Source organism: Streptomyces sp. NPDC028289 (assembly GCF_055565975.1).
Genome location: NZ_JBVHTI010000005.1, coordinates 821,177 through 878,847, shown reverse-complemented (window position 1 = coordinate 878,847; position 57,671 = coordinate 821,177). Strand labels below are relative to the sequence as shown.

The following is a 57,671-nucleotide window of genomic DNA, read 5'->3' as shown; positions in this document are numbered from 1 at the left end:
CCGGTTGTTCAGGCCGCGCCGGATCCAGGACACCATGCCCAGCCGTCGCCACAGGGCCAGTGCCCCGTCGGTCAGGGCGAGGGCCTCCCGCTGGCGGCCGGTGAGGAAGCGCAGGCCGGCGAGGTCGCCCAGGGCGTAGGCCTCGGCGGGCTCGTCACCGAGACGCCGGGCGACGGCCAGGGCGGCGGTGCCGAGCACCTCCATCTCGGCGACCCGGCCGCTGCGCAGGACGTAGGGGTAGAGCAGCCGGACGAGCGTGGAGAGACAGGCGCTGATCCGCGCGTCGGCGCTGTCGGCGTACCGCTCCACCAGGGCGACGATGTTCTCCAGCTCCATGTCGCCCCAGGCGAAGGCGTGCTCGGCACACTCGAAGGGCGGCAGGGCGGCGGCGTACGGCTGGTGCTCGGGTGGCTGCGCGGTGGTGGGCCGGCGGCGGTCGGCCTGGTCGCGCCCTGGTTCGAGGATCGCGAGGAGGGCGTGATCGGCGACGGCGGCGAACCAGCGCAGGGCGGCGAGCGCGGCCTCGGTGCGGTCGGTGCGGTCGGTGCGGTCGGTGCCGTCGGCCCCCTCGGCCAGCTCGCGGGCGAAGTCCCGTACCAGGTCGTGCGGGGTGTAGCGGCCGTACGCGGTCTCCTCCAGCAGGGCGACGTCGACCAGGCGGTCCAGGGCGGCCTCGGCGCGGCGCTCGTCGGTGCCGGTGAGCCGGGCGATCAGAGGGGCGCCATAGGTGGGCAGGTCGAGGGCGCCGAGGTGGCGCAGGACGAGGGCGGCGTCGCGGTCGGGGGCGCGGTCGGAGCCGGCGAGGGCGTCATGGGCCACGGCGAGGGAGCGCCGGACGCTGAGGTCGTCGTATTCGAGGTGGTGCAACCTGTCCTCGGTGGCGGCCAGTTGACCGGCCAGCACCTCGGGGGTGAGCGCGCGGCGCGCGGCCAGCCGGGCGGCCACGACGCGCAGGGCGAGCGGGAGCCGTCCGGTGAGGCCGACGAGCGGGTGACCGGCGTCGATCTCCGCACGCCCGCTGACCGCGCGCAGCAGCGCCGCGCTGTCCTCACCGGTCAGCGGCCCGAGCGGGAAGCGGCGGGCGCCGTCGAGCGCGGCGAGCGGCGAACGGCTGGTGACGATCACCGCGCAGCCGGGGCCGCCGGGGAGCAGCGGCCGCACCTGGGCGGCGTTCGCGGCGTCGTCGAGGAGCAGCAGGGTGCGGGTCGGCGCGAGCAGGGAGCGCAGCAACGCGGCGGCCGCGTCCGGGTGTTCGGGGATGTGCCGGGGGTCGGCGCCGAGGTCCCGCAGCAGCGCGGCGAGCGCCTGGCCGGGGGCGAGCGGGGGCATGCCGGGGGTGGCGCCGTGCAGGTTGACGTAGAGCTGGCCGTCGGGGAAACGTTCCCGCAGCTGATGCGCCACGTGCAGCGCGAGCGCGCTCTTGCCTACGCCCGCCATCCCGCTGAGGACGACGAGGGCGGGGGCGGCCGTGGCCTCGACTTCGCCTTCGGCCCTTACGTTCCCGTCGGCGGCTGCGGGCGGACGGGTGAGGGCGCGGGTCAGTTCTGCGCGGGTGGCGGTGCGCCCCGTGAAGTGGGCTGGAGGAGGGGGAAGTTGGGCGGGGCGGAGAAAGAGGGAGTCGTCGCGCCCAGAACCTGGGTCAAGGGGCTGGTCGGGATCAGCGCCCTCGGCTTTCTGCCGACGGTCGGGTGACGCGCCCCTCAGGGGCGCGGGGAACTGCGCGACCGGCCCCCACGCACCCGCATCCGCCCCACCACCCGAGGCACCCTCCCCCGGCACGCCCTCGTCCGACGCACCCTCGGGCGCGAGCGCCTCCCCCACCGCGCCGCTCCCCCGCAGCACCTCCACATGGGCCCGGCGCACCGCCGGGCCGGGCTCGACGCCGAGTTCCTCTCGCAGGCGGTTGCGCAGGTCACGGTGGACGGCGAGGGCCTCTGCCTGCCGGCCGCCGCGGTGGAGGGCGAGCATCAGCTGGCGGTGATAGGCCTCGCGGAGCGGGTACTCCGCGACGAGCGCGGCCAACTCCGGTACGACGCCGCCCAGCCGGGGTCCGCCGAGGGCGAGCTCCGCGTCGTAGCGCCACTCCAGGAGCAGCAGCCGGGCCTCCTCCAGGCGCTGCACGAAGGCGAAGCCGCCGAGTTCGGCGGGGAGGCCGCCGAGCGGGCTGCCACGCCAGAGCGCGAGCGCGTCGCCGCAGGCGTGCAGCACCGGCGCCCACTCCCGCCGCCCGTGCGCCGCGCGCGCCTGGGCCACCCGGGCGTCGAACACGTCGACGTCCAGCTCCCCTTCGTCGACACGGAGCAGGTACCCGGGCGGTACGGCCCGCAGCCGCTCCGGGTCGTCGAGGAGCCGGCGCAGCCGGGTGACGTGGTTGTGCAGCGAGGCGCGCGCCGACACCGGGGGCGCCCCGCCCCACAGTGCCTCCGTCAGCGACTCGACGGAGACGACCCGCCCGGCCTCCAGGAGCAGCGCGGCGAGCAGTGCCCGCACCTTGGGGCTGCCGATGGGGCGGACGTCGGCAGCCTCGTAGAGAACCGGAGGTCCCAGCAGTCCGAACCGCAGCTCGTACCGCCGCATCACTCCACCCCTCGCCTCCCCGCACGGCGGAGGTGCCCGCCGGCCCTGAATCCTGGGTCCTGGCGGAATCGCATCCCGTAGGGGATGAGTTCCCGCCACCTTCTCGGTGCCGGTCGGAGCCGGAATCCGCTGGGTTTCCGGCCTGTTCCCGGAGTCGTACGACGGCTTCGCGCCAACCGGTTCGCGACCTCCAGGAGAACCGCTGGCCACATGTTAGCGATCCGTTGGCGAGCCCTGATGTGATCTTCGTATCGGACCGGGTCCGACGGCGCACGCGTGGATCGCGTGACTCGGGGGAGTGCCGCCGCAGGCCTGGGTCCGGGGACGCGAGAGGGTTCCGGTCGTCGGAGGTGAACGACCGGGGCCCTCGTCCCGTCTCCCGAGCGGATCACACGCTCCCCCGCCCCTCAGACGACGGGCGGACGCCCGAGCCGCGTGAGCCGCCAGACCGTGCGCCAGCGCATCGGGCGGCGCTCCCCGGCCGGCTCGCGAAACCCCTCGGCGAAGCCCGCGAACCAGGCCCGCAGGCCGCCCGTCGAACGGGTGCGCAGGAGCGTGATGAGTATCCAGACGCCGAGGTGGACCGGGATGAGCGGCAGGGGCAGCCGACGACGGGTCAGCCAGACGCGGTTGCGGGCGGTGACCCGGAAGTAGACGGCGTGCCGGGCGGGCGAGGTGCGGGGGTGCTGGAGCAGCAGTTCGGGCGCGTAGAGGATCCGCCAGCCGGCGTCGGCGGCCCGCCAGGCGAGGTCGGTCTCCTCGTGCGCGAAGAAGAACTCGGCGGGCCAGTCGCCGGTCTCGGCGAGCATGGCCATCCGCAGGGCGTGCCCGCCACCGAGGAACCCGGTGACGTACCCCCCGCGCATGGGGTCGGCGTTGCCGACGCGCGGCACGTGCCGCCGCTGGGTCACGCCGCGTTCGTCCGCGATACGGAAGCCGACGATGCCGAGGCGGGGGTCGGCGGCGAACAGATCCCGTACCTGCCGGAACACCTCGACGTCGACGAGCAGGCCGTCGTCGTCCAGTTCGACGACGACGTCCACGTCGCCGAACGCGCGCAGGGCGGCCAGGGCGACGTTGCGGCCGCCGGGGCAGCCGAGGTTGTCCTCGAGGTCGACGGTGGTGACCTCGCCGGGCAGGTCGAGACGGCGGGCGAACTCGGGCAGCCGGCAGCCGTTGCCGACGATCACGATCCGGGCGGGGGCGAGGTCCTGCTTGGCGACGGACCTGAGCAGGGCGTCGACCTCGTCGGGACGGTTCCCCATGGTCACCACGGCGACCCCCAGCCTCGGCTCCGCCACGCCCCTCACCCCATCCGGCCGACGGCGGTGCTCGCGTCCTGACCGACCGACACTCGCCGTTCACCACGATGTTGCCTCAGGTGTGGCCGTAGTCCTGGCTTCGGTTTAGTTTGCAGGCCTTTTACGGTGTTTTTCCCTGGGTGGGACGAACCCCGGCTCCAGCGCCCCGCCGGGACGGCCCGTCACCGATGCGGCGAACGAACGCCCCGCGACCAGAGACGAACGAGAAAACCCCAGACCGGAGAAGTTCCGACCTGGGGTTCCGATGGAGCCGCTTTCGGGATTCGAACCCGAGACCTACGCATTACGAGTGCGTTGCTCTGGCCATCTGAGCTAAAGCGGCGCGTCGCCCGCACTATGGTGCGATCAGCGACGTCGGTAAGTCTACACAGTTTCCGGGGGTGCTCCGTACACGCCCCGGAGCGGGGGCTCCGGGGCCGGCCGCAGGGGCTATGAGCAGCGTTTTCCCTTCGCCGGTGGGGTGCCGTCGAGGAGGTAGGTGTCGATCTCGGAGTCGATGCAGGTGCTGCCCCGGCCGTAGGCGGTGTGGCCGTCGCCGACGTAGGTGAGGAGGCGGCCCGAGGAGAGCTGGCCGGCCAGGGACCGGGCCCAGGGGTAGGGGGTCGCCGGGTCGCGGGTGGTGCCGACCACCACGATGGGGGCGGCGCCCCTCGCCGCGATCCGGTGCGGCTCCCCGGTCGCCCCTACCGGCCAGTACGCGCAGTTCAGCGACGCCCACGCCAGGTTCGGGCCGAACACCGGGGACGCCTTCTCGAACTCGGGCAGCGCCTTCTCGACCCCCTCGGGTCCGGTGAAGGCGGGCGGCAGGTCCAGGCAGTTCACCGCGGCGTTGGCGAACATCAGGTTCGAGTAGCGGCCGTCGGAGTCCCGCTCGTAGTAGCTGTCGGAGAGGGCGAGCAGGCCCGCGCCGTCGTTGTCCTTCATCGCCGCGTGCAGGGCGTCGCGCAGTTGCTCCCACTCGGCCTGGTCGTACATCGCCGCGATCACGCCGGTGGTCGCGAGGGACTCGGTCAGCTTCCGGCCGTCGGGGTCACCGGTCGGGACGGGGTGCGCGTCCAGCTTCCGGAAGAAGGTCCCGAGGTTGTCGGCGATCTGCGCCGGCGTGTTGCCCTTGGCGCCGAGCGGGCAGTCGGTGCGCTTCGCGCAGTCCCTGGCGAAGGACTGGAACGCCGTCTCGAACCCCGCCGTCTGCTGGAGGTTCAGCTCGCGCGCGGACAGGGACGGGTTCATCGCGCCGTCCAGGACCATCCGGCCGACCCGTGACGGGAACAGGCCGGCATAGGTCGCGCCGAGGAAGGTGCCGTACGACGCCCCCACGTAGTTCAGCTTCTGGTCGCCGAGCACCGCCCGCAGGATGTCCATGTCCCGCGCCGAGTCGACGGTGGAGACATGGCGCAGCAGCTGCGCCGAATGTTTGCCGCAGGCCTCCGCGAACGTCTTGAACTCCGCGACCAGCCGGTCCGTCTCCTTCTGGTCGTCGGGGGTCATGTCGGTCTCGGTGAACGTGTCCATCTGCGGCCCGTCCAGGCACTCGACGGGCTCGCTGCGGGCGACTCCGCGCGGGTCCACGGCGACCATGTCGTAGCGCGCCCGCACCTCGGCGGGGTAGCCGATGCCCGCGTACTGCTGGAGGTAGTCCACCGCCGAGCCGCCCGGCCCACCCGGGTTGACCAGCAGTGATCCGAGCGGCTTCGCCTTGCCGGTCGCCTTCTTGCGGGCGACCGCCAGCCGGACGTCACCCGCGCCGGGCTCGGCGTAGTCCAGCGGGGCCTTCATCGTCGCGCACTGGAAACCCGGGACACCGCACTCGCGCCAGGTGAGCTTCTGGTCGTAGTACGGCGCCAGCGCGGACGGCGTCGAGCGGGGCAGCGCGGCCAGCTGGGCGGTGCCGTCCGACGTGGACGCCGACGTCGCCGTCGACGCGCTCCCCGCGGAGGAGCACGCGGAGGCGAGCAGCACGGCGGCCGAGAGCAGGGCGGCAGCCATCGTCCGGGTGTGAGCCCGGGGTCGAATTGGGGTTTGGCGGGTGATTCGCCTGATGTGCATCAATCGAGCGTAACGCCGGAAAATGATCTCCGTGCCGTGCGCGACGACTGTGGCTCGTACGGGTGACCCCGGTCAACGCCACGCACCCCGGGGCCCGGATGCGGTCGTCAGCCCGCTCTGAGCGCCATCGTCATCGCCTCCACCGCCAGCAGCGGTGCCACGTTCCGGTCGAGGGCCTCCCGGCAGGCGGCGACCGCCTCGATCCGGCGCAGCGTGGCCTCGGGCGAGCCACCGCGGGCCAGTCGCTCCAGGGAGTCCTCGGCGTCCGCGTTGGCGATCGCGACCCTGGAGCCCAGCTGGATCGCGAGGACGTCGCGGTAGAAGCCGGTCAGGTCGGTGAGGGCGACATCGAGGCTGTCGCGCTGGGTCCTGGTGCGGCGGCGCTTCTGCATGTCCTCCAGGTCCTTCATCACACCCGCCGTACCCCGCGGCAGGCGCCCGCCCTGGGCCGCGCCGAGCGCCGCCTTCAGCTCCTCGGTCTCCTTGCCGTCCATCTCCTCGGCGAGCTGCCTGGCGTCCTCCGCCGCCGCGTCCACCAGCTCCTGGGCGGCCTTCAGGCACGCGCCGATCTCGTCCAGCCGCAGCGGCAGCTTCAGTACGGCCGCGCGGCGCTCGCGGGCGGCCGGGTCGGTGGCCAGTCGGCGGGCCCGATCGACGTGTCCCTGGGTGGCGCGGGCGGCGGCCGCGGCCACCTGGGGCTCGATGCCCTCGCGCCGCACGAGCATGTCGGCGACCGCGTCCACCGAGGGCGTGCGCAGGTTCAGGTGGCGGCAGCGGGAGCGGATCGTGGGCAGCACGTCCTCCAGCGAGGGCGCGCAGAGCAGCCACACCGTGCGGGGGGCGGGCTCCTCCACGGCCTTGAGGACGGCGTTGGCCGACTTCTCGTTCAGCCGCTCGGCGTCCTCGACCAGGATGATCTGCCAGCGGCCGGTCGCCGGGGCCGTGTACGACTTGCGGACCGTGTCGCGCATGTCCTTGACCAGGATCTCGGCGCCGACGGCGGCGACCGTGGTGACGTCCGCGTGGGTGCCGACCAGCGCGGTGTGGCAGCCGTCGCAGAAGCCGCAGCCGGGGGCGCCGCCCAGGGCGCGGTCGGGACTCACGCACTGGAGGGCGGCGGCGAAGGCCCGCGCCGTCTGGTTGCGGCCGGCGCCGGGCGGGCCGGTGAACAGCCAGGCGTGCGTCATCTTCGACGACTCCGGCGGCGGCTGGTCGGTCGCGGCGGCGGTGACGAGGGCGTCGGCGTCCCGGGCGGCGGCGGTGAGCACCTCACTCACCCGCTCCTGCCCGACGAGGTCGTCCCACACGGTCATGGGTCACGCCGCCCTTTCGCCATACGTACCGGTTCGAGGATTCCGGTGGTCCGGACTGCGCCGGTTCCGTGGTCCGGTCTCCATTGTGCGGGTGCCCACTGACAACGGCGGGGGCGCACCGGCCGGACCCCGACCCGCACCACCCCCGCCGCACCCGAGCTTCCGGCCGAACTTCCGGCCGCGCTGTCAGCCGCGCCGACCGCGACCCCGGCGGCCCCGCTCGTCGTCGTACCCCGGCTCCTCGTAGGACCCCAGCAGTTCGTCCGCCAGCGAGGGCAGGTCGTCCAGCGGGGTCTCCTCGGCCCAGTCGGGCCGGGGGCGCCGGCGCCGGGCCGGGCCGTCGGCGCCGGCGTCCGCGTCCGCGTCGACCTGGGGCATCTCGCGGGTGCGGTCCTCGGAGCCGTCGGGGTTCCCGCCCGCCCGCTCGTCCCGGAAGAAGCCGGGCGGCATCCGGTCCGCCGGGGCGTCGGTGGGCGCCTCGGCGTCGTCACGCACGGGCGGCAGGACGGCGGTCTCGTCGGCCGCGCCCACGGGAGGCAGCACCGCTGTCTCGGCGGCGGCGCCCGGCGGCACCAGCGGCAGGACCGCCGTCTCGTCGGCCGCCCCCGCAGGCCGCACCGGCGGCTGCGGCAGCTCCGCGGTCACCTCGGCGTCGGACTCCTGGGCCGCGGGCGCCTGCTCGTCCCGCACCGGGCGGAGCACCTTCGTCTCGTCGTCACGGGCGGCCGGCTGCACCACCGGCGTCGGCATGGTCGTCGCCTCCGGTGTGACGCCGGGGGCCGTCGGCTGCCGTGCGGCGGACTGCTGGGCGGCCACGTCGGCCGCTGCCGCCGCCTCCGCCGCGGCGCGCCGGGCCTGCTCGGCCTTGAGCAGGGCCTCCTCGGCCTTGCGCTGCTTCTCCAGGCGTCGTTCCTCGGCCTCGGCGCGCAGCCGGGCCTCCTCCTCGGCCTGCCTGCGGCGCTGTTCCTCCTCGGCCTTGCGGCGGGCCTCGGCCTCCGCGCGGGCCTTCTCCTCGGCGAGCAGCCGGGCCTGCTCCTCCTCGGCCCGCTTACGCGCTTCCTCGGCCCGCAGCCGGGCCTCCTCCGCCTGCCGTTCGGCCTCGCGGCGCTGCGCCTCCTCCAGCTCGCGGCGCTTGCGCTCCTCCTCCTCGGCACGGAGCTTGGCGAGCTGTTCCTGGCGCTCGCGCTCCAGGCGCTCCTCCTCGGCCTTGCGCGCGGCCTCTTCCTCGGCCTTGCGGCGGGCTTCCTCCTCGGCCTTCTTGCGCGCCTCCTCGGCGGCCTTGATCTCGGCCTCGGACAGCGGCAGCACGGTGTCGAGCCGGGCCCGGATGACGGTGGTGACCGACTCGGGCTCCTGGCCGGCGTCGACCACCAGGTAACGGCCGGGGTCGGAGGCGGCGAGGGTGAGGAAACCGGCCCGTACGCGCGCGTGGAACTCGGCGGGCTCGGACTCCAGCCGGTCGGGCGCCTCGGTGAACCGCTCGCGGGCGGTCTCCGGGTCCACGTCCAGCAGGACGGTCAGGTGCGGGACGAGTCCGGCGGTCGCCCAGCGGTTGATGCGGGCGACCTCGGTCGGTGACAGGTCACGACCCGCGCCCTGGTAGGCGACGGAGGAGTCGATGTACCGGTCGGAGATGACGACCGCACCCCGCTCCAGGGCGGGACGGACGACGGTGTCGACGTGCTCCGCGCGATCGGCGGCGTAGAGCAGGGCCTCCGCGCGGTGCGACAGACCGGCGGACGAGACGTCGAGCAGGATCGAGCGGAGCCGCTTGCCGACCGGCGTGGCGCCCGGCTCGCGCGTGAGGACGACCTCGTGGCCCTTGGCGCGGATCCACTCGGCGAGAGCCTCGGCCTGGGTGGACTTGCCGGCGCCGTCGCCGCCCTCCAGGGCGATGAAGAAGCCGTTGGCCGTGGGTGCCTGCGCCGGGTCGTCGCCGCCGAGCAGCGCGTCCCGCAGGTCGTGGCGGAGCGGTACGCCCGCGCGGTCGTCGACCTTGGCGAGCACCAGGGCAGCGACCGGCAGCAGCAGCGCGCCGACCAGCATCAGCGTGAACGCGGCGCCGCCGTGCGCGAACACGAACTTGCCGTTCTCCAGGCGGTGCGGTCCGATCAGCGCGGCCACCAGGGGGGCGATCAGCGCGCCGAGCGCTATGGCGACCCGGACCACCGCGTGCAGGTGCTCGGTCGTCCGTGCCCGGCGGGAGTCCTCGGTCTCCTGGTCGAGCAGGGTGTGCCCGGTGTTGGCGGCCACACCCGCGCCGATGCCGGCCAGCGCGACGATCAGCAGCACGCTCGTGACGTCCGGAACCAGACCCGCGGCCAGCAGCGCGATGCCGGTGAAGGCGATGGCGAGCGACAGCAGCCGGCGGCGGGAGAGGGTCGGGAGCAGCGAGGGCGCCGTGCGGATGCCGACGGCGACCCCGCCGGTCAGGGCGAGCACCAGCAGGCCGTAGAGCACGGGGCCGCCGCCCAGGTCCTTGGCGTGCAGCACGGAGACGGCGACGGCGGCGGAGATCGCCCCGGCGACCGCGGCGCAGGCCAGCACCAGGAGCGGGATGGCGCCGGTGCGGCCCGTGTCGGTGCCGGTGGCGGTCCTGGGGCGGCGCAGGCCCTCCAGCGGCGACCGGGCGCGCGGGGTGCGGGTGCCGGGCACCTCCAGGTAGACCAGCACCGAGAGGGACGCGGCGAACAGGCCGGCGGCCACGTACGAGCCGAGAGCCGCCTGGTGCTGGGCGAACCAGGCGATGCCCGTGCCCAACAGGTTGTTGACCAGCGACGCGACGACCAGCGTGGCGGCCGCGAGCGGGACCGTGAGGAACGTCGTCCGCAGCGAGAGGCGGCGCAGGGCGTCCAGGTGGTCGGGCAGCGGTCGTACCGTGGCGCCCTCCAGAGGCGGGGCGGGCAGCAGCGCCGGGGCCGCGCTCTCCTTGCACACGGTCCAGAAACGCTCGGCGACTCCGGTGACGAAGGCCGTCACCAGGACGAGCGTCAGGGCGTTCGCCGGCGTCCAGTCGATCCACAGGGGCGCGATGATCAGCAGAACCGTGCGCAGGCCGTCGGCGCCGACCATGGTCCAGCGGCGGTCGAGCGGGCCGCCCTGCGCGGTCAGTGTGGTGAGCGGGCCCAGCAGGACCGCGCCGAAGAGCAGGGTGGCGAGAATGCGCGCCCCGAAGACGACCGACACCGCGAGCGCCGCACCGCGGTAGCCGCCGCCGAACGAACCCTGGGCCACGGCCGCCTGGAGCGTGAGCACGACAAGCACCAGCAACGCCAGGCTGTCGCCGATCCCGCTCACGAGCTGGGCGCTCCACAACCGCCTCAGTTCGGGGCGGCGCAGCAGCGAGCGGACGGCGCGCTCGCGGGAATCCGCTACCAGCGCGTCGTCCGGATCTGTCTGGGGGGCCGTTGGCTGCTCGGCTCGCGTCATGCTTTCAGCCTATCGGCAGCCGCCGACAGCCCGCGGCGGCCGTCCACAGGTACGCACGCCCCGACACCAAGTTGATGCCGGGGCGTGCACAATGCGAAGCCGATGTGAGGACCTGAGGGCGCCTCGGCCGTCTCCGGACGGCCGGCTCTCAGTCCTCCGTGGCCGGCTCTCAGTCCTCCGCGGCCGTCTTGGAGGCCGTCGCCTTCTTGGCGACCGTCTTCTTCGCGGCTGTCGTCGTCTTCGTGGCGGCGGTCTTCTTGGCCGCCGTCTTCTTCGCCGGCGCGGCCTTCTTGGCGGTCGCCGTCTTCTTCGCGGGCGCCTTCTTGGCCGTCTTCTTGGCGGGCGCCTTGGCCCGCTTCTCGGCGAGCAGCTCGTAGCCGCGCTCCGGGGTGATCGTCTCGACGCTGTCGCCGGAGCGCAACGTCGCGTTGGTCTCCCCGTCGGTGACGTACGGCCCGAAGCGGCCGTCCTTCACCACCACCGGCTTCTCGCTGACCGGGTCGGTGCCCAGCTCCTTCAGCGGCGGCTTGGCGGCGGCCCGGCCGCGCTGCTTGGGCTGGGAGTAGATCTGCAGCGCTTCTTCGAGGGTGATCGTGAAGAGCTGGTCCTCGGAGGTGAGCGAACGCGAGTCCGTGCCCTTCTTCAGGTACGGCCCGTAGCGCCCGTTCTGCGCGGTGATCTCCTGGCCCTCGGCGTCGGCGCCGACGACGCGCGGCAGCGACATCAGCTTGAGCGCGTCCGCCAGCGTGACCGTGTCCAGGGACATGGTCTTGAAGAGCGAGGCCGTGCGCGGCTTGACCGCGTTCTTCCCGGTCTTCGGGGTGCCCTCGGGGAGCACCTCGGTGACGTACGGGCCGTAACGGCCGTCCCGGGCGATGATCTGGTGGCCCGTCTCCGGGTCCGCGCCCAGCTCGAAGTCGCCGCTCGGCTTGGCGAGCAGCTCCTCCGCGAGCTCGACGGAGAGCTCGTCGGGGGCCAGGTCCTCCGGCACGTCGGCGCGCTGGTGGCCCTCGGAGTCCTTCTCGCCGCGCTCGATGTACGGGCCGTAGCGGCCGACCCGCAGCACGATGCCGTTGCCCACCGGGAACGACGACACCTCGCGCGCGTCGATCGCGCCCAGGTCGGTCACCAGCTCCTTGAGGCCGCCGAGGTGGTCCCCGTCGCCGTTGCCGGCGTCGGCCGCGCCGCCGGGGGCCGTGTCCTCGCCGCCCTCGCCGAAGTAGAAGCGCTTCAGCCACGGCACGGCCTGGGCCTGGCCGGCGGCGATGCGGTCGAGGTCGTCCTCCATCCGGGCGGTGAAGTCGTAGTCGACCAGCCGGCCGAAGTGCTTCTCCAGGAGGTTGACCACGGCGAAGCTCAGGAAGGAGGGCACCAGGGCCGTCCCCTTCTTGAAGACGTAGCCCCGGTCGAGGATGGTGCCGATGATCGACGCGTACGTCGACGGGCGGCCGATCTCGCGCTCTTCCAGCTCCTTGACCAGCGACGCCTCGGTGTAGCGGGCCGGGGGCTTGGTGGCGTGCCCGTCGACCGTGATCTCCTCGGCGCTGAGCGCGTCGCCCTCGCTGACCTGGGGCAGCCGGCGCTCGCGGTCGTCCAGCTCGGCGTTCGGGTCGTCGGCGCCCTCGACGTAGGCCTTGAGGAAGCCGTGGAAGGTGATCGTCTTGCCGGAGGCGCTGAACTCGACGTCCCGGCCGTCGGCGGCGGTGCCACCGATCTTCACCGTGACGCTGTTGCCGGTCGCGTCCTTCATCTGGGACGCGACGGTCCGCTTCCAGATCAGCTCGTAGAGCTTGAACTGGTCGCCGGTCAGGCCGGTCTCGGCGGGGGTGCGGAAACGATCACCCGAGGGGCGGATCGCCTCGTGCGCCTCCTGCGCGTTCTTGACCTTCGCGGCGTACGTCCGCGGGGCCGAGGGCAGGTAGTCGGCGCCGTACAGCTGCGTGACCTGGGCGCGGGCGGCCGCGATCGCGGTGTCGCTCAGCGTCGTGGAGTCCGTACGCATGTACGTGATGTAGCCGTTCTCGTACAGCTTCTGGGCCACCTGCATGGTGGCCTTCGCGCCGAAGCCGAGCTTGCGCGAGGCCTCCTGCTGGAGCGTGGTCGTACGGAACGGGGCGTAGGGCGAGCGGCGGTACGGCTTGGACTCGACCGAGCGGACCGCGAACCGGGTGTTCTCCAGGGCGGCGGCGAGCGCGCGGGCGTTCGCCTCGTCGAGGTGGAGGGTGTTCGCGGTCTTCAGCTGCCCGAGCGAGTCGAAGTCACGGCCCTGGGCCACGCGCTTGCCGTCGACGGCCTGGAGGCGGGCGACCAGGGACGACGGGTCGCTCGGGTCGCCTGCCCGGCCGGTCCCGAAGGTGCCGGTCAGGTCCCAGTACTCGGCGGACCGGAACGCGATGCGCTCGCGTTCCCGCTCCACCACGAGCCGGGTCGCGACGGACTGGACACGGCCGGCCGACAGGCGCGGCATGACCTTCTTCCACAGGACCGGCGAGACCTCGTAGCCGTAGAGGCGGTCGAGGATGCGGCGGGTCTCCTGGGCGTCGACGAGCTTCTGGTTGAGCTGGCGCGGGTTGGCGACGGCAGCCCGGATCGCGTCCTTGGTGATCTCGTGGAAGACCATCCGCTTGACGGGGATCTTCGGCTTGAGGACCTCCTGGAGGTGCCAGGCGATGGCCTCGCCCTCACGGTCCTCATCGGTGGCGAGGAAGAGCTCGTCGGACTCCTTGAGCAGGTCCTTGAGCTTCTTGACCTGCGCCCTCTTGTCGGCGTTGATCACATAGATGGGCTGGAAGTCGTGTTCGACGTCCACGCCGAGGCGCCGGACCTCGCCGGTGTACTGCTCGGGCACCTCCGCGGCGCCGTTGGGAAGGTCACGGATGTGCCCGACGCTCGCTTCGACGACGTATCCGGGGCCCAGATAGCCCTTGATCGTCTTCGCCTTGGCAGGGGACTCGACGATGACGAGTCGGCGGCCGCCCTGTGCGGTCTCGCTGGTCGGGGACAACTTCGCTCTTCTCTCCGGTCGACGCTGGGGCCTCCCCAGGCCTTGCTCCCGGGGTCGTGGCACGGGCACGGATGCCCGCTCACTTGGTGACGCTGCGGAGTGTGACGGTACATCCCGCCCCCGTGTCAAACGGGAAAAGCTCACAACGGCCACTCGAACGGTAACCCGACTACCGCCATTCCTGCCGCCCGGAGTCCCCGGTCGCCCTTCTGGGCCCTGTCCGGAGCGTGACGCTCCGATTACCGGAGGGGCATCCTCAGAGGCGGGTCAGGCAGTACGCACCGAGGCCCAGCGAGATCACTGCGGCGACGCTCGCGAGGGTCGCCGATGCGACCTGACTCACACCCTGGGCGACGGGTTCGCCACGCCGGAGCCGGACGCCGGTCCACACCAGCAGCGCGCCTCCGAACAGGGCGAACACCGCCCCCGCGAAGATCGCCGGTCCGCTCTCCATGGCCCGCGCGCCCCTTCCCTGCCGCCCGTGACTGCCCAGCGCCCGGAGAGTGGCACGCACGGGCGGCGGGCGGGAGGCCGACGGGCGAAATCGAGGTGAACGGGCGGCCGTAACCTCCTCGAACGTTCGATCGACGGACGAGCGGTGGACCAGTGGTCGACCGGCGATGGACCGCGGGGCGAACGTTCCGGCCAGATTTTTCCGGCCTTTTTCTTCTCCCGGCGTGTCCCGCGGGCCCGCCCATGGGTCCTCCCCCGGCCGGGCGTGCCTTCCGGTCCGTCAGACCGCCGGCTCCAGGAATCCCTGCTCCACCAGCAGCCGGATCTGCGCGGGCGTGCGGTCGCGCAGCAACACCGGGTCCTCGCCCGTCAGTTGTGCGATGGCGTCGAGAATCCGACCGGCGCTCAGCGTGCCGTCGCACACCCCTGCGAACCCGGCACCCACCGTGTCCACCTTGGTCGCGCGGCGCATCCCGCGGTGCTGACGCAGCACCACGTGCTCCGGGTCCTCCGCGCCGGGCAGCCCGACCTGCTCCTGGACCACCTCGACGGCGAGCCTGAAGTGACCTTCCAGAAGGTCCGCGTCGTCGTGGTCACGGAGGTAGTCGAGGCGGTCGAAGTGCGCGCGGATCGTCTCGCCGAGCGGCTGTTCGATCGGATGCGGCCACTCCTCGACGGTGACGGAGGGCACGGCGGCGCCCGTCCTGCGCAGCGTGATCCAGCCGAATCCCACCCCCTTCACCTTGCGCGCCTCGAACTCGTCGAGCCACGCGTCGTATCGCGCCTGGTACTCCGCCGGGTCTCCGCGGTGGTCGCCGGCGTCCCTGAGCCACAGCTCGGCGTACTGGTTGACGTCCTGCACCTCGCGCTGCACGATCCACGCGTCGCAGCCGCGCGGCACCCACGACCTGACCCTGTCCTGCCAGTCCTCCCCCGCGACGTGCTGCCAGTTGGCGAGGAACTGCGCGAACCCGCCCTCGTTCAGCCGCTCCCCGGCCTGTTGAACGAGCGACCGGCACAGATCGTCCCCGCTCATCCCGCCGTCCCGGTAGGTCAGCCGGGCCCCCGGAGAGATCACGAACGGCGGGTTGGACACGATCAGGTCGTACGTCTCCCCCTCCTTGACCGGCTCGAACAGCGAGCCCTCGCGCAGGTCGGCCGCCGGTGCGCCGGAGAGTGCCAGCGTGAGCGCCGTGATGTGCAGGGCGCGCGGGTTGAGGTCGGTCGCCGTCACGCGCGTGGCGTGCTGGGCGGCGTGCAGTGCCTGGATCCCGGAGCCGGTGCCGAGGTCCAGGGCGGCGGCGACGGGCGTGCGGACGGTGATGCCGGCGAGGGTCGTGGACGCGCCGCCGACCCCGAGGACGACTCCTTCGTGCCGCTGGCCGATGCCGCCCGCACCGCCGACGGCGCATCCGAGGTCGGAGACGATGAACCAGTCCTCACCATCGGGCCCGCCGTACGGCCGTACGTCCACGGTGGCCGCGACCTCGTCGCCGCCCACCCGGGTCAGCCAGCCGCTGTCCAGGAGGTCGTCGACGGGCAGGACGCCGGCCACGCGCGCGTGCGGCACGGGCTGCTGGAGGAGGAACAGCCGGACGAGCGTCTCCAGGGGCGTGTCCCCGCGGGTCGCCCGCAGCGCGGGCACCGTCTCGCTGCGGGCCAGCGCCGCGTAGGCGGGCGCGCCGAGCAGGTCGAGCAGGCCGTCGGCGGTGAAGGAGGAGCCCAGCAGGGCGGTGCGCAGCCGGGCGGCAACGTCGGGGCGGTCGGGGGCGGGCAGGGTGGCGAGGCCGGAGTCAGTCACGCCCTCCATTGTGGCCCGCGGCCGGGCCCGACCACGGGCTCAGCACACGGCCGCGGGCCACCGAACTCCGCCCGGCGCACGGCCACCGGCCACCGGCCACCGGCCACCGGAACCGGCATCGCCCCGGCCCCCGGGGCTCGGCCCCTGCCTCAGCCCGCGGTCGACGAGGCCGACGACGAAGCCGTCGACGCCGGAGCCGACGCCCCGGTCGACGTCGTCGAAGAGACCTTCTTGCAGCTGGCCTGCTCGGCGATCGCGTCCTTGACCTCGCCCTGCTCCAGGGCGTTCAGCGCCGCGGTGCCGCTCTTGCTCTGCGCCTCCAGCTGCGTCGTCTGGGAGGCGATGTCCTGCAGACCGGAGGCGAACTTCGCCTGGTTCTTGGTGTTGAGCGCGTCGACCTTCTTCTTCAGGTCGGCGTAGGACGCGGAGAGGCTGTTGAGGGTCGTGACGACGTTCTGCTGGCGCTTGGCGCCGTCGTCCACCCCGGGGGGCGCGCCGGCGCTGCTGATGGCCGCGGCGAGCGCCTTGTAGCCGTCGGACATGTCCTGGAAGGCCTGGGAGTCGGTCTTCTGGATGGTCGCGGCCGAACTCGTGGTGTCCGAGGCCGTCGTGGAGATCGCCTCGTTCGCCGCCTTGATCTTCGCGTCCTGCGCCGGCACCGCGTCGCACACGGTCTTGGCCCAGGCGATCAGCTTGGGGTCGGGGCCCTTGTCACCGCTGCTGCACCCGGACAGCGCCCCTGCCAGTACCGCACCGCCGGACAGTGCGGCCGCGAGCTTCTTGTTCACCGGATCGGTCCCTTCCATGGCTCTCGGCCCCCGGAATCTACACGGCGGACGGCCTCCACCCTCACGATCGGCACCTTTTAGTCCGCTTTTAGGATGTTTTGCTCAGGGGAGAGAAGGCTCACGACGAAACAGCGCACACGGGACGCTTACCCTACGAATCGGGCACCGGGTGCGAAGGGCGGGAGTCGTGCCCGGGCCCGAGAACACGAAACGGGCGGACGGCGCGTCAACACGCGCCATCCACCCGCTCGTTGTCCGGGACCTCTCGCGAGCGCCCCGGTGGGCGTCGTAAGACCGCCTACGAGACCACCGCGGGATCGGCAGGCTTGGCCACCCGTTCGGCGCTGTCCTCGTCGTCGCCGACGGCGATTCCGCGCCGCTTGGAGACGTACACCGCGCCGACGATCACGATCAGCGCGAAGACCGCGATCAGGATCCGGATGCCGATGCTCTTGTCATGCCCGTAGGAGAACTTGATCACCGCGGGGGCGATGAGCAGGGAGACCAGGTTCATGACCTTGAGCAGCGGGTTGATCGCGGGGCCCGCGGTGTCCTTGAAGGGGTCGCCGACCGTGTCGCCGATGACCGTGGCGGCGTGGGCCTCGCTGCCCTTGCCGCCGTGGTGGCCGTCCTCGACGAGCTTCTTGGCGTTGTCCCAGGCACCACCGGAGTTGGCCAGGAAGACGGCCATCAGGGTGCCCGCGCCGATCGCGCCCGCGAGGTAGGAACCGAGCGCGCCGACACCGAGCGTGAACCCGATGAAGATGGGCGCCATCACGGCGAGCAGTCCCGGCGTGGCCAGCTCGCGCAGGGCGTCCTTGGTGCAGATGTCGACGACCTTGCCGTACTCGGGCTGCTCCGTGTAGTCCATGATCCCGGGGTGCTCGCGGAACTGCCGCCGCACCTCGAAGACCACCGAACCCGCCGACCGCGACACGGCGTTGATGGCGAGTCCGGAGAAGAGGAAGACGACCGCCGCGCCGGCGATGAGGCCGACGAGGTTGTTGGGCTGCGAGATGTCCATGGACAGGGTCAACGGCGAGCCCGCACCGCTCAGTTTGACGCCCACGTCCTGCACGTTCGTGGTGATCGCGTCCCGGTACGACCCGAAGAGCGCCGACGCCGCGAGGACGGCGGTGGCGATCGCGATGCCCTTGGTGATGGCCTTGGTGGTGTTGCCGACGGCGTCCAGGTTGGTGAGCACCTGCGCGCCCGCCCCCTGGACGTCACCGGACATCTCGGCGATGCCCTGGGCGTTGTCGGAGACCGGCCCGAAGGTGTCCATGGCGACGATGACGCCGACGGTGGTGAGCAGGCCGGTGCCGGCCAGCGCCACCGCGAACAGCGCGAGCATGATCGACGTGCCGCCGAGCAGGAACGCGCCGTAGACGCCGAGGCCGATCAGCAGGGCGGTGTAGACGGCCGATTCGAGACCGACCGAGATACCGGCGAGGACCACGGTGGCCGGACCGGTCAGCGAGGTCTTGCCGATGTCCATGACGGGACGCCGGTTGGTCTCGGTGAAATAGCCGGTCAGCTGCTGGATGACGGCCGCGAGCAGGATGCCGATCGCCACCGCGACGAGCGCGAGGATCCGCGGGTCGCCGTCCTTGGCCCGGATGGCCGCATCGGTGATGCCGTTCAGATCGGAGTACTTCCCCGGCAGGTAGACGAAGACCGCGATCGCGACGAGCACGAGCGAGATCACCGCGGAGATGAAGAACCCGCGGTTGATGGCGCTCATGCCGCTGCGGTCGCTGCGGCGCGGGGCGACCGCGAAGATGCCGATCATCGCGGTGAGCACGCCGATGGCCGGTACCAGGAGCGGGAAGGCCAGTCCGGAGTCGCCGAAGGCCGCCTTGCCGAGGATCAGCGCGGCGACCAGGGTCACGGCGTACGACTCGAAGAGGTCGGCCGCCATGCCCGCGCAGTCGCCGACGTTGTCGCCCACGTTGTCGGCGATGGTCGCGGCATTGCGCGGGTCGTCCTCCGGAATGCCCTGCTCGACCTTGCCGACCAGGTCGGCGCCGACGTCGGCGGCCTTGGTGAAGATGCCGCCGCCGACACGCATGAACATGGCGATCAGGGCGGCACCGAGGCCGAATCCTTCGAGCACCTTCGGCGCGTCGGCCGCGTACACCAGCACCACACAGGAGGCGCCGAGCAGGCCGAGCCCCACCGTGAACATGCCGACGACGCCGCCCGTGCGGAAAGCGATCTTCATGGCTTTGTGCGAGACGGCGGTGAGATCCTTTTCCGGTTCGCCTTCCGCCGGGGTGGCCTCCCGGGCCGCCGCGGCGACCCGCACATTGCTGCGTACGGCGAGCCACATGCCGATATAACCGGTGGTCGCCGAGAAGGCCGCGCCGATCAGGAAGAAGATCGATCGGCCGGCGCGCTGATTCCAGTCGTCCGCGGGCAGCAGCAGGAGCAGGAAGAACACCACGACGGCGAATACGCCCAGGGTGCGCAACTGCCGGCCCAGATAGGCGTTGGCGCCTTCCTGGACCGCCGCCGCGATCTTCTTCATGCTGTCGGTGCCCTCGCCCGCCGCGAGTACCTGGCGCACCAGGATCCAGGCGACCACGAGCGCGGCCAGCGCCACGGCGGCGATGACCGCCACCAGGACCCGGTTGTCGTCGGTCAGGACTGCGGCTGCCAGGGTTGTGGGGTGGTGGCCCAACTGATGAGGGGTAGAAAGCCCCGCCATTCGTCCTCCTTGACGCTTGGGCTGAGCTCAAGATGTGGACGGATTCTAGGTACCCGCGAGTGATCTAAACAGGGGACGGTAAACGGAATTAGCCTTCTCGTGCTCTTCAGCAAATGATCGAGGTCACGCCGGGGAACCCGAAAGCGGTAACGCCCTAAAAGCGTTGACGACGGCGTTTACTTGATCGAATTACGGCCTGATTGATCGTGAATGAATTCACTAAACCCATAGCAATAGATCACTGTACGACCGGCCGTGGGCGATACGGGCGGCGGACGTGCGGACATGCCGAAGGGCCCCACTCAGGGGGCCCTTCGGCACACGTACAGGATGAGCGCGTGGGTGGCTCTCAGGTGAGCGCGACTCCGGGCGGGGTCGTCGGCCAGGTCATGCGGATCAGCCCGCCGTGCTCCCCTGCCGTGACCTCCACGTCGTCCACGAGGCCGCTGATGACCGCGAGGCCCATCTCGTCCTCCTCGGTCTCCACGTCCGCGTCCGCCGCGCCACCGGACGCCCGGTCGCCGGGAACGGAACGGGGTGCCTCGTCGCCGACCTCGATGGAGAACTGTTTCTCCTCCTCGACCAGCGCCACCCGCACCGGCTCGGTGATGCCGGCTGCCTGGTGCAGGCCCACGGCACGGGAACAGGCCTCGCCGACAGCCAGCCGGACCTCGTCCAGGACGGCCTCGTCCACTCCGGCCCTGCGCGCCACCGCCGCCGCCACCAGTCGGGCGGTGCGGACGTGCTCGGGCAGCGCGCTGAAGCGGAGTTCAACGGTGGCCATACGTCCCCCTCGGAACTACGGGCGTGCGGTGAGGGGCCGGGCCGCCGAAGAACCCGGAACCCCCCGATGAATTGCGTCCGCCGCGGGCACTGCGGCCCGTACACGGCTGCCGGAACGGGCACGCGGGCCCGAACGGGCGGGGGTTGGCACGGACGTCCGTACGGCGCATGACGCGTACGGGTCCGTGCCGAGGGCCGGCCGGACGGCACGGACCGATCGGCGGTCCGGGGTACGTCGGCCGGCCCGGGGTCAGTCGGTGGCCGCCACCGCTTCCTCGACCGAGGTGTGGATCGGGAACACCTTGGTGAGGCCGGTGATACGGAAGATCTTCAGAATGCGCTCCTGGTTGCAGACCAGGCGCAGCGAGCCCTCATGGGCACGCACCCGCTTCAGGCCGCCGACCAGCACGCCGAGCCCGGTGGAGTCGAGGAAGTCCACGCCCTCCATGTCGACGACGAGGTGGAAATTCCCGTCGTTCACCAGCTCGACCAGCTGCTCGCGCAGCTTGGGCGCGGTATATACGTCGATTTCGCCACCGACCTCGACGACCGTACGATCGCCGACTGTACGAGTCGACAGGGACAGGTCCACGGATCCTCCAGCACCTTGCTATCGAGCGGTCGCCCCTCGGGACACCTCGGCTTGCGGCCCCCGGGACGGTTCGCCAGCCGCGATGGCATTCAATCACTTACGGCAGGCGTGCACGACGCCTTGGCCCCATTGTCCGCCATGCCAGTGACACACTCGGTCCCGATGGCCATAAATCACCGATCCGATCGACCGCCGGTTCCGGCCGGGTCCGGATTCTCTCCGGGCACGGTCCTGGACCGGCTCGCCTCCGGGCCGAGCCGGGCTTCGCGCATCACTCATACGGAGCACTTGCCCCCGCGTGCGGGTCGGCATGCCGTCTGGCCTGACCGGATTCGTTCGGAGGTCGTCGCGGCCGTGCAGGAGTGCGGCATCGAGCATCCCTGGGAGCACCAGGCGCTGGCCGCCGAGCACGCCCTGGACGGCGACTCGGTGGTGGTGGCCACCGGCACCGCCTCCGGCAAGTCCCTGGCCTACCTCGTACCGGTCCTGTCCACCCTCCTGGAGGGCTCCGAGGCCGCCAACGGCCGCGGCGCCACCGCCCTCTACCTGGCGCCCACCAAGGCGCTCGCGGCCGACCAGTGCCGTGCCGTGAAGGAACTTTCACAACCGCTGGGAAACTCGGTGCGCCCCGCGGTGTACGACGGCGACACCCCGTACGAGGAACGGGAGTGGATCCGCCAGTACGCCAACTACGTGCTCACCAACCCCGACATGCTGCATCGCGGGATCCTGCCCGGGCACGCCCGCTGGTCCTCCTTCCTGAAGTCGCTGAAGTACGTCGTGGTCGACGAGTGCCACACCTACCGGGGCGTCTTCGGCTCGCACGTCGCCCAGGTGCTGCGCCGGCTGCGCCGCCTGTGCGCTCGCTACGGCGCCTCCCCGGTCTTCCTGCTCGCCTCCGCGACGGCCGCCGAGCCGGCCGTGGCCGCCGGCCGCCTCACCGGCCTGCCGGTCGTGGAGATCGCCGACGACGCCTCCCCGCGCGGCGAGCTGGTCTTCGCCCTCTGGGAGCCGCCGCTGACCGAGCTGCACGGCGAGAAGGGCGCCCCCGTCCGCCGTACGGCCACCGCCGAGACCGCCGACCTGCTGACCGACCTCGCCGTGCAGGGCGTGCGCTCGGTCGCCTTCGTGCGCTCCAGACGCGGCGCGGAGCTGATCTCCGTCATCACCCAGGAACGGCTGGCCGAGGTGGACCGTTCCCTCGCCCGGCGTGTCGCGGCCTACCGGGGCGGCTACCTCCCCGAGGAGCGGCGCGCCCTGGAGCGCGCGCTGCACTCCGGGGAACTCCTCGGACTTGCCGCCACAACGGCCCTGGAGCTGGGCGTGGACGTCTCCGGGCTGGACGCCGTACTGATCGCCGGGTACCCCGGTACGAGGGCCTCTGTGTGGCAGCAGGCGGGCCGGGCGGGCCGCGCCGGACAGGGTGCCCTCGCGGTCCTGGTCGCCCGCGACGACCCGCTGGACACCTTCCTCGTCCATCATCCCGAGGCCCTGTTCGACCAACCGGTGGAATCGACCGTCCTCGACCCCGACAACCCGTACGTCCTCGCGCCCCACCTGTGCGCCGCCGCGGCCGAGATCCCGCTCACCGACGACGACCTCGACCTCTTCGGCCCCGCCTGCAAGGAGCTGCTGCCGCAGCTGGAGGCCGCGAAGCTGCTGCGCCGCCGGACGAAGGCCTGGCACTGGACCCGCCGGGAGCGGGCCGCCGAGCTGACCGACATCCGCGGCGAGGGCGGCCGCCCGGTGCAGGTCGTCGAGGCGGGCACGGGACGCCTGCTGGGCACGGTGGACGCGAGCGCCGCGCACTCCACGGTCCACGAGGGCGCGGTCCACCTCCACCAGGGCCGCACCTACCTCGTACGCTCCCTCGACCTGGAGGACTCGGTGGCCCTGGTCGAGCAGGCCGAGCCGCCGTACTCCACGGTCGCCCGCGACACCACGGCCATCTCCGTCCTGGAGACCGACACCGAGATCCCCTGGGGCGACGGCCGCCTCTGCTACGGCTCCGTCGAGGTCACCAACCAGGTGGTCTCCTACCTGCGCCGCCGGCTCATCACCGGCGAAGTGCTGGGCGAGACGAAACTCGACCTCCCTCCTCGCACCCTGCGCACCCGTGCGGTGTGGTGGACCGTCACCGAGGACCAGCTCGACGAGGCCCGGATCAACCCTGAGATCCTCGGCGGCGCCCTGCACGCCGCCGAACACGCCTCCATCGGCCTGCTCCCGCTCTTCGCGACCTGCGACCGCTGGGACATCGGCGGCGTGTCGATCCCGCTGCACCCCGACACGCTCCTGCCGACCGTCTTCGTCTACGACGGCCACCCCGGCGGCGCCGGCTTCGCGGAACGCGCCTTCCACACCGCCCGCACCTGGCTGACGGCCACCCGGGAGGCGATCGCCGCGTGCGAGTGCGAGGCCGGATGCCCGTCCTGCATCCAGTCGCCCAAGTGCGGGAACGGGAACGAGCCGTTGCACAAGCGGGGGGCGGTGCGACTCCTCACGGTGCTGTTGAGGGGGGCGCCGGGGTAGGCGGGTGCGTCGGTGGGGGCCGGTCGCGCAGTTCCTCCCCCAGCCTTCGGCCGGGGGTGCGCCCAGCGCCCCTTCGGGGCGCGTTGCAGGCGTCGCTCGCCGGACAGGCCGCCGGGCCTGCTCTGGCCCTGACCTCCGCCGCGAGCGGCCCCGCACCCGACGCCGCCGACACATCGGCGACGTCCCCGAGGATCACACACCGCGTCAGCCGGGTGGCCTGTGCCCACGCCACCCGGTCGGCCTGGGCGCAGGCCGCCGCCTGTCCCTCGGCCCAATGGTCCGCCGCCGCGAGCGCCGCCAAGTCGGCACCACCGGCTGCACGATGCCGGACCACCACCGCCTGCCCCAGCCCGAGCACAACCCCGAACACCACGCACAACACGGCAATCGCACCGACACTCCAGACCGTGGCGGAGCCCTGATCACGCGCCCCGCCGAAGCGCGCCCCGAAGGGGCGCGGGGAACTGCGCGACCAGCCCCCGCGCACCGACGGCCGAATTACCAACCGTTGCCCCCTCACGGCCCCTCCGCCAAGGCGACCGCCGACTCCCGTACCTCGAACGGCAAGGCGCCCAGCACCGGCGGCCTCGCCACCACCGTCACCCGTACCTCGTCGCCCTCGCGGCCCACCGTCACCGCCGCCCCGTCCGGCGCCGTCTCCTTCGCCACCGCGATCACCGCGTCCTCGGCGTCCTGCCGCGCCGCGGCCCGGGCCCCGGTGCGGGCGGCGTCCACGCACCGGATCTGGGTGGCCACCACGAGCAGCCCCCACACCAGCGCCATCGTGAACGCCACCAGCACCGGCAGCACCACGGCCGCCTCCGCGGTCACGAACCCCCGGTCCGCCCCGCGCCCGCGCTCACATCCGCGCACTGAGGGCTCGTTTCACGATGGCCTGGAGCTCCGCGCTGACCTGCCCGCTCGTCACGACCGCGTAGAGGACCGCTGCGAACCCGACGGCGGCGATGATCCCCATTGCGTACTCGGAGGTGACCATTCCGGCGTCCCGGCGTACGAGCTTCCACATCTTCCAGTACATCTCGCGCATTTCTACTTCCTTTGATTCGCTTGGATTTGAGTTCGGTTCCTGTCCGCGGTCCGCTATCGCGCCTTTCATCCACCACCCCCTCTCAGGACCCCGCTCGCGAGTCCGATCACGACGGGCAGTACACCGACCGCGATGAACGCGGGCAGGAAGCACAGCCCCACCGGCGCCGAGATCAGCACCGCGGCCCGTCGTGCCCGCGCGGTCGTGCTCCTTGCCCACTCGGCCCGGGCGTCCGAGGCGAGGCGGGCGACGGGCGCGGCCGCCGGCATCCCCGACTCGTCCGCGCGTTCCAGCAGCCGGGCCAGGGCGGCGGCACCCGGCAGTCCGGCCAACCGCCGCCAGGCGGCTGCCGGTTCGCCGCCCAGCCGCACCTCCGCCGCGCCCCGCGCCAGCCCCTCGCCGACGGGTCCGCCGAGGGCCTCTCCGACGGCCTGGGCCGCGACCACCGGACCGGCCCCGGCAGCGATGCAGGCCGCCAGGAGGTCGGCGGCGAGCGGGAGTTGGCGCGTGGCCTCGGCCGCCTCCGCCTCGGCCGCCCGGTCTCCGTCGCCCGCCCGGCTCCGCCACCGCCACAGCCCCACCGCGACGCCCAGCCCCAGCAGCGCCCCGACGACCCCGCCGACCAGCACCCAGCCGCCGCACACCACCCCGACGAGCAGCAGCCACCTGCGGACGGCATCGCCGACGGCGGAGTGCCTCTCCGCTTGCTCCAGCCTCTCCAGCCCGAGCAGTTCGGCCACCTTCCGTCGGGCCCAGCGCCTGCGCCTGGCCCGCTCCAGCCGCCATGCCGACCAGCCCACGGCCGCCAGCACCACGACCGTCGCCCCCAGCCTGTGGACAACCTCCGCGCTCACGCCGCCTCAGCTCCCCGCACGATCCGGGCCGCCCACCACATCCCGGCTCCCTCGAACACCGCGCCGACGGCCAGGCAGCCCAGGCCGGCCCCGGTGTGCAGCAGCACCCGCAGCGGGTCGGCGCCCATGGCCGAGCCGAGCAGGAGGCCGAGGGCGGGCAGCGCGGCGAGCATCACCGCGGTGGCCCGGGCGCCCGACAACTGGGCCCGCAGGTCGGAGCGTTGGTCGCGTTCGGCGCGCAGGGCGGCGTCCAGGCGGTCGAGGCCGGCCGCGAGTCCGGCGCCCTGGTCGACCGCCACCCGCCAGCAGGCCGCGAGCCCCAGCAGGCCGTCGGCGCCGGGCTGTCGCGCCGCCAGCGCCAGCGCACCTGGCACGTCCCCGCCGAAGCGTGCCGCCGCGACCACGGCCGGCCGGGCCTCACCGAGCCCGCCGGAGTCCCGTGCGGCCCGCAGCAGCGCCTCACCCGGCTGCCGTCCCGCGCGGACCTCACCGGCGAGCGCCCCGCACAACGCGATCACCGCATCGGCGCGCGCCTGCCGGGTCCGCCGCGCCTGGCGGGCCAGCCGCACCCGGCGCAGCACCGGCACCCCGGCCGTTCCCGCGACGACCGGAAGGACCGAGGCGGCAAGGAGGGCGAGCGCGACGCCGGCGGCCAGGGCCCACCACTCCCCCCGCCAACGGCCGCGCAGCCGCCGTAGTTCGCCGAGCGCCTGCTCCCAGGAGGGTGGCCCGGTGGTCACCACCCCGCCGCAGGCCAGCAGTTGCCGCGTCCGCCGTACCTCACGCTGCCGCTCGGCCAGCAGCCAGGCCATCACCCCACCGCACACCACGGCCGCACCGATCGTCGTCTCACCCATCACACGCACCCCTTTCAAGTCATGGATCACTGTCGTCACTTCGGACCAGAGCTCACGGCTCACCCGCGTCACCGCGCAGCAGCTCCCGCAGCCGCTCCCACCCCTGCTCCCGCACGAACGCCGCCGCGTCCCAGCGCAGCGCCGGCACCGTCCGCACCAGCCCGGAGGAGTCCCGCTCCAGGACGTGCACCTCGGCGATCCGCCGCCGGCCCGCGCGGTCCCGTACGAGGTGCAACACCACCGACAGCGCGGCAGCGAGCTGGCTGTGCAGGGCGGCCCGGTCGAGCCCGGCGGCCGTACCGAGGGCCTCCAGGCGGGCGGGTACGTCCGCGGCCGCGTTGGCGTGCACGGTGCCGCAGCCGCCCTCGTGGCCGGTGTTGAGGGCGGCCAGCAAATGGACCACCTCGGGCCCGCGGACCTCGCCGACGACGAGCCGGTCGGGCCGCATCCGCAGGGCCTGCCGGACCAGGTCCTCCAGGGTGACGAGGCCGGCGCCCTCCTGGTTGGCGGGTCTGGTCTCCAGCCGTACGACGTGCGGGTGTTCGGGCCTGAGCTCCGCCGAGTCCTCGGCGAGCACGATCCGCTCGCCCGGGCCGACCAGACCGAGCAGGGCACTGAGGAGGGTCGTCTTTCCGGTGCCCGTGCCGCCGCTGACCAGGAAGGAGAGCCGGGCCGCGATGAGGGCCCGCAGGATCCGGTCGCCGCCCGGGGGCACGGTCCCGGCCGCGACCAGTTCGCCGAGGGTGAACGCCCGCGGACGGACCACCCGCAGGGACAGGCAGGTGCAGCCGACGGCCACCGGAGGCAGGACCGCGTGCAGGCGGGTGCCGTCGGGCAGCCGGGCGTCCGCCCAGGGACGCGCGTCGTCCAGGCGCCGGCCGGCCACCGCGGACAGCCGCTGGGCGAGGCGCCGTACCGCCGCCGCGTCCGGGAAGGCGACCCGGGTGAGTTCCAGGCCGCCGCCGCGGTCCACCCAGACCCGGTCCGGTGCGGTCACCAGGACGTCGGTGACGGTGGGGTCGGCGAGCAGCGGCTCCAGGGGGCCGCTGCCGACCAGTTCGGAGCGCAGTCGTTCGGCCGCGCCGAGGACTTCCGCGTCGCCCAGGACCCGCCCCTGGGCGCGCAGGGCCTGTGCCACCCGCGCGGGTGTCGGTTCGGCGCCGCTCTCGGCGAGCCAGCGCCGTACCCCGTCGAGCAGGGCCGGGCCGTCCGCGCCCGTGGTGCCGGGCCTCATTCGACACCGCCCGCCTCGACGAGCGTGCGCTCCCAGAAGCCCTTGCAGAAGCGGGCCAGCGGTCCGCGTGCGACGGACCCCGGCGGTTTCCGGTCGGGGCGGGACAGGCCTGGTTCGGCCGGCACCTCGCCGGCCAGCGGCAGGCCGAGCAGCCGGGCCACCTCGCGGTCGTCCAGTCCCGGCGGGTACGGCCCCCGTACCGCCACCCTGAGGTCGCGCACGACCATGCCGACGGTGGCCGCCACCCGTCCGGCCGCGGCGAGGGCGCGGAGTTCGGCGGGGACCACCAGGACGGCGAGGTCAAGCTGGGTGAGGACCTCGGCGACCTCGTCGTCCAGGCGGCGCGGCAGGTCGACGACGACCGTGCCGCCGCGCCGCCGGGCGGCGGCGAGCACCGCGCGGACGGCAGGTGGCGGGATCGCCACGCAGTCGCCGCGGTCCCAGCTGAGGATCCGTAGCGAGTGCAGCTCGGGCAGGGACTCCTCCAGGGCGCCGCTGCCGAGCCGGCCGCGCGAGGCGGCGAAGGCGGGCCAGCGCAGACCCTCGGCGGTCTCACCGCCGAGGAGTACGTCGATTCCGCCGCCCAGCGGATCCGCGTCCACGAGCAGGGTGCGCAGTCCCTCCCGCGCGGAGGTGACGGCGAGGGCGCAGGCCAGCGTGGAGGCGCCGGCCCCGCCCCGGCCGCCGATGACGCCGACGGTGAGGGCCGGGCGGCCCACGCCCTCGACGACGTCGGCGATCCGGTCCACGAGCCACTGCTCGCCGTCGGGCAGCATCAGGACGTGGTCCGCGCCGATCTCCACGGCCCGTTTCCACACGTCGGGGTCGTCCTGGTCGAGGCCCACCAGCACCACCCCGCGTCGGCGGGCGGCCCCGCGCACCCGTCGTGCGGCGTCGTCGCCGACCAGGACGAGCGGGGCGGACTCCCAGCCGCCGCCGCGTTCCGGCGGACCGTGGTGGACCTCAGGTTTGGCACCGGCCGCCGCGCACAGGCGCAACAGGTCGTCGAGGAGTTCGGCGTCCTCGGTGACGATCATCGGACGTCCGGGCCGTCCCGAGGCGGCGGACGGCGGGTCCTGGGTGACAGTTCCGGCCACGTGAGCTTCCCCCTTGGCTGCGTTCTCCCGCATGACCCCTGCGGCCACGCGATTCCCAAACGTGTGAAGAACCGGCAAGCGGCTCCATATGCACGGCCGGCAGAAACCGGCCCATGACGTCCGACAAACGGAACCGGCCATGAACTAGCCGCCGCCGGAGCGCGCTGGAATCACGGTGCAGCGAACCCGGAAATCGTGTGGATCTTGGTCCAAAACTGTGGACAACTCGATGGTTGTGAATATCGCCGTCACCCTTACCGGTGAGGCCCGTTCTGGGCTCTGTGCGACTTCCACAGCGCAGCGCTACGACTACCCGCAGTGACGGATCATGGGCATGCGAGAAGACGGGCGAAGCCGCCCGACCAAGGCCTCACGGCCCGCGAGAGAGGAGGAAAAACCCGTCCGGACATGCGACGACCCCCACCGGGGGGGAGAGTGGGGGTCGTCTCCACGGCCGACTCGGGGGGGGAGGAGCCGGACCGGGTTAGCACGGTCGCGAACGATCCGTGACTTCCATGGTGTACCCGAGAGCCCTCTCAGGCAAACCCACGCGCCCCACCTTACGCCGAATGGTGGGCGCCTATGCTCAGGGGCGTGGAAAGCCACTCCTTGCCCCGCACAGCAGCCTTCTTCGACCTGGACAAGACGGTCATTGCGAAGTCGAGCACGCTCACGTTCAGCAAGTCGTTCTACCAAGGCGGTCTGATCAACCGCAGGGCGGCGCTGCGCAACGCGTACTCCCAGTTCGTGTTCCTGGTCGGCGGTATGGACCACGACCAGATGGAGCGCACGCGCGCGTACCTGTCCGGTCTCGTCCGTGGCTGGAATGTCCAGCAGGTCAAGGAGATCGTCGCCGAGACCCTGCACGACCTGATCGACCCGATCATCTACGACGAGGCCGCCTCCCTCATCGAGGAACACCACAGGGCCGGCCGGGACGTCGTCATCGTCTCCACCTCGGGCGCCGAGGTGGTCGAGCCGATCGGCGCGCTCCTCGGCGCCGACCGGGTGGTGGCCACCCGCATGGTCGTCGGCGACGACGGCTGCTACACGGGCGAGGTGGAGTACTACGCGTACGGGCCGACCAAGGCCGAGGCCGTCCGGGAGCTGGCCGCCTCCGAGGGGTACGACCTCGACCGCAGCTACGCCTACAGCGACTCGGCGACCGACGTGCCGATGCTCCGGGCCGTCGGGCATCCGCACGCCGTGAACCCGGACCGCGCGCTGCGCCGCGAGGCCCTCGCCCGCGGGTGGCCGATCCTGAACTTCAACCGGCCGGTACGGCTCAAGCAGCGGATCTCCGCACCCCCGCGCCCGGCCCTGGTCGCCGCGGCGGCCATAGGCGCGGCGGCCGCCACCGCCGGCCTGGTCTGGTACGCGAGCCGGCGCCGGAGCACGGTCGCCTGAACCGGCCACCCCGGCCCCATTCACCCATTCACCCGTTCGGCCGGTAGGCGCCCCTTTGGTGCGTCTTTGAACCTAAAAGTAAAGAACTGTAGGCAGGACTTCCGCTTGCTCCGGGCTTGCAGTACAAAGGGGTTAGCGGCCCGCGAGACCGAAGGACATCCGCGAGGATCACCTTTAAAACGCATTTGGCCCCACGGACCCAGCATGGACACTGAGCACCCACGCGACGTCGACCCGTCGATTACGGGCCAGCCGCACCAGGTGACGGGCAAAGTACCCGACCTGATGGGCGACATATCGAGGACGCTTGGTAACCCGGTGAACATGCCAGCGGCGGTACGAGAACTCGTACCGCCGCAACCCTTTCCCCGGGACCTCCGCCGCTCCTCGCCCGGGCTCTACGCCGCCCCGCGCTGCAGCGCCTCGCAGACCGCCGTCGACTCGCGCACGCCGAGCTCGACCGCGCGCCCGCAGTGCGCGATCCAGGCCGCCATCCCTTCCGGAGTGCCGGAGACATAGCCGTCCAGCGCCGCCATGTAGGAGGCACGGCCCAGTTCGGCGTGGCCGACCTCCGCGGGGCAGATCGCCTTGGGGTCGAGGCCGCTGCCGATCAGCACGATCCGCTCGGCCGCGCGGGCGACCAGCCCGTTGCACGAGGTGAAGGGCCGCAGCGCGAGCAACTCGCCGTGCACCACGGCGGCCGTCACCAGCGCGGGCGCCTCGCTCCCCGCGACGATCAGTTCACAGAGCCCCTCCAGGCGCCCCGACACCTCGCCGGCGTCCGGCAGCTCCAGTTCCACCAGCGGCTCGTCGACGCCCTCGCCGGCCCGGCGCGGCCTGCCGACCTCGTCGCCGCCCGTCGCGGCCGCCACCAGGTGCAGCCGGGCCAGCACCCGCAGCGGCGACTGCCGCCAGATCGACAGCAGCTGGCCCGCCTCCGCGGTCAGCCGCAGGGCCGCGCCGACCACGCGCGCGTCGTCGTCCACACCGAAGTCGGAGCGCCGCCGCACCTCCTCCAGCGCCCAGTCGGCACCGGACAGCGCGGCGCTGCCCCGGGCGGCCCGCAGCGCGGCCTCCGAAGTGACGGCGTTGCTCCGGCGCCGCATGACCCGGTGCCCGTAGACCCGGTCCACGGCCTTGCGCACGGACTCCACGGACTCGGCCACCCCGGGCAGCGAGCCCAGGGCCGCGAGCGGATCGGCGGTCGCACCTGTCGTACTCATGAGTACGACAGTACGCACCCCGCCCCGGGGCTCCACGAAGGAGTGGTCTTCTTCACTCCATGTGCCACGCAAAGCTACCAACCGACTACTCTTCGTGAACATGAAAATTGCTTTCGTCGGAAAGGGCGGCAGCGGCAAGACCACGCTCTCCTCCCTGTTCATCCGCCACCTCGCGGCCGCCGGCGCACCGGTCGTCGCCGTCGACGCCGACATCAACCAGCATCTGGGCACCGCGCTCGGCCTCGACGAGACGGAGGCGGAGGCACTGCCCGCGATGGGCGAGCGGCTCTCCCTGATCAAGGACTACCTGCGCGGACACAACCCGCGCATCGCCTCCGCCGCGACCATGATCAAGACCACTCCGCCCGGCGAGGGGTCGCGGCTGGTCCGGGTGCGGGAGCCCAATCCGGTCTACGACGCCTGCGCGCGGCCGGTGGAACTCGACGGCGGCGCCGTCCGTTTGATGGTCACCGGGCCGTTCACGGACGCCGACCTGGGGGTCTCCTGCTACCACTCCAAGACGGGAGCGGTGGAGCTGTTCCTGAACCACCTCGCCGACGGCCCCGACGAGTACGTCGTGGTGGACATGACGGCGGGCTCGGACTCCTTCGCATCCGGCATGTTCACCCGCTTCGACATCACGTTCCTCGTCGCCGAGCCGACCCGGAAGGGGGTCTCCGTCTACCGCCAGTACAAGGAGTACGCCCGGGACTTCGGCGTCGTCCTCAAGGTCGTCGGCAACAAGGTGCAGGGGCAGGAGGACATGGACTTCCTGCGCTCGGAGGTCGGGGACGACCTGCTGGTCACGGTCGGGCACTCGGACTGGGTGCGCGCCATGGAGAAGGGCCGCCCGCCCCGGTTCGAGCTCCTGGAGAAAGCCAACTCCCGCGCCCTGCGCGCTCTCAAGGTGGCCACCGACGCGACGTACGAGCTGCGGGACTGGGAGCGCTACACCCGGCAGATGGTCCACTTCCACCTGAAGAACGCCCTGTCGTGGGGCAACGAGCGCACCGGGACCGACCTGGCGGCGCAGATCGACCCCGGCTTCGTGCTCGGCGAGGGAGTGGCCGCCCCCGCCTGAAGGGCGGCCGACTCCGGCCCTGCGCCTACGACTTGACGGCCGGCGCCCCGGGCACCCCCTTCGGTGCCGGGGCAGGACGGCCGGACAGGAAGGACTCCCAGCCCTGCCGCGGAGCCTCACCCACGTTCAGGGTCCGCAGCCTCGCCAGTACCTGCGGGTCCTGGGCGTCCAGCCAGTCGGCCAGCTGGTGGAAGGAGACGCAGCGCACGTCCGGCTTGTTGCAGACGTTCTGGACGACGTCGTCGAGGGCACGCATGTAGGTGCCGCCGTTCCAGGACTCGAAGTGGTTGCCGATCACGAGCGGTGCACGGTTGCCGTTGTAGGCCCGGTTGAAGCCCTGGAGCAGCCCGTCGCGCATCTGGTCGCCCCAGTAGTCGTACTTGTCGGGGTCACCCTGGGTCGACGTGCCGGACTGGTTGACCATGAAGTTGTAGTCCATGGTCAGCTGCTCGTAGGTGTGGCCGGGGAAGGGGACGAGCTGCATGGACAGGTCCCACAGCCCTTCTCTCTTCTTGGGCCAGATCTGGTCGTTGACACCGCTGGTGTCGTAGCGGAAGCCCAGCTGGCTCGCCGCCTTCACGAAGTTCTTCTGCCCCTCCAGGCAGGGGGTGCGGGCGCCGATGAGCTCCTTGTCGTAGTCGAAGGGCAGCGGTGCGGCGTTCTTCATGCCGGTGTTGGTCTTCCAGGTCTTCACGAACTGCTTGGCCTGGGCGATCTCGCTCTTCCACTCGGCCACCGACCACTCGCCGACCCCGCCGTCGGGGCCGCAGAAGTGCCCGTTGAAGTGGGTGCCGATCTCGTTGCCCTCCAGCCAGGCCAGCCGTAGCTGTCTGACCGTGTCGGTAATGCCCTGCTCGTCGTTGAAGCCGATCTCGGAGCTGCCGGGCGAGTGCTGCGGGGGCCGGTAGAGGTCGCGTTTCTCCTCGGGCAGCATGTAGACGCCACTGAGGAAGAACGTCATGTTCGCGTGGTTGTCCTTGGCGACCTTGCGGAAGTGCGAGAACAGCTTCTGGCTGTCCTCGCCCGCGCCGTCCCAGGAGAACACCACGAACTGCGGGGGCTTCTCACCGGCCTTGAGCCGCTCGGGCCGGGGCAGATGCGGCTGCGCCCCGGTGTAGGCGGTGGACCCGTCGCCGATCAGACGGACCACGCTCTGGGGCGCCGGCGCTCCCTTCTGCGGTCCGGACGCCCCTTGTTCGGAGTTGGTACCGGTCGCGCAACCGGCGACCGACGCGGCACAGGCCGCGGCGGCCACGGCACCGACCGCAATCCTCTGGGTGGCGGCCAATTCCGCTCACCTTCTTCCTTCTCTCGGCTAACGCCGATGACGGCGTTTCATGGCGATGTGCCGGGTATCTGCCGACAGCGCGGCCAAGATCGCATAGGACCGAGAGAGGGATTAATACGACAAGCCGATGAACTGCCCACTTCACCCATTGAGGTGAGCGCATGCCCCATTTGCGCAGTAAATCCATGTCTGATCTTTACTCTGCATTACGATTCGTTTACTGAACGTTGATTCATCCCGCCCAGATCCGCGACCGCGCTGCCCCGGAGGAGACGGGAAACATGTCGTCAGCCTGCGTACCCACCCACCCCGAGAGCCTCGGCCTCGCCCGAGCCACAACTCCCCCCGCCGTCACCGGCACTGACCGGCCGCACCACCCGCCCACATCCCCGCGTCGCCGCCTCCCCCTCGCGGGCGCCGACCTGTCCGCGTCCGTCGCGGTGTTCCTGATCGCCCTCCCGCTCTCCCTCGGCATCGCCCTCGCCACGGGCGCCCCGCTCCAGGCCGGCCTGGTGGCGGCGGCCGTCGGCGGACTGGTCGCCGGACGGCTCGGCGGCTGCCCGCTCCAGGTCAGCGGCCCTGCCGCCGGACTCACCGTGGTCACCGCCGACCTGATCCACCGGTACGGCTGGCGGGCCACCTGCGGCATCACCGTTCTCGCGGGGCTGGCCCAACTGGGCCTGGGCTGCCTGCGCGTGGCCCGCACGGCGCTCGCCGTGCGCCCGGCGGTGGTGCACGGCATGCTCGCCGGCATCGGCGTCACCATCGCCGTCGCCCAGCTGCACATCGTCCTCGGCGGCACCCCGCAGAGCTCGGTCCTCGCCAACGTCCGGGCGCTGCCCGCCCAGTTGGCGAACCTGCACCCGGCCGCCGTGGCGATGAGCACGCTGACCCTGGCCCTGCTGCTGGGCTGGCCCCGGATCCCGGGCAGAGCGGGCCGTCTGCTCGGCACGGTCCCGGCCGCCCTGGTCGCCGTCGCCGGTGCCACCGCGACCGCCTCGCTCACCGGTCTCGCCCTGCCCCGGGTCGACCTGCCGTCCTGGAGCAGCCATGCCCTGGCAGGACTGCCCGCGGGGCCGGTGCTGGGCATCGTCGCCGCCGTGCTCACCACCACGCTGGTGTGCAGCGTGCAGTCGCTGCTGGGCGCGGTCGCCGTGGACAAGCTGGTGGCAGGCCGCACCGGACCCCAGTCCCGGCTCGGCCGCTCCGACCTGGACCGGGAGCTGCTCGGTCAGGGTGCGGCCAACGTCGTGTCGGGGGCGCTCGGCGGACTGCCGGTCGCGGGGGTGGCGGTGCGCAGTTCGGCGAATGTGAAATCCGGTGCCGTGAGCCGGAACTCCACGATGCTGCACGGCGTTTTCGTAGTAGTCGCCGCGCTGCTGATGGTCCCGGTCCTGGATCTCATCCCGCTCGCCTCGCTCGCCGCCCTGGTGATGGCCGTCGGCATCCAGATGGTGTCCCTGCACCACATCCGCACGGTGACCCGCCACCGCGAAGTGCTGGTCTACGCCGTCACCACCCTCGGGGTGGTTCTCCTCGGCGTCCTGGAGGGCGTGGTCCTCGGGGTCTGCGTGGCTGTCGCCGTCGCCCTGCACCGCCTCGCCCGCACCCGCATCACCCACGAAGAAGAGGGAGGAGTCCATCACGTACACGTAAGAGGACAGCTGACGTTCCTCGCGGTGCCCCGGCTCAGCAGAGTCCTGCATCTCGTGCCCCGAGGCGCCCACGCCGTCGTGGAGTTGCACGGCTCGTTCATGGACCACGCGGCGTACGAGTCACTGCGGGACTGGCGCCGGGCCCACACCGCCCAGGGCGGCTCCGCCGAACTGACCGGCTGCCGCGCGGGCGTCCGCTCACCGGAGTACGGCCACGGGCCGGAGCACGGCCGCCCCGAGCCGCACCTGAGCCACCGTGATGGTCCCAGGCACCGGCTCGGGAGATCGGCCGGCGCGGGTCATGAACTCGCCCGCGGGATCAGCGCATTCCAGCGCGACACCGCGCCCCTGGTGCGGGAGGAGCTGGCCCGGCTGGCGCGCGAGGGGCAGCGGCCGTCGCAGCTCTTCCTCACCTGCGCCGACTCCCGGCTCGTCACCTCGATGATCACCTCCAGCGGTCCGGGTGACCTGTTCGTGGTCCGCAACGTCGGCAACCTGGTCCCTCTTCCGGGTGAGGAGAACGGCGACGACTCGGTGGCGGCCGCGATCGAGTACGCGGTGGACGTGCTGAAGGTGCGGTCCATCACGGTGTGCGGACACTCCGGGTGCGGGGCGATGCAGGCGCTGCTCGGCTCCGGGACCGGGGGTGCGGCGACCCCGCTCGGGCGGTGGCTGCGGCACGGGCTGCCGAGCCTGGCGCGGCTGGCCGACGAGGGCGGAGCGGGGACCCGGCTGGCCGGGCGTGCGGCGGCGGACACGGTGGAGCGGCTGTGCCTGACCAACGTCGTCCAGCAGTTGGAGCACCTGCGGGCGCACGACTCGGTGGCGCGGGCGCTGGCGGCGGGCGCGCTGGAGCTGCACGGGATGTACTTCCACGTGGGCGAGGCGCAGGCGTACCTGCTGAGCGTTGGCGGTGCGGACGGAGAGGGAGGGGTGTTCCAGGGGGTACCCGGTACGGAGGAGCTGCCCAGCCCGGCGTGAGCGAGAGGACCGCCGGGCCCGCCGGTGCCGCACGGGCCGGCACCGGCGGATCCGGCGTGCCACGGTGCACGGGAGACTGGCAGGCTCGGCACACCCGACCGCGGCACCCCCGCCGCACCCCGCCTCGCCGCACCCCGCCTCGCCGCACCCTGATAGGTCTAAACCAATTATCCGGCGGCCCTTGTCACCGGGGCCCCAGGTCTGATGAGCTGTGGCCTGGGACACAACGGACACCCTTCGAAAGGGAGATGTCGTGAGCAACGAAAGCCTGGCCAACCTCTTGAGGGAGGAGCGACGCTTCGCGCCGCCCGCTGACCTGGCCGAGAACGCCAATGTCACGGCCGAGGCGTACGAACAGGCCAAGGCTGACAGGCTCGGCTTCTGGGCCGAGCAGGCCCGGCGGCTGACCTGGGCCAAGGAGCCGACCGAGACGCTGGACTGGTCGAACCCGCCGTTCGCCAAGTGGTTCAAGGACGGCGAGCTCAACGTCGCGTACAACTGCGTGGACCGGCACGTGGAGGCCGGGCACGGCGACCGGGTCGCCATCCACTTCGAGGGTGAGCCCGGCGACAGCCGCGCGATCACCTACGCCGAGCTGAAGGACGAGGTCTCCAAGGCGGCCAACGCCCTGCTGGAGCTCGGAGTTCAGAAGGGCGACCGGGTCGCGGTCTACATGCCGATGATCCCGGAGACGGCGATCGCGATGCTCGCCTGCGCCCGGATCGGCGCCGCGCACTCCGTCGTCTTCGGCGGCTTCTCGGCGGACGCGCTGGCCACCCGTATCCAGGACGCGGACGCCAGGGTCGTCATCACCTCCGACGGCGGATACCGGCGCGGCAAGCCGTCCGCGCTCAAGCCGGCGGTGGACGAGGCGGTCGGCAAGGCGGGCAACGTCGAGCACGTGCTGGTCGTGCGCCGCACCGGGCAGGAAGTGGCCTGGGACGCCTCGCGGGACGTCTGGTGGGACGAGATCGTCGAGCGGCAGTCGGCCGAGCACACGCCGGAGGCGTTCGACGCCGAACACCCGCTCTTCATCCTCTACACGTCCGGCACGACGGGTAAGCCGAAGGGCATCCTGCACACCTCGGGCGGCTACCTCACCCAGGCGTCGTACACGCACTGGGCGGTGTTCGACCTCAAGCCGGAGACGGACGTGTACTGGTGCACGGCCGACGTCGGCTGGGTGACCGGCCACTCGTACATCGTGTACGGGCCGCTGGCCAACGGCGCGACGCAGGTGATGTACGAGGGCACCCCGGACACCCCGCACCAGGGCCGGTTCTGGGAGATCGTGCAGAAGTACGGGGTGACGATCCTGTACACGGCGCCCACCGCGATCCGCACGTTCATGAAGTGGGGCGACGACATCCCCGCGAAGTTCGACCTGAGCAGCCTGCGGGTGCTCGGTTCGGTGGGCGAGCCGATCAACCCCGAGGCGTGGATCTGGTACCGCAAGCACATCGGTGCCGACCGGACGCCGATCGTGGACACCTGGTGGCAGACCGAGACCGGCGCGATGATGATCTCGCCGCTGCCGGGCGTCACCGCGACCAAGCCCGGTTCGGCGCAGACCCCGCTGCCCGGCATCTCGGCGACGGTCGTCGACGACGAGGCGCACGAGGTACCGAACGGCGGTGGCGGCTACCTGGTGCTGACCGAGCCGTGGCCGTCGATGCTGCGCACGATCTGGGGCGACGACCAGCGGTTCCTGGACACGTACTGGTCGCGGTTCGAGGGCAAGTACTTCGCCGGTGACGGCGCGAAGAAGGACGACGACGGCGACATCTGGCTGCTCGGCCGGGTGGACGACGTCATGCTCGTCTCCGGGCACAACATCTCGACGACCGAGGTGGAGTCGGCTCTGGTGTCCCACCCGTCGGTCGCCGAGGCGGCCGTGGTCGGCGCGGCGGACGAGACGACCGGTCAGGCGATCGTCGCCTTCGTGATCCTGCGCGGCACGGCGAACGCCGAGGACGAGAACCTCATCGCCGACCTGCGCAACCACGTCGGCGCGACGCTCGGCCCGATCGCCAAGCCCAAGCGGGTCCTGCCGGTGGCGGAGCTGCCGAAGACCCGCTCCGGCAAGATCATGCGCCGGCTGCTGCGCGATGTCGCGGAGAACCGGCAGCTCGGCGATGTCACGACCCTGACCGACTCGACGGTCATGGACCTCATCCAGGCGAAGCTGCCCGCGGCGCCCAGCGAGGACTGACCCCGACCGGCACGACCCTCACAGGGCGCCCGGCGCGAAACGCGCCGGGCGCCCTTTTTGCACCTACCGTGAGACTCACCTGGCAACTCCCGTCACATCTTAGGTAAACTAAACAAAGTAGCGTGATCCAAAGGTGTGCCGGGAAGTCTGGTCGGCAAGTAGCCCTGTCCTGCCCACCGACCGGAGGTTCCCCGTGTCCGCGCCCCGCACCGCACCCGTCCGGAAGGTTCTCGGGCGGCTCTCGCTGCCCGAGCGGACCATCGTGGCGGACGCGCTGCGGACCGAGACCGTCGGCGGTGTACTGCTCCTCGTTGCCGCGATAGCCGCGCTGGTCTGGGCGAACATACCCGGGCTCCATCACAGCTACGAGAGCGTCGCCGACTTCCACTTCGGCCCCGGGGCCCTCGGCCTGAACCTCTCCGTCGCCCACTGGGCCGCCGACGGCCTGCTCGCCGTCTTCTTCTTCGTCGCCGGCATCGAACTCAAGCGGGAGCTGGTGGCGGGCGACCTGCGGGACCCGAAGGCGGCCGTCCTCCCGGTGATCGCCGCGCTGTGCGGTATGGCCGTACCGGCGCTCGTCTACACCCTCACCAACCTCACGGGCGGCGGCTCCACGCAGGGCTGGGCGGTGCCCACGGCCACCGACATCGCCTTCGCGCTCGCCGTGCTGGCGGTGATCGGCACCTCGCTGCCGGGCGCCCTGCGCGCCTTCCTGCTCACCCTCGCGGTCGTCGACGACCTGTTCGCCATCCTGATCATCGCGATCTTCTTCACCGAGCGGATCGACTTCGCCGCGCTCGGCGGCGCGGTCCTCGGCCTCGCCGTCTTCTGGCTGCTGCTGCGCCGGGGCGTGCGCGGCTGGTACGTGTACGTCCCGCTCGCGGTCGTGATCTGGGCGCTGATGTACAACAGCGGCGTGCACGCGACCATCGCCGGTGTCGCCATGGGCCTGATGCTGCGCTGCACCACCCGCGAGGGTGAGCAGCACTCCCCCGGCGAGCACGTCGAGCATCTGGTGCGGCCGTTGTCGGCGGGGCTGGCCGTGCCCCTGTTCGCGCTCTTCAGCGCCGGCGTGAAGGTGTCCGCAGGGGCGCTCGGCGACGTCTTCACCAAGCCGGAGACGCTCGGGGTCGTCCTCGGCCTGGTGGTCGGCAAGGCGGCGGGGATATTCGGCGGGACCTGGCTGACCGCCCGCTTCACCCGGGCCTCGCTCAGCGAGGACCTCGAATGGGCGGACGTCTTCGCGGTGGCCTCGCTGGCCGGCATCGGCTTCACGGTCTCGCTGCTCATCGGCGAACTCGCCTTCGCCGGCGACGCGGTGCTCACCGACGAGGTGAAGGCCGCCGTCCTCACCGGCTCGCTCATCGCGGCCCTGTGCGCCACGGTGCTGCTGAAGATACGCAACACCCGCTACCGCAGGCTGGTCGAGGCCGAGGAGCGGGACGACGACCTCGACGGCATCCCGGACGTGTACGAGCAGGACGACCCGGCGTACCACCTGCGGATGGCGGAGATCTACGAACGGAAGGCCGCCGAGCACCGCAGGATCGCGGAGGAGAAAGCCGCCTCCTAGGGGGTCGGCCGGCGGGACGCGGTTGCCGAAGTGCCGGGCGGGGCAGGCGGGCAGGGCGACCGTCCGGCATGATCTGACGAGACGGTACAAAAGGACCGGCGCAAAAAGGCCGGTGCACAGAGGCCGGTACCAAGAGACCGGTGCAGAAGACGACGACGAAGACGCAGAGGGAGACCGCGATGAGCGCACCCGACGGCAGCCCGGTCGGTGCCGAACGCAGCATCGGCCAGCTGTTCGCCTCGGCCACGGCCGAGATGTCGGCGCTGGTGCACGACGAGATCGCGCTGGCCAAGGCCCAGCTGAAGCAGGACGTCAAGCGGGGCGCGACGAGCGGCGGCGCGTTCTCGGCGGCCGGGGTGCTGCTGCTGTTCTCCCTGCCGATGCTCAACTTCGCGCTGGCGTACGGCATTCGGACCTGGAGCCACTGGAATCTCGCGATCTGCTTCCTGCTCTCCTTCGCGGCGAACGTCCTGGTGGCCGTCGTCCTCGCGCTGGTCGGCGTGGTCTTCGCGAAGAAGGCCAAGAAGGGTCAGGGCCCGCAGAAGGTGGCCGCGTCCATGAAGGAGACGGCGGGCGTGCTGCAGAACGCCAAGCCGCACCCGCGCCCGGAACTCCCCCGGGACGACGTACGCGCCATCGAGGCCGCTGTGGGACGCTCGTCGTCATGACGGACCCCGCTCCCTCGGCCGTACGGCTGGAGGGCCCCTGGACGCACCGGGACGTCGCCGCGAACGGCGCCCGCTTCCACATCGCCGAGCTCGGCGACGGACCGCTGGTCATGCTCGTGCACGGCTTCCCCCAGTTCTGGTGGGCCTGGCGGCACCAGCTGGTCGCGCTCGCCGACGCGGGCTTCCGGGCCGTCGCCATGGACCTGCGCGGCGTCGGCGGCAGCGACCGCACGCCGCGCGGCTACGACCCGGCGAACCTCGCCCTCGACATCACCGGCGTCATCCGCTCCCTCGGCGAGCCGGACGCCGCGCTGGTCGGCCACGACCTGGGCGGCTACCTGGCGTGGACCGCGGCCGCGATGCGCCCCAAGCTGGTACGGCGCCTCGCCGTCGTGTCGATGCCGCACCCGCGGCGCTGGCGCGCGGCGATGCTGCGGGACCGCCGGCAGACCGCCGCCGCCTCCTACATCTGGGGCTTCCAGCGGCCCTGGATCCCCGAGCGGCAGCTCACCGCCGACCACGGCGCGTTGGTCGGCCGGCTGATCCGGGACTGGTCCGGGCCGCGGCTGCCGGACGACAAGGCCGTGGAGACGTACCAGCGGGCCATGTGCATCCCGTCCACCGCGCACTGCTCGATCGAGCCGTACCGCTGGCTGGTGCGCTCGCTGGCGCGCCCGGACGGCATCCAGTTCAACCGCAGGATGAAGCGCCCGGTGCGCGTCCCGACCCTGCATCTGCACGGCTCCCTGGACCCCGTCACCCGCACCCGCAGCGCGGCCGGCTCCGGCGAGTACATCGAAGCGCCGTACCGCTGGCGGCTGTTCGACGGGCTCGGGCACTTCCCGCACGAGGAGGATCCGGTCGCGTTCTCCGCCGAGCTGGTCAACTGGCTGAAAGACCCCGAACCCGATCGGTGACCGCGCCGATGCGCCCGGTATCCGGATCTGTACACCTGTTCTACGAACGGCCACATGCCCGGCGCATAGGCCGATTGGGGGGCGTGCGGGCGGTTATCGACCTTGGGGCAGGGGCAGACGTCGGGGTATGGGCTGGACGCACGACTACAGTGACGCACCCCGCAACCGCCGTACGACAGGCGGCCCGAACCCTTACCGAGGGGGCGCCCCGCAGCTGCCGGGCACGGACCTCAGGGTGGGGATTCCGCACATCCTGCGCCGCCGGGCCCGCTGGGTCTCGGTACGTCTGCGCCACACCCGCGGCTGACCCCCTCAGGGCCCGCACGGGCCTCTAGAGGGCGCAGCTGTCGGTGCCCACCTGCTGGCTCGCGGCACGGCCCCGGGCGATGTCCGCCTGGATCTCGTGGGCCGTGAGGGCGTACCCGGTGTCGGCGTCGTCCAGCGACTTCGCGAAGACGACCCCGTACACCCTGCCCTGCGGCGTGAGCAGCGGGCCGCCGGAGTTGCCCTGGCGGACGGTCGCGTACAGCGAGTAGACGTCACGGCGGACGGTGCCGCGGTGGTAGATGTCCGGGCCGTTGGCCGTGATCCGGCCGCGCACCCGGGCGGGCCGGACGTCGTACGACCCGTTCTCCGGGAACCCGGCGACGATCGCGCTGTCGGTCGTCGCCGCGTCCTTGCCGGAGAACTTCAGCGCCTTGGCCCGCAGGTCCGGCACGTCCAGTACGGCGATGTCGCGCTGCCAGTCGTAGAGGACGACCCTGGCGTCGTACTTGCGGCCCTCGCCGCCGATCTGGACGGTGGGCTCGTCGACGCCGCCGACCACGTGGGCGTTGGTCATGACGCGGCGGTCGGCGAAGACGAAGCCGGTGCCCTCCAGGATCTTGCCGCAGCTCTGCGCGGTGCCCGTCACCTTGACGATGGACTGCTTGGCGCCGGTCGCCACCGCGCTGTTCGCGAGGGCCGGGTCGGGCGGCGAGACGTCGGTGATCGGTTCGTGGGCGAAGGGGCTGAAGACCTGCGGGAAGCCGTTCTGCGCGAGGACCGTGGAGAAGTCGGCGAACCAGGTGTTGGCCTGTTTGGGCAGCGCTCTGGACACCCCGAGCAGCACCTTGGAGTTGCGCACCTCCTTGCCGAGCGTCGGCAGGGTGGTGCCCGCGAGGGCGGAGCCGATCAGCCAGGCGACCAGCAGCATCGCCACCACGTTGACCAGCGCGCCGCCGGTGGCGTCCAGGGCGCGGGCCGGGGACCAGGTGATGTACCGGCGCAGCTTGTTGCCCAGGTGGGTGGTCAGGGCCTGGCCGACGGAGGCGCAGACGATGACGACGACCACGGCGACGACCGCGGCGGTGGTGCCCACCTCGGCGTTGCCGGTCACCGCGTCCCAGATCACCGGCAGGACGTAGACGGCGGCAAGTCCGCCGCCCAGGAAGCCGATCACCGACAGGATGCCGACGACGAACCCCTGGCGGTAGCCGACGATCGCGAACCACACGGCGGCGACCAGCAACAGGATGTCCAGCACATTCACGGTGGACACCCTGTCATGACCGCCAGTCGAGCGGGACCAGCTTCTCGCGGTCCCAGGAGCGCTCCCATCCCGCATAGTGCAGCAGTCGGTCGATCACCCCGGCCGTGAACCCCCACACCAGGGTCGATTCGACCAGGAATGCCGGACCTCGGTGGCCGCTGGGGTGCACGGTGGTGGCCCGGTTGCCCGGATTCGTGAGATCCGCCACGGGGACCGTGAAGACCCGCGCCGTCTCGTTCGGATCGACCACGCCCACCGGCGTCGGCTCGCGCCACCAGCCCAGCACCGGGGTGACCACGAACTTGCTCACCGGGATGTACAGCCTGGGCAGCACCCCGAACAGCTGGACACCGGCCGGATCCAGCCCGGTCTCCTCCTCGGCCTCGCGGAGAGCGGCCCGCAGCGGCCCGTCGGCCTTCGGATCGCCGTCCTCGGGGTCGAGGGCACCACCGGGGAAGGAGGGCTGCCCGGCGTGCGAGCGCAGCGAACCGGCCCGCTCCATCAGCAGCAGCTCGGGCCCCTGTTCTCCCGTGCCGAACAGGATCAGCACGGCCGACTGCCGCCCCGCCCCGTTCTCCGGCGGCAGGAAGCGGCTCAGCTGGAGCGGCTGGACCGTCTCGGCGGCCCGCACCACCGGGCCCAGCCACTCGGGCAGGCCGTCCTTGCTGAGCGCCACGTCCCCGCGCGGACCGCCCGTCTGTGCCCTGCTGCTGTGTGTCACGGCATCCCCCGTCCTGCCCTGCTCCCCCGTCCTGCCCGTTCCAACGCCCGAAGTCTCCTTGATCGTTCCGCTCTCCGTCCCTGAGAAGGCCCCTGGGTCATGTCCCTGATACGGCGCCCAGCGGCGGCGCCGGCCGGCCGCCCGCGTCCAGGTACGCCTGCGGCGGCTTGAGCCGCTGGCCGGGGAAGCCGCCCTTCTCGTACTTGAGCAGCTTCTTCGCCTTCTCCGGGTCGGTCTCGCCCTCGCCGTAGGCCGGGCAGAGCGGCGCGATGGGGCAGACCCCGCAGGCGGGCTTGCGGGCGTGGCACATCCGGCGGCCGTGCCAGATGACGTGGTGCGAGAGGTCGGTCCAGTCGCTCTTGGGGAACAGCGCGCCGACGGCCGCCTCGATCTTGTCGGGGTCGGTCTCCGCGGTCCACCGCCACCGCCGGACCAGGCGCTGGAAATGCGTGTCCACGGTGATGCCGGGGCGCCCGAAGGCGTTGCCGAGCACGACGAACGCGGTCTTGCGGCCGACGCCGGGCAGCTTGACGAGGTCTTCGAGCCGCCCCGGCACCTCACCGCCGAACTGCTCGACCAGCCCCTTGGAGAGCCCTATCACCGACCGGGTCTTGGCCCGGAAGAACCCGCACGGCCGCAGGATCTCCTCGACCTCCTCCGGGTTGGCGGCGGCCAGGTCCTCGGGGGTGGGGTACTTCGCGAAGAGCGTCGGGGTGGTCTGGTTGACCCTGAGGTCGGTGGTCTGGGCGGACAGCACCGTGGCGACCAGGAGCTGGAAGGGGTTCTCGAAGTCCAGCTCGGGGTGGGCGTACGGGTACACCTCGGCGAGCTCGCGGTTGATCCGGCGGGCCCGGCGGACGAGGGCGGTCGGCGACTCGGGCTTCCCGGCCGACTGCGGCTGCTCGACGGCGGCCTTCTCGACGGCGGCCTTCTCGACGGCCGTTTTCCTGGCCGCGGCCTTCTTGGCGGCGGCCTTCTTGGCGGCGGCCTTCTCGGGCGCGACGCGCTCGGCCGCGGTCTTCGCCGGCGCCGCCTTCTTCACCGCGGTCTTCTTCGCGGCGGTCTTCTTCACCGCCGCCTTCTTCACAGCTTTCGCCGCTCTTGTCGCCTTTTTCGGTTCACCGGAGGCGGTATCGGACCCTTGTTCGCCCACAGCGGAATCACCTCGTACAACCACCCGCCCAGCCCCCTTGGCCTGTGCTCTCACCGGCGTTTTGGACACCCGGCCAGCCTAAAGCCCGGCACCGACATCCGCCCTGGACCCGGAAGATCAGCCCCCGATTGGACCCCTGCCGCTTACCTCGGCACACCTGTGCGGCATCCTTGTGACAGATCACACTGTTTGGACGGTCCGGCAAAATGGGGAGCACGGTCCCCTGGTACCAAGGGGGAGCAAGATCCCCTGAGCAGGTCGACAAGGAGAGAACTCGTGGACGACGTTCTGCGGCGCAACCCGCTCTTCGCGGCGCTCGATGACGAGCAGTCCGCGGAGCTGCGTGCCTCCATGAGTGAGGTGACCCTCGCGCGTGGCGACTCCCTGTTCCACGAGGGCGACCCGGGCGACCGGCTCTACGTCGTCACCGAGGGCAAGGTCAAGCTCCACCGCACCTCCCCCGACGGCCGCGAGAACATGCTCGCCGTGGTCGGCCCCGGCGAGCTGATCGGCGAGCTGTCGCTGTTCGACCCGGGCCCGCGCACCGCGACCGCGACCGCGCTGACCGAGGTCAAGCTGCTGGGCCTCGGCCACGGCGACCTCCAGCCCTGGCTGAACGCGCGTCCCGAGGTGGCCACCGCCCTGCTGCGTGCCGTCGCCCGCCGGCTGCGCAAGACCAACGACGCCATGTCCGACCTGGTCTTCTCCGACGTGCCGGGCCGGGTCGCCCGCGCCCTGCTGGACCTCTCCCGCCGCTTCGGTGTGCAGTCCGAGGAGGGCATCCACGTCGTCCACGACCTCACCCAGGAGGAGCTGGCCCAGCTGGTCGGCGCGTCCCGCGAGACCGTGAACAAGGCGCTGGCGGACTTCGCCCAGCGCGGCTGGCTGCGCCTGGAGGCGCGGGCCGTCATCCTGCTGGACGTCGAGCGTCTGGCGAAGCGCTCCCGGTAAACACCGTCTCCGGGGGCGCTGCCCCCGGACCCCGTTTGTCGGCCTGCGGCCTCGTCCTCAGTCACCGGACAGGCTCAGATGTGGTTGGTCCATGCCCGAAACGGTCCCGTCCAGAGGTCTCGACCCCCTGGGCTTCATCGAGCGCGAGGGCACGCACGCGCGCGTGCCGCACCTCTTCCGCCCCGTCGTCGCCGCCGCCCGCGACCGGCTCCTGGACGCCTTCGGGGCGCGGCTGGACAGCGCCTACCTCTACGGCTCCATCCCGCGCGGCACCGCGCGGCCGGGCCACAGCGACCTGGACCTCGTGGCCGTCCTGCGCGAGGAGCCGGCCGACGCCGACCGGGACGCGGCTCGTGCCCTCGGCGAGGCCGTCGACAAGGAGTTCCCGCAGATCGACGGGGTCGGAACCCTGCTCTACTCCCGCGCGCGCGTGCTCAGCGAGGTGGAGCGCTACGACATCGGCTGGTTCGTCGCCTGCCAATGCACCCCGTTGCTCGGCGAGGACCTCGCCGAGTTCCTGCCCCGCTACCGCCCCGACTCGCTGCTCGCCCGCGAGACCAACGGCGACCTGGCCCGCTTGCTGCCGCGCTGGCGGGAGCGGATCGCGGCCGCGGGCGACACCGAGGAGGCCCTGCGGCCCCTGGTGCGCTTCATGTCACGGCACCTGGTCCGCACCGGCTTCACCCTTGTCATGCCCCGCTGGAACGGCTGGACCAGTGACCTGCGGGAGATGGCCGAGGCGTTCGCCGGCTACTACCCGGAGCGGGCCGGGCAGCTGCGCCGCGCCGCCGAGTCGGGGTACGAGCCGGTCGGCGACCGTGCGGTGCTGCGCTCGTACGTCGACGACCTGGGCCCGTGGCTCGCCGCCGAGTACGCGCGCGTGCACGGCGTGAAGGCGCCCCGGCCGGAGGGCTGGGACTAGCGGCCGACCGGCCCCTGGAGCGCGAACCAGATCCGGCGCTGGATCTCGAACCGGACCCGACGCTAGATCTCGGACTGGATCAGCCCGTGCTCGGTCAGGTAGTCCAGCTGGGCGCGTACCGACAGTTCCGCCGCCGGCCACAGGGAGCGGTCCACATCGGCGTAGACGTGGGCGACGACCTCGGCGGGGCTGCGGTGGCCGTTCTCCACGGCCGTCTCGACCTGCGCCAGCCGGTGGGCGCGGTGGGCCAGGTAGAACTCGACGGCGCCCTGGGCGTCCTCCAGGACCGGTCCGTGGCCCGGCAGGACGGTGTGGACGCCGTCGTCGACCGTCAGCGAGCGCAGCCGTCGCAGCGAGTCCAGGTAGTCGCCCAGACGGCCGTCCGGGTGCGCCACGACCGTCGTGCCGCGCCCCAGGATGGTGTCACCGGTCAGGACCGCGCGGTCGGCCGGCAGGTGGAAGCACAGGGAGTCCGCGGTGTGGCCCGGGGTCGGTACGACCCGCAGCTCAAGCCCGCCGGTCGTGATCACGTCACCGGCGGCCAGGCCCTCGTCGCCGAGCCGCAGCGCCGGATCGAGCGCACGCACGCGCGTGCCGGTCAGTTCCGCGAACCGTACGGCGCCCTCGGCGTGGTCCGGGTGGCCGTGGGTGAGCAGGGTGAGCGCGACGCGCTTGCCGGCCTTCTCGGCCGTGTCGACGACGTTCTGGAGGTGGCCGTCGTCCAGCGGGCCCGGGTCGATCACCACGGCCAGGTCGGAGTCGGGCTCGGCGACGATCCAGGTGTTGGTGCCGTCCAGGGTCATCACGGAGGCGTTGGGCGCCAGCACGTTGACGGCCCGCGCGGTGGCGGGCCCCGGGAGGACTCCGCCGCGCGGCTGGCCGGGCAGGGCTGCTGCGTCCGTCATGGTCAGGCTCCACCGGTCGTCAGGTCGGTCGGTATGTGCTTGGTGAACTCGTCGTGGCCCGGCCAGGTCAGGACGATCTCGCCGTCCGCCAGCCGGGCGCGGGCCAGCACCGGGGTCATGTCCCGCGCGGGCGCCGCGGCGAGCGTCTCGGCGGCCGTGGCGTACGGCAGGAGCTGGCGCAGGGTGGCGATGGTGGGCGGCATCATCAGGAGCTCGCCCTTGTCGTAGCCGTCGGCGGCCTCCGCCGGGCGGATCCACACCGTGCGGTCGGCCTCGGTGGAGGCGTTGCGGGTGCGCTGGCCCGCGGGCAGGGCGGCGACGAAGAACCAGGTGTCGTATCGGCGGCTCTCGAACTCCGGGGTGATCCAGCGCGTCCAGGCGCCCAGCAGGTCCGAGCGCAGCACCAGGCCCCGCCGGTCGAGGAACTCGGCGAAGGACAGGTCACGGGCGACCAGGGCCGCACGGTCGGCCTCCCAGTCGTCCCCGGTGGTGTCCCCGACGACGGCGTCCGGGGCCGGTCCGGCGAGCAGGACGCCCGCCTCCTCGTACGTCTCCCGGACGGCCGCGCAGACGATCGCCTGGGCGCCCGCCTCGTCGGCGCCGAGCCGGTCGGCCCACCACGCGCGCGTGGGGCCCGCCCAGCGGACCTGGTGGTCGTCGTCGCGCGGGTCGACACCGCCGCCCGGATACGCGTACGCGCCTCCGGCGAAGGCCATGGAGGCGCGTCTGCGCAGCATGTGGACGGCGGGACCGTCCGGTGTGTCCTTCAGGAGCAGCACGGTGGCCGCCCGCTTCGGGGCCACCGGCACGAGGGTGCCCTCCGCGTGTGCGCGGATGCGGTCCGGCCACTCGGGGGGATACCACTGTCCATCGGCCATTACCGGAGGCTATCCCGTAGGGAGCGAATGTTCGAGGGGGGCTTCGGCGGGCTACGGCTGCAGCTCGACCTGGACCTCGACCTCGACCGGCGCGTCCAGCGGCAGCACCGCGACGCCCACCGCGCTGCGCGCGTGCACGCCCTTGTCGCCGAGGACCTCGCCGAGCAGCTCGCTGGCGCCGTTGATCACGCCCGGCTGCCCGGTGAAGTCGGTCGCGGAGGCGACGAAGCCGACGACCTTCACCACGCGCGCGATCCGGTCCAGGTCACCGGCGACGGACTTCACGGCGGCCAGGGCGTTCAGCGCGCAGGTGCGGGCCAGCTCCTTGGCCTCCTCGGCGGTGACCTCGGCGCCGACCTTGCCGGTGACCGGGAGCTTGCCGTCCACCATCGGCAGCTGGCCTGAGGTGTAGACGTACGCACCGGACCGCACGGCCGGCTGGTAGGCGGCGAGCGGAGGGACGACCGCCGGCAGCGCGAGACCGAGTTCGGCCAGCTTGGCCTCCACGGCGCTCATCAGGGCTTCTCCCGCTTCAGGTAGGCCACGAGCTGCTCGGGGTTGGGCCCGGGCACCACCTGGACGAGCTCCCAGCCGTCCTCGCCCCAGGTGTCCAGAATCTGCTTCGTGGCATGGACGAGCAGCGGCACGGTTGCGTATTCCCACTTGGTCATGTGGCCGACTGTATCCGCTGTGACGGACGGGACACGTGGCCCACCGCACGCACGGTTATCCACAGCCTCCCGCGTGAGTGTCCGGCCGACTGGTTAGTCTCGAAGATGTGAGCAGGCTCCAGGTCGTCAGCGGCAAGGGCGGGACCGGAAAGACGACGGTCGCCGCCGCACTCGCGCTGGCCCTCGCGACCGAGGGGAAGCGGACGCTTCTCGTGGAGGTCGAGGGCCGGCAGGGCATCGCCCAGCTCTTCGAGACGGAGGCGTTGCCCTACGAAGAGCGGAAGATCGCCGTAGCGCCGGGGGGCGGTGAGGTCTACGCGCTCGCCATCGATCCCGAACTGGCCCTTCTGGACTACCTCCAGATGTTCTACAAGCTCGGCGGGGCGGGCCGGGCGCTGAAGAAGCTCGGCGCGATCGACTTCGCCACCACCGTCGCGCCCGGCCTCAGGGACGTGCTCCTGACCGGCAAGGCGTGCGAGGCGGTGCGCAGGAAGGACAAGGCCGGGCGGTTCACCTACGACTACGTCGTCATGGACGCCCCGCCGACCGGCCGCATCACCCGCTTCCTCAACGTCAACGACGAGGTGGCCGGGCTCGCCAAGATCGGCCCGATACACAATCAGGCGCAGGCCGTGATGCGGGTGCTGAAGTCCAAGGAGACGGCCGTGCACATGGTCACGCTGTTGGAGGAGATGCCGGTCCAGGAGACCGCCGACGGCATCGCCGAACTGCGGGCCGCGCGGCTGCCGGTGGGCCGGGTCATCGTGAACATGGTCCGGCCGGAGGTGTTGGACGCCGCCGATCTGGAACTCGTACGGACCGTGCCGCGCAGCGCCGTGGCACAGACGCTGTCGGCGGCCGGGCTCGGCGGGGCACGGCGCGGCGGGAAGGCCGAGCAGCTGGTGGACCCGCTGCTCGCGCAGGCCGCCGAGTACGCCGAGCGGTACGCGCTGGAGCACGAGCAGCGCGCGGTCCTCGCCGAGCTGGACCTGGAGCGGCACGAGCTGCCGTTGCTCGCCGAGGGGATGGACCTGGCGGGCCTGTACGAACTCGCCCGCGAACTGCGGAAACAGGGGATGTCATGACTCCGGACCCGGCCGAGGCGCAGGACGACGCCCGTCGCCTGTCGCCCGCGCCCGCGCTCGACGTCGATCCGCTGCTCGACGACCCGGCCACCCGGATCGTGGTGTGCTGCGGCTCGGGCGGCGTCGGGAAGACCACCACCGCGGCGGCCCTGGGCCTGCGGGCGGCCGAGCGCGGCCGCAAGGTGGTGGTGCTGACCATCGACCCGGCCAAGCGGCTCGCCCAGTCCATGGGCATCGACTCGCTGGACAACGTGCCGCGGAGGGTGAAGGGCACCGAGGGCCCCGGCGAACTGCACGCCATGATGCTCGACATGAAGCGCACCTTCGACGAGGTCGTGGAGGCGCACGCGGACGCCGAGCGGGCGGCCGCCATCCTGGCCAACCCCTTCTACCAGTCGCTCTCGGCCGGCTTCGCGGGCACGCAGGAGTACATGGCGATGGAGAAGCTGGGCCAGCTGCGGGCCCGGGACGAGTGGGACCTGATCGTGGTCGACACCCCGCCCTCCCGCTCCGCCCTGGACTTCCTGGACGCGCCGAAGCGGCTCGGCTCCTTCCTGGACGGCCGGCTGATCCGCCTGCTGACGGCCCCCGCGAAGCTCGGCGGCCGCGCGGGCATGGCCTTCCTGAACGTCGGCATGTCGATGATGACCGGCACGCTCGGCAAGCTGCTCGGCGGGCAGCTCCTGAAGGACGTACAGACGTTCGTGGCGGCGATGGACACGACGTTCGGCGGGTTCCGCACGCGCGCGGACGCGACGTACAAGCTGCTTCAGGCGCCCGGTACGGCGTTCCTGGTGGTGGCGGCTCCGGAGCGGGACGCGCTGCGCGAGGCCGCGTACTTCGTGGAGCGGCTGGCCGCGGAGGACATGCCGCTGGTCGGTCTGGTCCTCAACCGGGTCCATGGCAGCGGCGCCGCCCGGCTGTCGGCCGAGCGTGCGCTCGCCGCCGCGGAAAATCTTGAGGAGCCCCGCATTGTGGATCAGGGGGGCGGGAAAGCTGGACTTCGTAACTCTCCCGACACGTACGGCAGTTCTGAATCACCCGCGCCCGCGCCGTCCGAGTCCCGGCCCGACGAATCCCCCTCGTCAGGGCCCGCGGACAGGACTGCAGACACGACTGCGGACACCATCGCGGACACGACTGACGAATCCCCCTCGTCAGAGAGTCCGGACCGCACCGTCGACCAGCTCACCGCAGGCCTGCTGAGGCTGCACGCCGAGCGCATGCAGCTGCTCTCCCGCGAGCAGCGCACACGTGACCGCTTCACCGCGCGCCACCCCGAGGTGGCCGTGGTGGAGGTGGCCGCGTTGCCCGGCGACGTGCACGACCTCACGGGGCTGCGGGACATCGGTGACCGGCTCGCGGCCGGCCGGCCGGAGTTGCCGTAGACCTGTCGTAGACCTGTCCGGTCTAGCTCACGGCCGCGTAGTTCTCGTACACCTCGTCGCTGTCGAGGGGGACGATTCCGGTCCCCCGCTCGTACTCCGAGCGCGCTGTCTCCAGGAGCCTGCGCCAGGAGGTCACGGTGGGCCGCCTGCGCAGCAGTGCGCGACGCTCCCGTTCCGTCATGCCTCCCCACACGCCGAACTCGACGCGATTGTCCAGCGCATCGGCCAGGCATTCGGTGCGTACCGGACATCCGGTGCACACCGCCTTGGCCCTGTTCTGCGCTGCTCCTTGAACGAACAGTTCATCCGGATCGGTAGTGCGGCAGGCAGCCTGCGCACTCCAGTCGGTTACCCAGCCCATACCGGCGCCGTCCTCTCCCGAATCGAGGCTCCCCCACGGCGGCAGCGGCATATTCACCGCCGCCAGTTGAGGACGTTACGGAAGGTGGGCACAGCGCAACACCCCCTTCGGGCCCAATCTTGAATGGCCCGAACGGACTATGGGTAAGCGGCAGATCACCCGCGGGAGTGAGCTGACGACATGCGTGATGATCGCGGCAAACCCGGACAGCCGTGGTGCGTCACAACGGACGCCGAGTGACACACGAGGCGGATTCGGACACGCCATCAACACCTCACCCGGAAAAAAGTGGGCAGGTTCCGAAACGATTCGGGGTCGCCGGACGTATTGATACGTGGCCGCACTGCTGTGACAGTTGAGAGCAGCTTAGGCCAAGGCCTGTACGCGTGTCCGGCGAATGGCAAGGTAGACCGTTCATGTCGTCGTGCCGTCGGCCAGGGTGATCCGGGCTGCCCTCTATGTCACGATCCGGCACTTGAACATCCCGAGAGCAGCCCGCTCTCCCGGAATGCTCATCCCTACGGATTAGGCTGCCCCCATGCCAAAGAAGCGCTCGGGCGGTGGTCTGTCGACCACGCAGCAGGCCGCCAAGTTCCTCGGTGTCAGTGTGCTCGCGGGAGCCGTGATGGCGGGCATCGCGCTGCCCGCGGCCGGGGCCCTGGGGCTCGCGGCCAAGGGGTCGGTACAGGGCTTCGACGAGATCCCGGCCAACCTGAAGAGCCCGCAGCTCAGCCAGCGCACCACGATCCTCGACAGCAAGGGCAACCAGATCGCCCAGGTCTACTCCCGTGACCGTACGGTGGTGGACCTCAAGGACATCTCGCCCTACATGCAGAAGGCGATCGTCGCGATCGAGGACTCGCGCTACTACCAGCACGGCGCCATCGACCTGAAGGGCGTGCTGCGCGCGCTGAACAAGAACGCGCAGAGCGGCGGGGTCGCCCAGGGCGCGTCCACGCTCACCCAGCAGCTGGTGAAGAACTACTTCATCGAGGAGGCCGGCGACGACCCGACGAAGGTCGCCGAGGCCACCCAGCAGACCCTCGGCCGCAAGGTCAAGGAGCTGAAGTACGCGATCCAGCTGGAGGAGAAGCTCGGCAAGAAGAAGATCCTCGAGAACTACCTGAACATCACCTTCTTCGGCGAGCAGGCCTACGGCGTCGAGGCCGCCTCCCAGCGCTACTTCTCCAAGCACGCCAAGGACCTGAGCCTCCCGCAGGCCGCGCTGCTGGCCGGCATCGTCCAGTCGCCGAGCCGCTACGACCCGGTCAACGACGAGGCCGAGGCCACCAAGCGGCGCAACGTCGTGCTGGAGCGCATGGCCCAACTGGGCGACATCTCCCAGGCAGAGGCCGACAAGGCCAAGGAGGCGCCGCTCGGCCTGCACGTCACCCAGCCGAAGAACGGCTGCATCACCGCCGTCAAGGGCGCCGGGTTCTTCTGCAAGTACGTCGAGAACGTCTTCCTGACCGACCCGACCTTCGGCAAGACCCGCGAGGCGCGCGCCAAGCTCTGGAACCAGGGCGGCCTGACCATCCGTACGACGCTGGACCCGCAGGCCCAGGACTCGGTGCAGGCCTCGATCAAGGACCACGTCTACAAGTCCGACTCGGTCGCGGCCGCCGCCACCCTCGTGGAGCCCGGCAGCGGCAAGATCCTGGCGATGGGCCAGTCGAAGCCGTACGGCTACAACAAGAACGAGACCGAGTACAACTTCTCGGTCGACCGGGACTACGGCGGCTCCAACTACGGCTTCCCGACGGGTTCGACGTTCAAGCCGTTCGTGGCCGCGGCCGCCATCGAGGGCGGCAAGTCGGCGACGCAGGAGTACTCGTCGCCGTACAAGATGAACTACCCGAGCCCCGTGCAGCAGTGCGACGGCAAGCAGTGGGTCAACACGACGGGTGAGGAGGTCGAGAACGAGAACGAGTCCGAGGTCGGGCCGTACCAGATGAAGAAGGCGATGGCGAAGTCCATCAACACCTACTTCGTCCAGCTGATCTCCGACATCGGCCTGTGCCCGGTGGTCAAGATGACCGACTCGCTCCACGTCCACCAGGGCGACGGCTCGAAGCTCCCGCAGACGCCGGCCATCGCCCTCGGAGCGATCGGCCTCTCCCCGCTGACCATGGCGAGCGCGTACGCCGCCTTCGCCGACCGGGGCATGTACTGCACGCCGGTCGCGATCGAGTCGATCACCCAGAAGGTCGGCAACGAGCAGAAGTCCATCCCCGTCCCCAAGTCGACCTGCTCGCGCGCGATGAGCGAGAAGACCGCGGACACGATCAACACCCTGCTGCGCGGTGTGATCGACTCCGGTACCGGTCAGCAGGCCGGCCTTGACGACCGGGAGAGCGCGGGCAAGACGGGTACGACGGACTCCCGCAAGAACGCCTGGTTCGTCGGCTACACGCCCAACCTCGCGGGCGCGGTCTGGGTCGGCAGCGCCAAGCAGAACATCGAGATGACCAACATCACCATCGGCGGCGTCTACCACTCCGAGGTCTTCGGCGCCGACACCCCGGGCCCGATCTGGAAGGACGCCATGACGGGCGCCCTGGAGGGCAAGCAGTCCGAGAACTTCAACCTCGTCGACATCCCGGACGAGAAAGACAACAACCGGGGCCACGGGAACGACAACGGAAACGACAACGGCGGCAACGACAACGGCGGCCTGATCGGCGGTCTCATCGGCGGCACCGACGGCGGCACGACGGACGGCGGCACCACCCCGACCCCGACCTTCTCCTTCCCCGACGGCTTCATCCAGGGGAACACGAACGGGGGCCGCAACGGGAACGGCGGCAACCGGGGCTGATCTTCTCCCGGTCCGATCCGGCTCCGACCAGGTACGACGGTGGGGCCCCACCTCTCGGAAGAGGTGGGGCCCCACCGTCGTACCGACTGGCGCTCTCTCAGCCCTGGAGCCGCTTCTTCACCGCGGCGGCGACGCGGCCGCCCTCGGCCAGGCCGGCCACCTTCGGGTTCACGATCTTCATCACGGCGCCCATGGCCCGCGGCCCCTCGGCACCCGCCGCCTTCGCCTCCTCGACGGCCTGGGCGACGATCCCCTCCAGCTCCTCGTCGCTGAGCTGCTTCGGCAGGTAACCGGCGAGGACCTCGCCCTCCGCCTTCTCACGCTCGGCGCTCTCGGCACGGCCGCCCTGGGTGAAGGCCTCGGCCGCCTCGCGGCGCTTCTTCGCCTCCTTGGCGATCACCTTGAGCACCTCGTCGTCGGAGAGCTCACGCTTCTCCTTGCCCGCGACCTCTTCGTTGGTGATCGCGGCGAGCGTCATCCGGAGCGTGGCCGAGCGGAGCTCGTCGCGTCCCTTGATCGCGGCGTTGAGGTCGTCCTGCAGCTTCGACTTGAGCGTGGTGGTCATGGCACCGATTGTCGCAGGTGCCGCACGCCCGACGCCCGCCGATTTACCCACTCACGTACCGCCCGGTCTCTGAGCGCTCGCTCGGTCTGACACGATGGTCGTATGCGCGCTCGATACGGAGTACCCCTGGGAATCGCGGCGTTCGGCGCCGCGGGTGTGTTGTACGCGGCCGGCTTCGAGGCCCGTTCCTTCCGCCTGCGCCGGGTGACGGTCCCGGTCCTCCCGCCGGGGATGCGCCCGCTGCGCGTGCTCCAGGTCTCCGACATCCACATGGTGAGCGGCCAGCGCAAGAAGCAGCGCTGGCTGCAGTCGCTGGCGGGCCTGCGCCCGGACTTCGTGATCAACACGGGCGACAACCTGTCCGACCCGGAGGGCATCCCCGAGGTCCTGGACGCGCTGGGCCCCCTGATGGAGTTCCCGGGTGCGTACGTCTTCGGCTCCAACGACTACTACGGCCCCAAGCCCCGCAACCCCGCCCGCTACCTGCTGGAGAAGGTGAGCGGCAAGCACGGCCTGAACGGCAACCCGCCGGTCGTCGGCGCGATCCACCTGGACTGGGAGGAGCTGCGGGACGGCTTCGACGGGGCGGGCTGGCTGAACCTGACGAACACGAGGGGCACCCTGAAGATCGAGGGCGTCTCGGTGGAGCTGACGGGACTGGACGACCCGCACATCAAGCGCGACCGCTATCCGCAGGTGGCGGGCGGTCCGTCCGGTACGGCGGACTTCTCGATGGGCGTCGTGCACGCCCCGTACCTGCGGGTCCTGGACTCCTTCACGGCGGACAACTACCCCCTGGTCCTGGCCGGCCACACCCACGGCGGCCAGCTCTGCGTCCCCTTCTACGGTGCACTGGTCACCAACTGCGACCTGGACGCGGACCGCGTGAAGGGCCTGTCCACGCACACGGCCGAGGGCCGGACGTCCTACCTGCACGTCTCCGCGGGCTGCGGCACGAACCGCTACACCCCGGTCCGCTTCGCCTGCCCGCCGGAGGCGACGCTGCTGACTCTGGTGGGGCGGGAGTAGAAGAGGACTCGACCACGGGTCCCCGCCCGTGCCGGGACCCGATGGCCGGAATAACCCACCCGGCCTAGACCGACATGCCGGACATGCCCCTTTCTCCCTAATTTGAGGGCATGACGACTCCTCCGATACCCAGGGACATCCCCGACCTTCCCGCGGTCCCGGGCACGCCCGTACTCATGCCCGGGTACGTTCCGGCGACGGCGGTGGTCGCCCCCGTCCCCCGCCCCGTGACCGCGGTGTTCCGGCTCCTGACTGCCGTGCTGGCGTCGGCGGGCGTGGCGCTGGAGCTGCTGCTGGGCAGCCCGGACCGGATCCTGAGCTACTTCGGAGTCCAGGCGGCGGTACTCCTGACCCTGGTGAGCCTCGCCTCGGCCCGCCGGGCCTGGCAGGCGGCCCGCCCCCTGCCCTCGTTCCTCACCGGCGCGGCACTCCTCTACGCCGTGATCTCGTCCCTGGTCTACCACCTGCTCCTGGGCCACACGACTCCCCCGTTCTCGATGACGGGCTCGACGCACCTTCCGGTGGCCTGGCACGGCCAGTGGCTGGCCCTGCAGCTCCTCTACACGGCGGCCCCCGCGGCAGCACTCGTGGACTGGCTCGTCCTCACACCCCCGGCCCGCCTCCGCCTCCGCCATACGCCGGCGTGGATGCTGTACCCGCTGGCCTACCTGACCTTCACCCTCGTCCGGGCGGAGCTGGTCCTCCCCGGCACGCCGGGCCGCTACCTCTATCCTTTCCTGGACGCCGAGCAGCACAGCTACCGCGCCACCCTCGCCAACGCCCTCCTCCTGGGCCTCGCCTGCTACGCCCTGGCAGTCCTCCTGGTAGCCCTGGACCACACCCGCCCGAACCCCGTCGGACGACGCCCCTAAACCGGATTTCGTCTCCAGCCACCAGTGGGCTAAAGTAAACGACGTCGCCGCGACAAGCAGCACAGCAGCGACATCGGGGTGTAGCGCAGCTTGGCAGCGCGCTTCGTTCGGGACGAAGAGGTCGTGGGTTCAAATCCCGCCACCCCGACAGCCGAAACAGCAGATCAGCCACCTACTCACGTGAGTAGGTGGCTGATCTGTTTGGGGTTGCGTGTCTATCTGCGTGACTATCGATTCCCGAGTGTCTACGACCGCTGCGGATCAGCGCCGAAGATCCCGTCCATGACCACCGCGCCAGTCTGGATCACGGGCCGGATCTGCTTCCGACAGACCTCCTCGGTCACGGCCGTACCCGAATGGCCGACAAGCCGGGAGA

General features: G+C 71.7%; 45 protein-coding genes, 2 tRNA genes and 2 pseudogenes (2 of these 49 running past the window's edge). 17 read left to right on the top strand and 32 right to left on the bottom strand.

What is annotated here, in order from left to right; all coding sequences use genetic code 11:
• The 13 genes from ACZ4UV_RS28770 to bldG form a co-directional block, all read right to left on the bottom strand.
• Window positions 1-2,577, bottom strand: the 5' portion of a protein-coding gene (locus ACZ4UV_RS28770) for an AfsR/SARP family transcriptional regulator (RefSeq protein WP_467841707.1). 612 nt of this gene lie to the left of the window's left edge; only the first 2,577 of its 3,189 coding nucleotides appear in the window; its start codon is at window positions 2,575-2,577; its stop codon lies off the left edge, out of view.
• A 407-nt stretch (window positions 2,578-2,984) separates the two neighbouring features.
• Entirely contained in the window at window positions 2,985-3,842 is an 858-nt protein-coding gene (locus ACZ4UV_RS28765; protein ID WP_467841812.1) for a glycosyltransferase family 2 protein, read from the bottom strand.
• 302 nt (window positions 3,843-4,144) lie between these two features.
• Window positions 4,145-4,221 (bottom strand) — tRNA-Thr (locus ACZ4UV_RS28760).
• Window positions 4,222-4,328: 107 nt separating this feature from the next.
• Window positions 4,329-5,945: an alpha/beta hydrolase gene (locus tag ACZ4UV_RS28755; RefSeq protein ID WP_467841705.1), complete on the bottom strand. Its 1,617-nt coding sequence runs from the start codon at window positions 5,943-5,945 to the stop codon at window positions 4,329-4,331.
• A 107-nt stretch (window positions 5,946-6,052) separates the two neighbouring features.
• Window positions 6,053-7,258: a DNA polymerase III subunit delta' gene (locus tag ACZ4UV_RS28750; RefSeq protein WP_451018994.1), complete on the bottom strand. Its 1,206-nt coding sequence runs from the start codon at window positions 7,256-7,258 to the stop codon at window positions 6,053-6,055.
• Window positions 7,259-7,444: 186 nt separating this feature from the next.
• Window positions 7,445-10,687 (bottom strand): dTMP kinase, encoded by a 3,243-nt coding sequence (tmk, locus tag ACZ4UV_RS28745; protein ID WP_467841701.1) that lies wholly within the window; start codon window positions 10,685-10,687, stop codon window positions 7,445-7,447.
• Window positions 10,688-10,856: 169 nt separating this feature from the next.
• Entirely contained in the window at window positions 10,857-13,691 is a 2,835-nt protein-coding gene (gene topA, locus ACZ4UV_RS28740; RefSeq protein WP_451018992.1) for a type I DNA topoisomerase, read from the bottom strand.
• 256 nt (window positions 13,692-13,947) lie between these two features.
• Window positions 13,948-14,145 carry a hypothetical protein gene (locus tag ACZ4UV_RS28735; protein WP_390047673.1) on the bottom strand — a complete coding sequence of 66 codons (198 nt, stop codon included), beginning with the start codon at window positions 14,143-14,145 and terminating at the stop codon, window positions 13,948-13,950.
• Window positions 14,146-14,424: 279 nt separating this feature from the next.
• Entirely contained in the window at window positions 14,425-15,954 is a 1,530-nt protein-coding gene (locus ACZ4UV_RS28730) for a DUF7059 domain-containing protein (protein ID WP_451018991.1), read from the bottom strand.
• A gap of 140 nt (window positions 15,955-16,094) precedes the next feature.
• A complete protein-coding gene (locus ACZ4UV_RS28725; RefSeq protein WP_390047677.1) occupies window positions 16,095-16,751 on the bottom strand; it encodes a small secreted protein in 657 nt (218 codons plus the stop codon).
• A 280-nt stretch (window positions 16,752-17,031) separates the two neighbouring features.
• Window positions 17,032-19,443 (bottom strand): sodium-translocating pyrophosphatase, encoded by a 2,412-nt coding sequence (locus ACZ4UV_RS28720; protein WP_390047679.1) that lies wholly within the window; start codon window positions 19,441-19,443, stop codon window positions 17,032-17,034.
• Window positions 19,444-19,792: 349 nt separating this feature from the next.
• Window positions 19,793-20,227 (bottom strand): ATP-binding protein, encoded by a 435-nt coding sequence (locus ACZ4UV_RS28715; protein ID WP_390047681.1) that lies wholly within the window; start codon window positions 20,225-20,227, stop codon window positions 19,793-19,795.
• A 249-nt stretch (window positions 20,228-20,476) separates the two neighbouring features.
• Window positions 20,477-20,818 carry an anti-sigma factor antagonist BldG gene (gene bldG / locus ACZ4UV_RS28710; protein WP_010986038.1) on the bottom strand — a complete coding sequence of 114 codons (342 nt, stop codon included), beginning with the start codon at window positions 20,816-20,818 and terminating at the stop codon, window positions 20,477-20,479.
• 162 nt (window positions 20,819-20,980) lie between these two features.
• On the opposite strand from bldG, the gene ACZ4UV_RS28705 reads away from it, so the two are divergent.
• Window positions 20,981-23,350, top strand: a complete 2,370-nt coding sequence (locus ACZ4UV_RS28705; protein WP_467841694.1) for a DEAD/DEAH box helicase — start codon at window positions 20,981-20,983, stop codon at window positions 23,348-23,350.
• On the opposite strand, the gene ACZ4UV_RS28700 is transcribed toward ACZ4UV_RS28705, so the two are convergent.
• The 7 genes from ACZ4UV_RS28700 to ssd all read right to left on the bottom strand — a co-directional run bounded on the left by ACZ4UV_RS28700 (window position 23,319) and on the right by ssd (window position 28,440).
• Window positions 23,319-23,720, bottom strand: a complete 402-nt coding sequence (locus ACZ4UV_RS28700) for an Rv3654c family TadE-like protein (RefSeq protein WP_467841809.1) — start codon at window positions 23,718-23,720, stop codon at window positions 23,319-23,321. The genes ACZ4UV_RS28705 and ACZ4UV_RS28700 overlap by 32 nt on opposite strands.
• Window positions 23,721-23,866: 146 nt before the next feature.
• Window positions 23,867-24,181: a TadE family type IV pilus minor pilin gene (locus ACZ4UV_RS28695; RefSeq protein ID WP_451020203.1), complete on the bottom strand. Its 315-nt coding sequence runs from the start codon at window positions 24,179-24,181 to the stop codon at window positions 23,867-23,869.
• Window positions 24,182-24,209: 28 nt separating this feature from the next.
• On the bottom strand, window positions 24,210-24,398 hold the full coding sequence (locus ACZ4UV_RS28690) for a DUF4244 domain-containing protein (protein ID WP_093500124.1): 189 nt from the start codon (window positions 24,396-24,398) through the stop codon (window positions 24,210-24,212).
• Window positions 24,399-24,463: 65 nt separating this feature from the next.
• Window positions 24,464-25,252 carry a type II secretion system F family protein gene (locus ACZ4UV_RS28685; protein WP_467841689.1) on the bottom strand — a complete coding sequence of 263 codons (789 nt, stop codon included), beginning with the start codon at window positions 25,250-25,252 and terminating at the stop codon, window positions 24,464-24,466.
• Entirely contained in the window at window positions 25,249-26,109 is an 861-nt protein-coding gene (locus tag ACZ4UV_RS28680; protein WP_390047691.1) for a type II secretion system F family protein, read from the bottom strand. Before ACZ4UV_RS28680 ends, ACZ4UV_RS28685 begins: the two co-directional genes overlap by 4 nt.
• Before the next feature lie 52 nt (window positions 26,110-26,161).
• A complete protein-coding gene (locus ACZ4UV_RS28675; RefSeq protein ID WP_451020205.1) occupies window positions 26,162-27,343 on the bottom strand; it encodes a TadA family conjugal transfer-associated ATPase in 1,182 nt (393 codons plus the stop codon).
• Complete coding sequence (ssd, locus tag ACZ4UV_RS28670) at window positions 27,340-28,440, bottom strand: septum site-determining protein Ssd (RefSeq protein WP_451020206.1); 1,101 nt, start codon at window positions 28,438-28,440, stop codon at window positions 27,340-27,342. The genes ACZ4UV_RS28675 and ssd overlap by 4 nt, the downstream gene beginning before the upstream one ends.
• A 582-nt stretch (window positions 28,441-29,022) precedes the next feature.
• Here ssd and ACZ4UV_RS28665 point away from each other — a divergent pair.
• Window positions 29,023-29,847, top strand: a complete 825-nt coding sequence (locus ACZ4UV_RS28665) for an HAD family hydrolase (protein ID WP_451020207.1) — start codon at window positions 29,023-29,025, stop codon at window positions 29,845-29,847.
• A gap of 398 nt (window positions 29,848-30,245) precedes the next feature.
• Here the strand turns inward: ACZ4UV_RS28665 and ACZ4UV_RS28660 are convergent, their stop codons facing one another.
• Entirely contained in the window at window positions 30,246-31,070 is an 825-nt protein-coding gene (locus tag ACZ4UV_RS28660) for a Fic family protein (RefSeq protein WP_390047697.1), read from the bottom strand.
• Window positions 31,071-31,170: 100 nt separating this feature from the next.
• On the opposite strand from ACZ4UV_RS28660, the gene ACZ4UV_RS28655 reads away from it, so the two are divergent.
• A complete protein-coding gene (locus ACZ4UV_RS28655) occupies window positions 31,171-32,151 on the top strand; it encodes an ATP-binding protein (RefSeq protein WP_467841683.1) in 981 nt (326 codons plus the stop codon).
• A gap of 25 nt (window positions 32,152-32,176) precedes the next feature.
• Here the strand turns inward: ACZ4UV_RS28655 and ACZ4UV_RS28650 are convergent, their stop codons facing one another.
• Complete coding sequence (locus ACZ4UV_RS28650) at window positions 32,177-33,439, bottom strand: polysaccharide deacetylase family protein (RefSeq protein ID WP_451020209.1); 1,263 nt, start codon at window positions 33,437-33,439, stop codon at window positions 32,177-32,179.
• Window positions 33,440-33,720: 281 nt separating this feature from the next.
• Here ACZ4UV_RS28650 and ACZ4UV_RS28645 point away from each other — a divergent pair, with 281 nt between their 5' ends.
• From ACZ4UV_RS28645 to ACZ4UV_RS28620, 6 genes and pseudogenes are all read left to right on the top strand, one after another.
• The gene (locus tag ACZ4UV_RS28645) at window positions 33,721-36,075 is read left to right on the top strand and encodes a SulP family inorganic anion transporter (protein ID WP_467841680.1); all 2,355 of its coding nucleotides are present in this window, start codon (window positions 33,721-33,723) and stop codon (window positions 36,073-36,075) included.
• Between the two features lie 253 nt (window positions 36,076-36,328).
• Complete coding sequence (gene acs, locus ACZ4UV_RS28640) at window positions 36,329-38,287, top strand: acetate--CoA ligase (RefSeq protein WP_351498948.1); 1,959 nt, start codon at window positions 36,329-36,331, stop codon at window positions 38,285-38,287.
• A 193-nt stretch (window positions 38,288-38,480) separates the two neighbouring features.
• Window positions 38,481-39,932 (top strand): annotated as a pseudogene (nhaA, locus tag ACZ4UV_RS28635) (Na+/H+ antiporter NhaA).
• A gap of 107 nt (window positions 39,933-40,039) precedes the next feature.
• Complete coding sequence (locus ACZ4UV_RS28630) at window positions 40,040-40,528, top strand: phage holin family protein (protein ID WP_390047705.1); 489 nt, start codon at window positions 40,040-40,042, stop codon at window positions 40,526-40,528.
• Entirely contained in the window at window positions 40,525-41,445 is a 921-nt protein-coding gene (locus ACZ4UV_RS28625) for an alpha/beta fold hydrolase (RefSeq protein ID WP_451020213.1), read from the top strand. Before ACZ4UV_RS28630 ends, ACZ4UV_RS28625 begins: the two co-directional genes overlap by 4 nt.
• 127 nt (window positions 41,446-41,572) lie before the next feature.
• On the top strand, window positions 41,573-41,752 hold the full coding sequence (locus ACZ4UV_RS28620) for a hypothetical protein (RefSeq protein WP_293998863.1): 180 nt from the start codon (window positions 41,573-41,575) through the stop codon (window positions 41,750-41,752).
• Between the two features lie 24 nt (window positions 41,753-41,776).
• On the opposite strand, the gene ACZ4UV_RS28615 is transcribed toward ACZ4UV_RS28620, so the two are convergent.
• The 3 genes from ACZ4UV_RS28615 to nth form a co-directional block, all read right to left on the bottom strand.
• Complete coding sequence (locus ACZ4UV_RS28615; RefSeq protein WP_451020219.1) at window positions 41,777-42,976, bottom strand: MarP family serine protease; 1,200 nt, start codon at window positions 42,974-42,976, stop codon at window positions 41,777-41,779.
• Between the two features lie 13 nt (window positions 42,977-42,989).
• Window positions 42,990-43,697, bottom strand: a complete 708-nt coding sequence (locus tag ACZ4UV_RS28610) for an NUDIX hydrolase (RefSeq protein ID WP_390047711.1) — start codon at window positions 43,695-43,697, stop codon at window positions 42,990-42,992.
• Window positions 43,698-43,794: 97 nt separating this feature from the next.
• Entirely contained in the window at window positions 43,795-44,850 is a 1,056-nt protein-coding gene (gene nth / locus ACZ4UV_RS28605) for an endonuclease III (protein ID WP_467841674.1), read from the bottom strand.
• A gap of 276 nt (window positions 44,851-45,126) precedes the next feature.
• On the opposite strand from nth, the gene ACZ4UV_RS28600 reads away from it, so the two are divergent.
• Both ACZ4UV_RS28600 and ACZ4UV_RS28595 read left to right on the top strand, forming a co-directional pair.
• Window positions 45,127-45,801, top strand: coding sequence for a Crp/Fnr family transcriptional regulator (locus ACZ4UV_RS28600; RefSeq protein ID WP_018547939.1), 675 nt, complete (start codon window positions 45,127-45,129; stop codon window positions 45,799-45,801).
• Between the two features lie 91 nt (window positions 45,802-45,892).
• Window positions 45,893-46,723, top strand: coding sequence for a nucleotidyltransferase domain-containing protein (locus ACZ4UV_RS28595; RefSeq protein ID WP_451020215.1), 831 nt, complete (start codon window positions 45,893-45,895; stop codon window positions 46,721-46,723).
• A gap of 62 nt (window positions 46,724-46,785) precedes the next feature.
• Here ACZ4UV_RS28595 and ACZ4UV_RS28590 read toward each other — a convergent pair whose 3' ends face one another.
• Genes ACZ4UV_RS28590 through ACZ4UV_RS28575 form a run of 4 tightly spaced genes read right to left on the bottom strand, consistent with a single transcriptional unit; the run spans window position 46,786 to window position 49,177 of the window.
• Complete coding sequence (locus ACZ4UV_RS28590; protein ID WP_451020216.1) at window positions 46,786-47,628, bottom strand: MBL fold metallo-hydrolase; 843 nt, start codon at window positions 47,626-47,628, stop codon at window positions 46,786-46,788.
• Between the two features lie 2 nt (window positions 47,629-47,630).
• Window positions 47,631-48,506, bottom strand: coding sequence for an NUDIX hydrolase (locus ACZ4UV_RS28585; RefSeq protein ID WP_390047719.1), 876 nt, complete (start codon window positions 48,504-48,506; stop codon window positions 47,631-47,633).
• Between the two features lie 51 nt (window positions 48,507-48,557).
• On the bottom strand, window positions 48,558-49,022 hold the full coding sequence (locus tag ACZ4UV_RS28580; RefSeq protein WP_390047721.1) for a RidA family protein: 465 nt from the start codon (window positions 49,020-49,022) through the stop codon (window positions 48,558-48,560).
• Window positions 49,022-49,177, bottom strand: coding sequence for a DUF4177 domain-containing protein (locus ACZ4UV_RS28575; RefSeq protein WP_181806301.1), 156 nt, complete (start codon window positions 49,175-49,177; stop codon window positions 49,022-49,024). The genes ACZ4UV_RS28580 and ACZ4UV_RS28575 overlap by 1 nt, the downstream gene beginning before the upstream one ends.
• Window positions 49,178-49,284: 107 nt before the next feature.
• Here ACZ4UV_RS28575 and bagA point away from each other — a divergent pair, with 107 nt between their 5' ends.
• Together bagA and bagB are read left to right on the top strand one after the other, a co-directional pair.
• Window positions 49,285-50,262: an ATPase BagA gene (bagA, locus tag ACZ4UV_RS28570; RefSeq protein ID WP_467841668.1), complete on the top strand. Its 978-nt coding sequence runs from the start codon at window positions 49,285-49,287 to the stop codon at window positions 50,260-50,262.
• Entirely contained in the window at window positions 50,259-51,650 is a 1,392-nt protein-coding gene (bagB, locus tag ACZ4UV_RS28565) for an ATPase BagB (protein ID WP_451020217.1), read from the top strand. The genes bagA and bagB overlap by 4 nt, the downstream gene beginning before the upstream one ends.
• A 22-nt stretch (window positions 51,651-51,672) precedes the next feature.
• On the opposite strand, the gene wblA is transcribed toward bagB, so the two are convergent.
• A complete protein-coding gene (gene wblA, locus ACZ4UV_RS28560) occupies window positions 51,673-52,011 on the bottom strand; it encodes a transcriptional regulator WblA (RefSeq protein WP_132856581.1) in 339 nt (112 codons plus the stop codon).
• 538 nt (window positions 52,012-52,549) lie between these two features.
• Here wblA and ACZ4UV_RS28555 point away from each other — a divergent pair.
• On the top strand, window positions 52,550-54,829 hold the full coding sequence (locus ACZ4UV_RS28555; RefSeq protein WP_467841664.1) for a transglycosylase domain-containing protein: 2,280 nt from the start codon (window positions 52,550-52,552) through the stop codon (window positions 54,827-54,829).
• Between the two features lie 97 nt (window positions 54,830-54,926).
• Here the strand turns inward: ACZ4UV_RS28555 and ACZ4UV_RS28550 are convergent, their stop codons facing one another.
• On the bottom strand, window positions 54,927-55,394 hold the full coding sequence (locus ACZ4UV_RS28550) for a GatB/YqeY domain-containing protein (RefSeq protein WP_351960854.1): 468 nt from the start codon (window positions 55,392-55,394) through the stop codon (window positions 54,927-54,929).
• Window positions 55,395-55,496: 102 nt separating this feature from the next.
• On the opposite strand from ACZ4UV_RS28550, the gene ACZ4UV_RS28545 reads away from it, so the two are divergent.
• The 3 genes from ACZ4UV_RS28545 to ACZ4UV_RS28535 all read left to right on the top strand — a co-directional run bounded on the left by ACZ4UV_RS28545 (window position 55,497) and on the right by ACZ4UV_RS28535 (window position 57,443).
• Window positions 55,497-56,423, top strand: coding sequence for a metallophosphoesterase (locus ACZ4UV_RS28545; protein ID WP_390047729.1), 927 nt, complete (start codon window positions 55,497-55,499; stop codon window positions 56,421-56,423).
• 110 nt (window positions 56,424-56,533) lie between these two features.
• Window positions 56,534-57,295, top strand: coding sequence for a Pr6Pr family membrane protein (locus ACZ4UV_RS28540; protein WP_451021632.1), 762 nt, complete (start codon window positions 56,534-56,536; stop codon window positions 57,293-57,295).
• Window positions 57,296-57,369: 74 nt separating this feature from the next.
• Window positions 57,370-57,443: transfer RNA gene (locus ACZ4UV_RS28535), tRNA-Pro, on the top strand.
• 97 nt (window positions 57,444-57,540) lie between these two features.
• On the opposite strand, the pseudogene ACZ4UV_RS28530 reads toward ACZ4UV_RS28535, so the two are convergent.
• A pseudogene (locus tag ACZ4UV_RS28530) lies at window positions 57,541-57,671 on the bottom strand (site-specific integrase); it runs 888 nt beyond the window's last position.

Coding starts and splice junctions, on each gene's coding strand:
- ACZ4UV_RS28765 (WP_467841812.1), bottom strand. CDS start 3,842: ATGGGGAACCGTCCCGACGAGGTCGACGCCCTGCTCAGGTCCGTCGCC.
- ACZ4UV_RS28755 (WP_467841705.1), bottom strand. CDS start 5,945: ATGCACATCAGGCGAATCACCCGCCAAACCCCAATTCGACCCCGGGCT.
- ACZ4UV_RS28750 (WP_451018994.1), bottom strand. CDS start 7,258: ATGACCGTGTGGGACGACCTCGTCGGGCAGGAGCGGGTGAGTGAGGTG.
- tmk (WP_467841701.1), bottom strand. CDS start 10,687: ATGACGCGAGCCGAGCAGCCAACGGCCCCCCAGACAGATCCGGACGAC.
- ACZ4UV_RS28735 (WP_390047673.1), bottom strand. CDS start 14,145: ATGGAGAGCGGACCGGCGATCTTCGCGGGGGCGGTGTTCGCCCTGTTC.
- ACZ4UV_RS28730 (WP_451018991.1), bottom strand. CDS start 15,954: ATGGAGGGCGTGACTGACTCCGGCCTCGCCACCCTGCCCGCCCCCGAC.
- ACZ4UV_RS28725 (WP_390047677.1), bottom strand. CDS start 16,751: ATGGAAGGGACCGATCCGGTGAACAAGAAGCTCGCGGCCGCACTGTCC.
- ACZ4UV_RS28720 (WP_390047679.1), bottom strand. CDS start 19,443: ATGGCGGGGCTTTCTACCCCTCATCAGTTGGGCCACCACCCCACAACC.
- ACZ4UV_RS28715 (WP_390047681.1), bottom strand. CDS start 20,227: ATGGCCACCGTTGAACTCCGCTTCAGCGCGCTGCCCGAGCACGTCCGC.
- ACZ4UV_RS28705 (WP_467841694.1), top strand. CDS start 20,981: ATGGCCATAAATCACCGATCCGATCGACCGCCGGTTCCGGCCGGGTCC.
- ACZ4UV_RS28690 (WP_093500124.1), bottom strand. CDS start 24,398: ATGCGCGAGATGTACTGGAAGATGTGGAAGCTCGTACGCCGGGACGCC.
- ACZ4UV_RS28680 (WP_390047691.1), bottom strand. CDS start 26,109: ATGGGTGAGACGACGATCGGTGCGGCCGTGGTGTGCGGTGGGGTGATG.
- ACZ4UV_RS28675 (WP_451020205.1), bottom strand. CDS start 27,343: ATGAGGCCCGGCACCACGGGCGCGGACGGCCCGGCCCTGCTCGACGGG.
- ACZ4UV_RS28665 (WP_451020207.1), top strand. CDS start 29,023: ATGCTCAGGGGCGTGGAAAGCCACTCCTTGCCCCGCACAGCAGCCTTC.
- ACZ4UV_RS28660 (WP_390047697.1), bottom strand. CDS start 31,070: ATGAGTACGACAGGTGCGACCGCCGATCCGCTCGCGGCCCTGGGCTCG.
- ACZ4UV_RS28655 (WP_467841683.1), top strand. CDS start 31,171: ATGAAAATTGCTTTCGTCGGAAAGGGCGGCAGCGGCAAGACCACGCTC.
- ACZ4UV_RS28645 (WP_467841680.1), top strand. CDS start 33,721: ATGTCGTCAGCCTGCGTACCCACCCACCCCGAGAGCCTCGGCCTCGCC.
- ACZ4UV_RS28630 (WP_390047705.1), top strand. CDS start 40,040: ATGAGCGCACCCGACGGCAGCCCGGTCGGTGCCGAACGCAGCATCGGC.
- ACZ4UV_RS28625 (WP_451020213.1), top strand. CDS start 40,525: ATGACGGACCCCGCTCCCTCGGCCGTACGGCTGGAGGGCCCCTGGACG.
- ACZ4UV_RS28620 (WP_293998863.1), top strand. CDS start 41,573: ATGGGCTGGACGCACGACTACAGTGACGCACCCCGCAACCGCCGTACG.
- ACZ4UV_RS28595 (WP_451020215.1), top strand. CDS start 45,893: ATGCCCGAAACGGTCCCGTCCAGAGGTCTCGACCCCCTGGGCTTCATC.
- ACZ4UV_RS28590 (WP_451020216.1), bottom strand. CDS start 47,628: ATGACGGACGCAGCAGCCCTGCCCGGCCAGCCGCGCGGCGGAGTCCTC.
- ACZ4UV_RS28585 (WP_390047719.1), bottom strand. CDS start 48,506: ATGGCCGATGGACAGTGGTATCCCCCCGAGTGGCCGGACCGCATCCGC.
- ACZ4UV_RS28580 (WP_390047721.1), bottom strand. CDS start 49,022: ATGAGCGCCGTGGAGGCCAAGCTGGCCGAACTCGGTCTCGCGCTGCCG.
- ACZ4UV_RS28575 (WP_181806301.1), bottom strand. CDS start 49,177: ATGACCAAGTGGGAATACGCAACCGTGCCGCTGCTCGTCCATGCCACG.
- bagB (WP_451020217.1), top strand. CDS start 50,259: ATGACTCCGGACCCGGCCGAGGCGCAGGACGACGCCCGTCGCCTGTCG.
- wblA (WP_132856581.1), bottom strand. CDS start 52,011: ATGGGCTGGGTAACCGACTGGAGTGCGCAGGCTGCCTGCCGCACTACC.
- ACZ4UV_RS28555 (WP_467841664.1), top strand. CDS start 52,550: ATGCCAAAGAAGCGCTCGGGCGGTGGTCTGTCGACCACGCAGCAGGCC.
- ACZ4UV_RS28550 (WP_351960854.1), bottom strand. CDS start 55,394: ATGACCACCACGCTCAAGTCGAAGCTGCAGGACGACCTCAACGCCGCG.
- ACZ4UV_RS28545 (WP_390047729.1), top strand. CDS start 55,497: ATGCGCGCTCGATACGGAGTACCCCTGGGAATCGCGGCGTTCGGCGCC.
- ACZ4UV_RS28540 (WP_451021632.1), top strand. CDS start 56,534: ATGACGACTCCTCCGATACCCAGGGACATCCCCGACCTTCCCGCGGTC.